Source organism: Peribacillus deserti (assembly GCF_016909175.1).
Lineage (GTDB): Bacteria > Bacillota > Bacilli > Bacillales > DSM-1321 > Paraperibacillus > Paraperibacillus deserti.
Map to the genome: position 1 here is coordinate 57,672 of NZ_JAFBFI010000013.1, position 57,671 is coordinate 115,342.

Consider the following 57,671-nt stretch of genomic DNA (forward strand, 5'->3'; position numbering starts at 1 on the left):
CTCCATCTCATTTATGGATTTTGGTCTTCATTTCCCTTATAAGGACTTTTCTCTAAATTATTAAGAATTTTGTCCTTCATTTCCCCTATGAAGGACTTTTCTCTAACTCATTTACTGGATTGGCCTTCATTTCCCTTATGAACGACTTTCCTCCAACTCATTTACTGAATTTTCCCTCCATTCCTAATAAACCCCTGCCCGCATCAGCTGAAATCATTGATTCGTAATAGCAAATATAAACAACGTACGGTAAAGTGAAGCATTCTTTTTGACAAAACAATAGGTTTTATATAATAATAACTTTTGTATTAGAATTATTATAATATAATTGCGATTATATGTTTTAAATAATTCTCAAAAACCCACACCTAGGAGGCAATTACTTATGTCATTAATTGGATCAGAAGTAAAACAATTTACAGCTAAAGCATATCGTAACGGTGATTTTATCGATGTTACTGAAGAAAACTTTAAGGGTCAATGGAGTGTAGTTTGCTTTTACCCAGCAGACTTTACATTCGTATGCCCTACAGAATTAGAAGACCTGCAAAACGAGTACGCAACTCTAAAAGAACTTGGCGTGGAAGTATATTCCGTTTCAACGGATACTCACTTTACACATAAGGCTTGGCATGATCACTCAGATGCTATTGGTAAAATTGAATATACTATGATTGGTGACCCTTCACAAAAAATCTCCCGCAACTTCGACGTATTAAACGAGGAAGAAGGTCTTGCTGATCGCGGAACTTTTATCATCGATCCAGACGGCATCATCCAAACTGTTGAAATAAATGCAGACGGCATCGGCCGTGATGCTAGCACTCTTGTTAACAAGATTAAGGCAGCACAATATGTTCGCAACAATCCTGGTGAAGTTTGCCCGGCTAAATGGCAGGAAGGTTCTGCAACACTTAAGCCAAGCCTTGACCTTGTAGGCAAGATTTAAGGAGCCGATTAAATGTTACTAGATGCAGATATAAAAGCACAATTAGCCCAATACCTTCAATTGTTGGAGGGTGATGTCCTTCTAAAAGTCAGCGCAGGCTCTGATGACGTATCTCGCGACCTGCTGGCTTTAGTAGATGAATTGGCCGCCATGTCATCCAACATTAAGGTAGAGAAAGCTGAATTACAAAGAACACCGAGCTTTAGCGTGAATCGTCTCGGCGAAGATACTGGAGTAACGTTTGCCGGTATTCCTCTGGGACATGAATTTACGTCTTTAGTGCTTGCTTTGCTGCAGGTTAGCGGAAGAGCGCCTAAGGTAGATCAAAAGGTCATTGATCAAATTAAGAGTATCAAAGGTGAATATCACTTTGAATCTTATATCAGTCTTAGCTGCCACAATTGTCCAGATGTTGTTCAGTCACTAAATTTAATGAGCATTCTCAACCCTGGCATTACTCATACCATGATCGACGGCGCAGCTTTCAAAGAAGAGGTAGAAAGCAAAGACATCATGGCAGTACCAACTGTTTTCCTAAATGGTGAATCTTTCGGCAGCGGCCGTATGACACTTGAGGAAATCCTCGCCAAGATGGGGAACGGCCCTGATGCAGCAGAGCTTGCTGATAAGGATCCATATGATGTGCTTGTTGTTGGAGGCGGACCAGCCGGTGCAAGTGCAGCCATCTATGCGGCACGCAAAGGCATTCGCACAGGTATCGTGGCTGAGCGCTTTGGCGGCCAGGTTATGGACACCATGGGTATTGAAAACTTTATAAGTACGAAATATACAGAAGGTCCTAAGCTTGTTGCAAGCCTTGAAGAACATGTTAAAGAGTATGGCATTGATGTAATGAATTTACAGCGTGCCAAGCGTTTAGAAAAGAACGAACTCATCGAACTTGAACTAGAAAATGGTGCTGTTTTAAAGAGCAAAACCGTTATTCTTTCAACAGGTGCACGCTGGCGCAATGTTGGCGTACCAGGCGAAGCAGAGTTCAAAAATAAAGGTGTAGCATACTGTCCACATTGTGATGGTCCTCTGTTTGAAGGAAAGCATGTTGCAGTAATCGGCGGAGGCAATTCCGGTATTGAGGCTGCAATCGATCTCGCAGGAATCGTGAAGCATGTTACAGTTCTTGAGTTTATGCCAGAGCTGAAGGCTGACGCTGTATTACAGGAACGCCTTTACAGCCTGCCTAATGTAACGGTCCTAAAGAACGTACAGACCAAAGAGATTACCGGCACCGACAAGGTAAACGGTATTTCCTACATCAATCGTGATACAGAAGAAGTTCACCATATTGAATTAGAAGGTGTTTTTGTTCAAATTGGTCTTGTTCCAAACACCGACTGGTTAGGCGAGACTCTTGAACTCACCCGCTTCGGTGAGATTATTGTAGATAAGCATGGTGCTACAAACGTACCTGGAGTATTTGCTGCAGGCGATTGTACGGACAGTGCATATAAGCAAATCATTATTTCTATGGGATCAGGTGCTACCGCATCCTTAGGTGCATTCGATTATCTCATCCGAAATTAATGAAACTTCCAAAAGTCGCTTCGCTGTCTGACCGATAGTGAAGCGACTTTCTTTTTTTCTGGGAGCTTGTCAATTTTAGTATGGATCCTTAAGCTCCTAAGCGGTTTCATGGACTCTTCTGGAGAAGATAACTGAATGTCATTCATGATTCGGTTCACCGTGATATTTGGTAATTGCGATTTAAATTTGATTGATTTTGAAAAAAAGACCTTAAAAGGATACGGCTCTGCCTATCATTTTTTAAGGTCTTTTTGCTTCATTATTTATCCTATTACAAAGCTAGGATTCTTCATTTCATGATAAAACATATAATTTTTACGATTTTTTTATAAACTGACCCCTAAGTTTTACGCTAAATTGACACTTTTAAATATACCAATCCTTTGCTAAGGTTATCAGTAAATGCGAAAACGGATTTAAGGGGAAGGGATACTATCATTGGCAACCGCTTTTTCAAGTTTGGACTGAACCCGCTGATTATGTCCTTATACTCGATAACGGAATCTTTGGTGAAGTTTTTATCCTTTTATCAGAATATTTCGTCCAAATAAGGAACTAATTGTAGTGTTGACTATACCCTTCTCCAGACGTACGCGACTTAGGTTTCAAAGGAAACCATAGCCTTGCGAAACTATTCCTTGAAGCCTATAAAAAAATGATAAGGAAGGTTAAAGACTATGCAAAAAACAACAAGTTATTCAAATGCACGCACTTTTAATTTAATTCTAACATCCATGTTAATTGCCCTCGTATTCGTTGCAACGATCTTTTTAAATATCAAACTGCCGATCACGGCAAACGGCGGTTTAGTTCATCTTGGAACAGCTATGCTCTTTATCGCATCCATCTTATTTGGTCCTAAAAAAGGCGCCATCGCTGGTGCTGTTGGGATGGGTTTATTCGACTTAATCTCTGGGTGGACATTGTGGGCACCGTTCACCATTTTAACTCGCGGCCTGCAAGGATATATAGTTGGAAAAATTGCCTGGTCTAAAGGCCGCAATGGAAGTAGTAATGGTTTCAATCTTTTCGCTACTATCATTTCGGTTCCTGTTATGTTAGCTGGTTATTACATTTGTGAATGGGTTCTATTTAGCAGCTGGATTGCACCAGCGGCCTCTATTCCCGGAAACATCGTTCAAAATGTGGTAGGGATCTGTGTAGCCATTCCAGTTTGTACTGTACTGAAAAAAATTCCATTTTTTAAATAGTTATTAAAGATGCACAAATACACAAATAGTTTCTTATCAACATTTTTTATATGACATGAAAGAGGGAGAATGCTTTGTATATCAAGCATTCTCCTTTTTTTTCTACACAACTAATTCATAATTCAATTTAACCGGCCTTCTGTATAGGCAGCATAGGGTTGGATAAACAAGAAATTGCTCACTGGCAAAGATTGTCCAGCGTAGATGCTTGGTTTACTGACTGGCTTCCCATTTGGCCACTTCTACACGAACGATAGGTGCCACTTCTTTCCCCAACAGTTCGATAGCCTTCATTACATCCGCATGCGGCATGGAACCAACCGGTACATGCAGCATAAACCGTGTGATGCCTACGTTCTTTCGGAGGTGAATGATCTTTTGGGCAACAGTTTCCGGATCCCCCACATAGAGTGCACCCTCAAAGCTTCGTGCCGCATCGAATGATGCCCGGCCATAATACCCCCAGCCCCGCTCCCTTCCGAGCACATTCATGACTTGCTGGGTAGGAGGGAAAAATTTATCCGATGCCGTTTCGTTATCCTCTGCAATGAAACCATGTGAATGAGAGGCAATCGGCAATTTAGAGACGTCATGACCAGCCTGAGCCGCCGCTTGTTTATAAAGCTGGACAAGCGGAGCGAATTGGACAGGACGTCCTCCTATGATCGCAAGCACCAGTGGCAGCCCTAACAGTCCAGCACGGATGACCGACTCACTATTGCCCCCGCTCCCGATCCATACAGGCAAAGGATTTTGCACCGGACGCGGATATACACCAAGATTGTCTATGGCCGGACGATGTTTGCCGGACCAGGATACAACTTCAGACTGTTGTAATTTCAGCAGCAGATCCAGCTTCTCTTCAAAAAGCTCATTATAGTCATTTAAATCATAGCCAAACAGCGGAAAGGATTCAATGAAGGAACCACGGCCTGCCATGATTTCCGCACGCCCATTCGAGATGCCGTCAAGCGTCGCAAAATCCTGGAATACACGTACCGGATCTGCAGAGGAAAGTACAGTGACCGCACTCGTCAGCCGGATCCGATTTGTCTGCGAAGCTGCGGCAGCCAGCACAACAGCTGGAGAGGATGCTGCGAAATCCTGGCGATGATGCTCTCCTACCCCAAATACATCCAACCCTACTCGATCAGCAAGCACAATTTCCTCAACGACTTCACGCAATCGCTGTGCATGGCTGACGACTTCCCCTGTTTTAACGTCCGGTGTTGTTTCTACAAATGTACTGATTCCTATCTCCATTAAGCATTCACTCCTGGATTGCAAGATGAATTTGTAAGAGAAGCGTGGTTTTAAATATCTTCTTCCTACTAATTTACTTTAATATACCTCAATTTCGAGATTTATTCATTACGAATAACCCGATAAATTAAGGCTTCCTCACCGTTCCTTGACACTCCCGCAAGCTGCTCCAGCCGCTCTCGGTCTTCTATCCGATACTGACGCCCTGCCTTATGCAAATAACCCTTTTCGCATAACTTAGCCAGGACATGTAATAGATGGCGGTAGGAGACGCCGAGAAAATCGCAGACAGTGACGTGTTTTTCTCTGTAAATATCGCCGTCAGCCGTCTGCAGGATAAAGTCCGCCAAGCGGTTTTCCAGCGGGAAAGCGAGGCTTTGGGAATACTTTGCAGCCATTTGTGTGGCCTTAACGCTTAAGAATTTCGTAAGCTCCCGCAGGAATATTATATCCTCGAGCATCTGCTTGCCGCATTGATGCAGGGGAATCGCAAAACAGACCGTCTTTGTGGACGCCTGGATTCCCTTTGTATAGTACACTTCATTGAGCAGCTCCATCTCCCCGATATAGTCACGGGCATTGATGAAATTGATCAGTGATACCTTTCCATTCTGATAAGTCATGTAAATCTTCGCTTTTCCTTCTATCACATAATACAAATAATCCGGCCGCATGCCCTCCCGAATGATCCATTCATCGCGCCTGTACTCATGGACCTCGATGTATTCTTCAATTGGAAAGGAGAATAATTCTGAGATGGAGTGCTTCTCCAAATACTGCTGTCTTTCTTTCATTTGAACTTTTTTCATTGCTTTCACCCAAAGCACGGGAGCGGTTCGCTGTTCTTTGGCTCTGATCCTGCCCCTATGCCTCCTTTTTCTAGATTAATCTAAATCTAAAATATGAGATTTCTCATATTATTTTACGATTGCCATTGGTATGATGCAATTATTGGAGGAATCGATCATGAACTCTCAACGCTGGATGAGTAGACAATTTTTCAGTTTCTTTTTCACATGGGGAATTTTCCTGCCCTACTGGACAGGATGGATGATCCATTCAAAGGGAATGACTGTGGCACAGGCAAGCTTGATCATGAGCCTGGGGCTCGTAATAAGGGGACTTTCGACATTATTTGCTTTCCCGCGTTTATCAGGGAAATTCAGCAGCAAAATACTGCTGAACGGCATGGGAATCGGCACGTTCATCATCCTGCTGCTCTGTATCCCCGCCAATTCTTATACAAGCTTACTGGTCGCCGTCTTGTTCCTGCATTTCTTCTACCCGGCCCTGATGCCGGCAATGGATACCGCAGCGGGCGTTCTCGTCCAGAATAAGCAATTAAAGCATTACGGCAAGAGCCGCTCCTGGGGCTCCTTCGGCTTCATCGTCAGCGGCATGACCTTGACCTTTTTCACGGGGAAATTCGGGGAGGAAGCCATACTGTGGGGACTCCTGCTCGGTGTCTCTGTGCTGGTTTGCCTTGGCATGATGCGCGCACCCGATGTCCTGACCGAAAAACCAAAGGCAGATCCTGCAGACAGAAGCTCCCTGCTGAAGCCATTCAAAGCCAAACACTTCGGTCTTGTGCTCGTCATTGTGATCCTGCTGCAGGCCGCACACGCATCCTATTACAACTATGGGTACATCTATCTGCAGGAAATCAACGCACCCAAATATCTGACAGGGGTCATCCTGAACATCGGGGTCATTGCAGAAATCCTGTTCTTTCTGATTGCCGACCGCGCCTTTCGCAGCTTCTCGGCAGGCTCCCTGCTGGCACTGGCAGCACTGGGTTCCACCGTCCGATGGATTCTCGTATTTGCCTTTCCGAGTATTGCGGTGTTCTCTGTGTCGCAGCTATTGCACGCATTATCCTTCGCCATGGGTCACTATGCATTTATGAAATATTTAGTCCAGAACATCCCGCCCAAGGACGTCCCGAATGCACAGGGAATCTACTCTGCCCTCGCCCTTAGCTGGAGCACGGCAGTATTCACCGTATTTGGCGGATACTTATATGAAATAGAGCCAAGATATGCATTCCTCGGAATGCTGGTTTGTTCCATTCCATCCTTCATCGTGGCGCTGGTTTACAGAAAACTCGCGCACAAGAAGCAAATTGCCGCTGAACATTTCGCTGGTTAGCAAAAAGAGCATACCTTTTTCGGGTATGCTCTTTTTGTTGAACTTTTAATCAACTATTCTTGTCCCATGAACTTCGCTGACATTTAACACTGTTGTAATGGAAAGAAGATTGTTTCTAGTAATTCCGCCGCCAGGAAGGATTATGATTCTGCCAGCTGCATAGTCTATAAACTCCTTTAACCTGGACAAATGATGCTCGATTCCGAAATCTAATGGGCCTCCGTGAGTTAAAATTCGATGTACACCTTGTTTCACCAGCCAATCAATGGCATCAAGCTGTTTTCCAGGTTTTATTTGGTCAAACGCCATATGAAAGGTGATTTCTACCCCTTCAGCCAACTCTAATAGGGCGGCCATGGCTGCTTCATCAATCCACCCTGTATGATCTAAACAGCCAAACACTACTCCATCTGTGCCTAACTGTTTGAGATGGAGTAGATCATGCTTCATGATTTCAATTTCTTCGATACTATAAATAAACTTCCCGCCTCTTGGCCTTACCATGGACATGACCTTAATATCTTTGCTATGGCAGTATTCTATGGCCTTTAAAGCAACACCGTGGCTTACCGTTGTACCTCCTGCAGAAAGATTGTCACAAAGCTCAATGCGGCCTGCCCCCTTGGCAATCTTCTCGGGGATCATTGCAAAATTCTCCACACAAACTTCCTTAAGCATATCCATCCACCTTGCTAATAAAGTTTAACGCGAAACCTGCTTTATATCCGAATCATTTGATAGGTCCGTAAGGTCTTTTTCTGCTTTCAGCTGTAGTTTCCAGTCCCTTACTTTTTGCTGAATTGATTTCTTCAATCAATGATAAACTTTTTCTAGGGTAGTTTTTGATATTTCGGGACGATTTGTCAATCTGCAAGTATTTAGTCTAAGCCTGAGTATTTTGCTCAAGGCATTGATAAACGGACATCATATCTCGTTTATCCAACTCACGAATACGATTGAAAATAGGAATATCTGCAGCTTCCTCCGTTAGTAAGCTTTCAGCAACAACGTTCCTTACTTTGCCTGTTAACCAGGTTTGCACGTCGATGCCATCGACTATCTCCTTCCGACCTTCATCATTGATGCCACTGGCATAGCAACTCACACAGGGTACCGATAATTTTTGTACGCCATCATGAAGACCATCCTCTGAAATGACTTTCTTCCCTTTACAGAATGGACATGGATGACTTGCTTTAATCTTATTAATTTGGGTAACAATTTTTTTGTAACCGAACGCTTCATAAACATAAGTTAGTTTTTTGTATTTTCCATTGGTGAAATACTTTTCAATAATGGTTTCTCTCGTTTCTGTAATATTGGCAAAATCACAGATTGTGATCCGATTTTTGCTGCTTATTGCTTCGATTTTGCCTTTAATACTGTCCCAGAATGGCAAGACATTTTGTAAAACAATTTCATAGTTTACAAATCTTGCTTGTTCAATTTCAAGAATTTTCAGTGCTGCTTGTGTTTCCCTGGAAAGGGAGGAAACATCTTCCGTAAGCACCATATCGCCGCCAACTATCGCTTTAAGTTTTTCCAGTTCTGGTAACTTCCCTACTGTTTTTATGACTTGATCTATCGGCTGATGAATGATTTCACGTATATCCACATCACCAAATGTTAGTTTTTTATGATGGTTTAGCACGGTTCCTTGACAAATAGGACAGGTAATCATCTCTTTTGATGCTTTCATATGATCTTTAATGATAGATTTCGAAATAAACATATAACGCCCAATGATTAAATTAAAGCCTTCCCATGTTCTCGAAGCCTTGCCTGCTTTATCATAAAATGACTTTTCCCAATAACCATATAAAAAGGTTTGCTTTTCTGCTTCTGTCATCTCATTATAGCTTTTACTAATATCCTGACCAAGTTCATTCTTTATCTCATCAAATAGGAATTGCAATTTTGGATATTGATAATATTTTAATACCTCCATCACGTCTGAATGTAATAAGCCATCCCAGAATGGCACGGTTTTGTCTTGAATGACAACATCAATATCAAATTTTTCGATGACCCGACGGCCAGAACAACATGGACAATGATTTTCTTGATAGTAGAAATCGAAGCTGCTTGGATCTTTATTGGTCGGATGAGCAGCTACAATATGGTTGATCAGCCCCCCAATTTCATAGAGAAAACTATATTGACTATACAAGTGCCTTTCAAGATCAATGGCGATAACAGGCGCGATGGTGTCAGATTCGTATTCGCCATAAATCACACGGGCCATTGGTGATAAGCTTTTTAAAATGCCGCCCTTATAGACGTTTTCTGCCTTTTTAAAATAGACCATATGATTTTCTTTTAAGTAGTGAATACCCTCTTGGTGTTTGAGTGTTGAAGAAATGTGCAAGGGAGCAACTCTCTCTTTATTATTTTTTTGACGATAATAATCTTCATGACTGACAACATTAAGATTCTCGACAGGTGCAAGCTGTCTTTTACCAAAATCAACGATAAAATCGGAGCTTTCCAGCATATAGGCATTATGTTCAATCATCATGATAGAGACAGATTCATCCTCTAGAATGACCCTGACACTATCAATAAATTGGTTTAAAATATTTTGCGATAACCCTTTTGAAGGCTCGTCAAAAACAAACAGAGTATGTGGATTTCTTGCGTTCGCAAACAACTCAGAAACTAAATGAATACATTGAAATTCACCCGTTGATAAGGATTGTGTTTTTCTTTCTAACGTCAAATAACCAAGTCCAAGTTTGATCAATAAACTCAAGCGTTTGTGAGCGATGTCTTCCTTTGGAAGTTCATCAATAATATCTTCAATCGAGCGCCCGAAAATATCATCAATCTCTTCACTATATTTTGTGAGTTTCTTTTTAATATCAAGAAACGTCGCAACTGTTGACCGGCTGGTAATCGATTTGTTTCGGTCCTGCCCAACCATGACGAGTTTATCCTTTGGATATCGCTTCAAAAAATCTTTGGCGATACACTCATTGACGAGAGTAGATTTACCACATCCAGACTCACCGGTAAAAGTGACAAGTCTATTTTTGGGAAGCTGAATCTCAGAGATTTGAATATTCCGACAGTAAAGATCCTGAAATTGATAGTATTCGGTTGGCATTGCTTGATTTCGTTCCCAGATGATTGGACTTGGACGTGGTGATTCTTCCACAATTTTCCCACCATACTTACCACTTCCAGGCCCAAAGAACAATTGCTCATCCGTTGTATCGAGCACAGTATCAGAATGATCAATGAGCCAAAGTTGATTCTTATACCCTAACTGTTTAATCTGCTCTAAAATTTTCAATAATGTGTCGTGATCAAGACCAACGGAGATTTCATCAATAATAATAACGGTATTCTCACTGGCCGCCATGAATTCTGCCAAGTAAAGCCGAGTTAATTCCCCTCCTGACAAAGTACCCATAATCCGATTTAATGTTAAATAACCAATATTCATATTGATAATATTTTGGAGAATATACTGCTTCGCTTCACTTATATGTAAAACTTCAGCTAATGAAAGAATGGATTCAATGCTTAAGTCGTTGATATCGGAAATACTATGTGGTTGTTCAAATAAGTCAATCGTATATTGCAGGGCTTCCTGATTATAGCGCATGCCCATACACTTTTTACATTCCACGTTTTTGGTAGTACCGCGCCCTTTACAATCTGTACACCAACCTAATGCATTGTTAAAGGAAAAAACTTCTGGAGAAAGATTGAATTTATCAGCAAGATGAACACGAATCTCTTTAAAAACACCCGTATGGGTGCCAATGGTAGACCGCGGATTAGAAGAAATCGATGATTTTCCTAGAAAAAGAACTAAAGGCATGTCTTCCATCTTGATGGCACTGAAATTCGTTTCCATAATATTAGAAAACAAATACTGATATTCAGCCTTTGGCAATAAAGAAACGAGACGCTTCTTGGATTCTTCACCAATCGTTTGACAAAAAGTGGTCTTACCGGACCCAGACAAACCTGCAATTCCTAACGAATGATCTGATGGCAGTACGGCATCTAATTGGTTAATATTGTTCGCAATTAATCGATTTACTTTCATATGTACATCCTCTCTACTCTATTAAACCTAGTCCTTCCACGTTAGCACAGCGAATAATGTATTTGTTGTTTTTTTGAATTAAAAGACTCTTTCTAAACAAACAGACGGCATACCCTAACAATTATCAATGGCAGCACCATTCTATTATTCTTTCACATTCCACTCATCAAAAAACCTATCATTCATCGACAAAAATCGAAGAGTGACAGGCAGCGAAATAATAAAACTGGATAGACCTTTCTTCTGTTTATCATCTTCAAATAAAGATGTTGATTAGAAAGAATTATCTCCTTATCAAGGCTGAAATAAAAAATTCTATTAATAATGTGTACTTTAGCTCTTCTACTAATAACTTAATTTACTTATGGTAAGGTTCTCCATTCATCGTTAGCTGGTAAATCATTAGTGTCAAAAAACCAAAAAGAAATGTTCTTTAGCTTCTTTCTGTCATCTGTAACATATATTTCTTTAATTAATGACCTAATTAACAATTTCTTGTCCTCATCATCAGCAACCTCGAAAGCTTTGGTAAAGTTCTCGAATGCTTCTCTAATAATTGCAGGTGTTATTTCAATTGGTTTATTCAAAGCCATTTCTTTCTCGATGGCTTTGATTTTCAGGTCAATATCATTCAATTTAGTATTCACATTTTCTACTAAACGGTTATAATTTTCTGCTTTAAGCTTATTTGCGAAATATGCTTCATCTAATTCACCCTGTCTTTTACTGAGATTCTCAAATTCTAGATTCATTATCTGTAAATCATTTAGTAATTCGTCGTCTTTAGAAGACCCAGGGGTTTGTAGCTTATCCAAAACATCTGCAATAATTCTTTCATCACCAATAATAACGTTAATAATTTCAAGGATTTTTTCTTCAATCCATTCTTTTTTAATCAAATTACTGTTACAAGCGGCTTTTCCCGCACTATGGTATGCCTGGCACATGTAATATAGATGATAACCCTCGCCATTACGTTTTTTAACCTTGTTCATTACTGTACTTGCTCCACAGCGTGGACACTTCAGAACACCAGATAAAAAGAAGTTTCCATTGAAGTTTCGATTTGAAGAATATGTTTCTTTTTGTAGGGAGTTTACTTGTTTTACCTTGTTCCATAAATCAATATCTATGATTGCTTTGTGTAGACCCTCGCTAGTAATCGGATTAGCTACACCAGCTCTTCTCTTTGTAGACCAATCTCTTTGTTTGCCCCACGCACTTTTACCCGTGTACATCTCATTATTTACAATTGTCTTAACTGATTCCAATTTAAAGAGATTTTTGTTTTTGGTTTTTTTTCCACGATGATTGAGATAATTAGCTATTTTCTTATAGCCCCAGTTTTCAGCTCGAAGTTCAAAGATTTTTTTAACAATCTTAGCTTCATCTGGATTGATAACTAATTTCTTATTAATATTGTCATACCCTAAAATTCTGCCACCATTCCATTCACCCTGCTCAGCACGTTTCTCCATACCTGATTTAACTCTGTCTACCAAGGTCTCTCTCTCATAACGTGCAAATGTACTTAACAGGGAAATAAACATATACCCAGTAGTAGTTGAAGAATCAATATCTCCAGTACTAACTAATATCCTTTTGTTTTTTGTTCTTAAAAAATTGTCAATTAAATTTAAGACGTCAGTGTTATTACGTGAAAGTCTATCGACTTTCCAAACTAATATTGTATCAATCTTATTCTTCTGAAGGTCTTTAAACATCCTTTGAACATTTGGACGATTAAAATCTTTTCCCGAAAAGCCGCCGTCATCATAGACATCATAGACGTCAAAATTGTTCTGTTCTGCATATCGTAATAATGTATCCTTCTGAGCTTCTAAAGAGAAACCATCCTTTTGCTCCTCTGTGGAAACTCGTATATATATACCTACTACCGAATTTTTATTCATTACAAACACTCCTTGTAGACGAGTAAAGTTACACTAGCTAAAAATAACTTTACTCTTTGATTTATTATTTTTTAATCTTGCAGCCTAATTCCAAAGCATCAACATGAGCCTATAATGCCATCATTTTTCAACTTAACACCGATTGTATGTGTATTGTTCTTATGAATAAAACGATTTGGGATTTCCCCAAAGTTTTTAATATGATAGCACCAATTTATATAAATTGTGAAAAACGGAAACTACTTACGTGTATTTGCATAGGCTGAAACTATATTAACCAATGCTTGTACAAGTTGGTCCTTTTTTAGTTCTTCTTTAGTAGGTTGTATTGGTTTGGTAGTAAACATAGCTTGTGTTCCTCTCCTGATTGTCTTTAATTATTTGCCTCGATATATCGTAAATTCAAGATAGCATTTTAAAATTTAAAAATACGCAAAATCGAATTTTAATTTTGAGAAGGATAGAAATTTATATATTCATAATATTTAAAAAATAATCTAAGATATATACCGATTTTTTAACAAAAAAAATTTTTTCGTTATATTATTTTAAAGACTGGGAGAGAACGAATTTTATTGTATTCGCTACCCCTATTAAGGAATGTGGTAGGATGTGTCGGAACTGAGAGGGTTCTGATGCTGAAAGATTGAAATTAAAGATGTTTCATCTGCCGCAGGCAGCTTGTCTCGTTTAACAAAAATTAGGCTGCCAACCACTTTTACGTTAAATGAATATTAAAACAAATTGCCAAAGTTGAAAATGCCAATTTCAACTAAAAAATTTGTAAACAAATCTTTCTCTTTTTAAATGCAAGTATGCATATCGGAACGCCAACTGATAGAGCATGCTGTACCAGTGTGAAGTCTTGTTCGCCAAACGAGATGAAGCTGATACACCTGAAGCGACGTGCATTGAGAGGTGCTTGCGTCGAGACAACGGGGGCTGCGAATAAAATCGCTTCTACCCAATGAAGGAACCTTGTGGTTTTTTTGAAAGTGGGCGACATTGAAACGATGGATATTCAGCGATGTGAATTTCTGTCTGTCATATTTTTCAGCTTTGCTGAAATTAATCTAAGTGGTGAAAATCCACCTGGCGGGGAGACCTGGCAACAGCTCAACGTTCAGCTCGGCGGGGGAGTAATAATCAATCTTGGCGGATATGATTGGCTAAGTAAAAGCTTAGCTCCACGAAAGTGGTATGTGCAAATAGCTTAACCCGTAAAGATAATGGAACATGCTCCATTTTAAAGCAATCCTGCGTTTTAGTAGGAAGCAACCGAGTAAGAAAACAAGAAGTGGGTGCCGAACCGACTGTGAAGAGGTAAATCGACCGAAAGCCGTATGGTGAGTAAGAGGGAGCTTCCACATTCTGCCCTTATTAGATTTGCCTTGGAGTCAACCAGAACTTGTTTTTGAAGAATATGACTAAAATGGGAAGGTCGTAGCGGGTCAATTGATGCCGACGATGGGAGATTTCGCAATTAGGTTTTTAACAATCCTGCAAGGCAGTGGGTGAGTTAGTTCTTGTGGAGGTTTGGCGACCTTCTGACTTCGAGACAACCAAAAGCGATTGGGATATGCAGAAAAGAGAGAAAGGGATATGGGTGGCACCATATCTGTCCTGGCGGACTTTATTTGTGCTGTTTGTTTTTTCCATCGGGAGGTGGTGTTGTATATGGCACAACAGGATTACTTAGTAACATCATGGCAAGCATTACTTCAGATGATTGTTAATCTCTGTGGCAAGGGATACTATCATTATCATTTAACAGAACTTCCAGTTTCTAAACAATCAAAATGGGGAGAGATTGATAAAAAAATTATTAAAAAGTATAAAACAAATAAATCGAAGTGGCAGCGGCATAGGATAAAAGCCAAAGGCGTTGCTAACTTCTATTATCTTCGTTGGCAAAATATAATGGTTATCTTACATACCCAAGGCTCGGTTTCTGATGAGATTGTTTATGATGATAGATTTAGTGATATACGACAATCACCGATTTATTTAAAAATCAGCGAAATGTCGGCTTTTCGGATACAACTTACTAGAGAGCATAAAGTTAGGGTTTACTTAACGAAAGACACTTATAGGGGATTGAAAGATATCCTTTATAACGCTTCAAAAACAGGAAATATTTATAGAATGGCACAGACATTTAATATTATTAATGGTTTTCCTGCGTATTCTGGAATAATTGAACAAAAAAAACGACTAGCTAATTATTTGATTTCTCAAGCTAAAAGAAACAATGTCCATCTGTCATGGCGTAATTTACGGTTTAATACCAAGAAGAATACAGTGCCAAATTTTTATCGATAACAGTTAGTATTATTAGAGTTCAAACATTACATTGAAAAATCGCAGCTTTTTGCTGCGATTTTTTGTTATTAAAATATTTTTCTACGATAATTATTACTATTTAGTTTTGCTTAGTAAGCATAACAGAACTATTTCTATATTTCGTCAATATTTAATCTATATTAACTCTATATTAACTCTATATTTAAAAAAATTGACTTAATTTGTTTGTCAATATAACTGGAATACACAAAAGAATTCATTAAATTTATCATTTTTTGTCTAAAAATAGAGTTGAAAAATAATAGCATTATTACTCCTTTTGACATTTTTCACTATTAATAAATGTTTTAATTGTACGTGAAAGTTCTATTCAAAAATAATTTAGAAGGAGTTATAGGAAAATGAATACATCCAATTTAACTTTTTTTCAAACCCTGAAGCCATTTTTAGATTTAGAAAAGGTCGACTATGAAACAAACATTTCCCCCCACTTCATCAATGCTTATCCGTCTCTATCTCTTTCATACTTTTTATTCCCTTTTATCGCTAGATACAAGGAGTCTGATTATTTTGTAAAATTTTCATTATCAATTTTGGAAGAGTTTCAGCATTTGGACCATATTGAGAATGTGGATAAAGTAACATACCAAAGAGATTTATCAAAACTTGAGGATAGATTAAAGGAGCTCTCTGTCAAAGCGACATTCGCAAAGTTTACGGAACAACTAATGAGGGATTTATGATGAGGAGGGTGTTTAAATCAAAGAAAATAATGCTATCCCTAATGATGGTTTTCCAAATCGAGCCTAATTCATCAACAGAAAATAAGAGTTATACATCAGACGTTGATACATCTAAAAAACAAGACAAAGTACCTTTGAACTTTCCCTTATGGAAAGTAGTATTGTTCCATATTGTTGCACCTATTTACTTTTATTATTTTGAATATAAAGAACAAAAAGACAAAGAAAGGAAAGATAAGAAAAAAAACAATAAAGATAACTCTGACGCAAGAGGAGAATTCTCCTGTGATGTAGGCAATACTGGAAGGAATTCATAACTCTGTTTCTAATAGGAACCTGATTACTTCTATAACCCAATTAGTGAGTACATCTAGACTTTTTATTAGCATCGATTTTATCAACCCTTACCATATCGAAGATAGTCATTGAACGGCTACAAATAAATGAGTGGAATGGATGGTGCGTTAAATGGGACATTATATTTCCGCATATGATACAGAAGGAAAAGAAAGAGCAGCAATAGGATATTCGGTATGGGATTCTAATGTGAAACTTCTATATAAAGCTTTAGGTCAAAGAGAACTGGGTCCTGATGATTGGAGTGGAGATAATAGCGAGGTGGTATTTTCTCATAAAGAGATTTTCGCTGCGGTTAAAAGGATAGAAGAAAGTGAATTTTTTTCAGAAGTCCAATATGACGAATTACATCCTTTGATTCGTATATTTACTGAAGTGCAGCAACCAACTATCGATGTAGAAAAGGAAAAAGGAAAACTGGAACAGTTTTTAAATGGTTGTTTAGTTGTAGCTGCCATGGAAGGACAAGTAAAAATAAACTTCGGTTAAAAGGTAGTTTGTTCAATAGGGATGGATGGGATTGCGAATGAAAGGTTCATTTCAGGCGAAAGAAGTTAAAACAAATTATGAAGGTGCAGCTACCATAACTATAGGGGTTCATTTTTATTATCAGGAGCATGACGAAATCTACTTCGGTAAACTTGATACTACCTTAGTGAAGGGTGAGTTCTGTCAAACTTTGATACACGTTACACCTTCGATTATTAATTCGAATACGAAATTGATTGATTTACAATTGAACATATATAAAGAGGAAGTCATTCAGAAGCTTCGATTTTCATTCGAAGACATAGTCTTGAACCACATGAATAAGCACAGGGAATTGCATCCGTATCGCATTGGTTGGTTAGTGGGTTAGTGTTTATTCTTAGGTCTAGTGAGGTGTTAAAGTGAAAAAAAAACGTGTCTTTGCTGCGGTTATAAAACATTAACAAGCGATGCTTTAGAAATATGTCCTATATGCTTTTGGCAGGACGACCCCGCCTGTTGGGATGATGCAGATGCTGTCTGGGAGGTAAATGGTATTTCATTAAAAGAGGCACAAAAAAACTATATAGAGTTCAGGGCTTGCGAAAAAGTAGTTATCGACCTTGTTAGAGCTCCTAATGATAATGAAATAAAAGACCTGAAGTGGAAGCCTTCAATTTAATGGAATGTACTCGACATAAACGGAGCAACTACGTGCAACTGGGTCAGAGTCCCTTCAGGGGCTCTTTTTGTCTTTGTAGAAAGTACATAACAGTAAAAAGAAAGAACCGTTTTCCTCACCAAGCAGGTGCCCAAGACGGAAACGGTTCTCTTCTCCCAAATCTTGATTAAATATTTGACCAACCAATCTTATCCATTATCCTAACTTTATGCTTATGAAATGGATACTATATGTTATAACCAACCTGGCTCAAAAACTTACTCTCGTTGGGCTGTTTCAACCATATTTTTTTTCTTTAAATATTGCATCTACAATATCCTCTAAAGAACTATCGTAATCAATTAAGTTGTCCGAGTCTAATGAATCTTTTATTCCTAGAGTAAAAGATTCTGGTATTTCACACATCTCATATTCATACTTTTCAAACTGAATTCTACTCATATATCGCTTTCTTTTTAAAGTCTGGGTAATTAAACCTAACTCTGTTAACCCTTTAATATCCTCACGCAGCTGCTTATCATCTCTAATCCCACATCCAGATGCAATTTTACTCATAGGAATCTGCGTCTTCATTTCCTCACCTCGAGCATTACTCATCAAAAATGCATAAATTAATTTTTGATTTGCATTTAGTATATGGCTCCGTAAGATTATATAGTGAAGTAGAAAAAAGTTTCCTTCCGTGTTCATATTTTCTCGAGTAAACAATTCAAATAGTAAAGGGTTCTTTTTATCAACATCTACCAGTTCTGCTTTGGTTAATCTATTAGTTATAGATTTAATAGTTGGTGTAGTAATCCCAAAGTATTCCCTTACTTTTTTCGTTTTGGCATATGATAAATGACTTGGACTATCTTGACATATTGAACTTAGATAAATATACATCATTCTATCCGTTTTTCTTAGACCTTCTTTTTGAAACAGCCCCTTGCTTACCATGAAAAAATCCTTTTCTTTAAAAGTAATCATTTAATTAGTCTCCTTTTCATATGATGACAGTTAATTTTATCGAAATTTTTGATTTTCCTTTTTTATTTTTTAAAAAAATCGGGAGGGAGGATTTTTAAAATACGGAGGACTCGAGGAAAAATTGGGAGGGATAATACATAAAATTGGGAGTCACACACAAAAAAAGCGGTGGGAACAAATAATATATATACTTTTATCAAAATGCTATTTCAAAAATACATAAAAAAATACTTTCAATAGCATTTTTTGAAATAAAAACCTCACTTGGAAAGAGCTCCGAGTGAGGTTAGTATATTATTATTTTATATTAAGTTTTTCTTTCCAGCTATCTATCAATACATTCATACTATATTTTTTATAATCGTTTGAAACCTTGCTAGGAATAAGAAGTTCTTTTAAACGATGCCCTTTTGGCTTCCTTCCATAGGAATATTTATAACGATTCCTGGTTATACAATAGGCATAAAAGAGCTTATCGACCAAGTCCATCTTATATTTTGGAACGAGTACAGCAACATTACTATTTGGCACAAACTCAAAAGTTGAAACATATGAATAAGTATGACTTCCTTGGCCATCGGTTGATACATACAAAGTCCCTTTTGGAAAGATATACTTATCACTAATTTCAGCTTTATCGACAAAGGCATCTATAGATGTACTTTGATTTTTTGAAGGTCGAATATAAGGAATGAAGTTAGAATTTTCCTTGCTTTCATATCTTTTGACACTAGATGAAGCAATTCCATTATAAACATGGAATAATTGTTCCACCTGCACGTACTCTTCATCAAGCACAGATAACGGCGGCTTTTCGTCAATATCATCCTCTTCAGCTGTAACCAAATCAGCTAACATATCAGTCAGCATATTAGTCACATTGTTATGGTATACCCATTCAGGAATATCCTCTTTAGCAGGAATTTCTAAAGTTGATAATGTTGTATTTGCTTGCCGACCATAGCTGTACTTAAATTTATTCTTTCGAAGAGATAAGCAGTAAAATAATTTCTCTTCAGTAGTCAAATCTATTTTTGGAACTAAATAATATAGGTCTCTTCCACTATAAAACTCTGAGGGCTGTAAGTATGTCGACATAACAGTACCTCCAGCAGCTACTGTTATAGTTCCGCCTGGTATAGGACGAATGTGCGGCAATCTTTTCACTTTCGCAGAGACTCCATTATTCTTTTCAGTTCTTGATACAAAGTTAATTCCATTAGGGTCAATTTCTAGCTTGTTTAACTCTAAATTCACCCCATATTTAACGTCAAAGTAATCATTTAGCTTAACCATGGTTATCACCTTAAGATATATCCTTTAAAGAAAATAGTAGGAAACTTTTTAATGTCTCCTCGAACTCTAATTCCGTTAAGGTAGAATAATCCGTATTAAGATATGCCTCAGCTGTCCACTCATCTTCAGCGGTCACTCTTTTTAATAGACTTTGACCTTCTACGGGTTCCCTATCTCTAAATGAGCTTACCCAGGAGGATTTAATTTCTTGCCATTGTTTTTCGCTATCTACTCTACCATATTTCTTGTTTTTTACAAATCCATCGTTTCTCCAATAGCCGAAAAATGTCTTCTTATTTGATTGTTCGTGAGGCTTATGAGCCGTAAAAACCATGATACAAGTTACAGTACTGGCTTTAGAATCATAAAACAATTCTTCTGGCATTGAAAAGACAGCTTCTAATGTGTGCTTTTTTAATAACTCTTTTTTAAGAGGGTCATTTATTGCACAGCTAATTGGCACAATGGCTATACAAGTAGATAATGGTTGAAGAACCTCAAGGTTATTAAGTACAAATTTTAATTCCCTTGCATCTTCCTTTTTCTTTGCGTATGGAGGATTTAGGAAACCAACATTTGGTTTTAACAATTTAATATCCTCTGCCAATTCGAAGCAGCTTCCGTAGTGAATATTAATAGTCTTCACACCACGGATTAATAAATTAGATACCGCCAATGTAAACATATTAGAGTTTGCTTCAGCACCTATCAAATTTCGGTATACTTGTTCCTCTTTGGCCGAATTTCCCTGACACAGTTCAATCATACGTTTCATTGCACTAATAGGAAAACCCGCCGTTCCTGTGCAGTTATCATAGATTATAGAATTCTCATTGACGTTAGCAATATCTACGAACAACTCTGTAATATGCTGCGGCGTAAGAACTATTCCTAACGATTTATCTCCATTTGCGTATCGTAAAAATTCAGCGTAAAACTTCCCTAGAACATCATAATATTTATATGTCCTAGTAAATCCTTTAACATTCTTTTCAATATCTTCAATTAAATCTCTTAATACAGTGTTATAATTTCCTTTTATTGCATCTTCAGAGATTATTTCTTCGGTTTGTGATGGGATATTTATTAACTTATCACTCGCAAGAACAGAGTGGGTGTTAATAAAACCATACGATTGTATCATGGTGTTCTTTGCAAATCCTGATATCTTATTTTCATCAAGCTTCTCAGAAATAGTTGTTACCAAGAATTTGGAAAGGGTACTCGGTACAGTTTTCTTCTTATATGAAGCAACAAATGCTGCATCCTCTAAAGCCATTAAAATTCCGCTCACGAGTAGCGGCCTTTGGCTTTCCGAAAGGTCTATATCTCTTAAGTGCTCATTTAACTTCCTGGAATAATCTAATAACTGTTCGTAAGATTGTTTTTCTTTGTCTTCATCGTACAGATAAAGTCTTAAGTAATCATTAAAAGTCAGCAGTTCCGCTGTCGACAAGGCTTTAGCTTTGGGCTGACCTTTCAACTGTAAAAAATGGCTGACATTTAGTTGTTCTTCTGTAATTCCACTTACAGCGATACTCAAGACGTCGTACTCCTTCGATAAAAACGACGAATATAATAATACTCCATCTACTGCATATTCACCATATTGGTCACCTGTTTTACTCTGGTGTTTTAATATATCCTTCTTACACTCCACAACGATAAGTAAATCCGAATTAGGGGACGGAAAAGTGACGATAAATTCTGGTTTACCATCTCCGTTTCCTTTTTTAGATGCGTTCTTTAATAATTTCTTTATTTTTTCAATTTCGTTGTATTGTGGCTGAGGGTAGATTGTTACAGATTGTCCTGAACTTAGTCCTTTGTGTTTCCTAAAAAAGTCATAAACTATACTTTCGGTAAGACGTTCACTCATTGAGAAAAACATCCCTTCGTATTGTATTTCAAAAAAACTACAGTGGAGTTTTGTGATATTTCAATCATACCATTCAAATTTTTGTTTTTCAACTACAGTGGAGTAAAAAATAATCTTCTTGAAACAAATATTTTAGCGTTTTTTTAGCTATCATTCGGATTTTAGATTATAATTTGAAAGCAATATGCTAATATCAAACTTCGGAGGATGCAATGGAAACTAAAAGAGAGTGTATCGGGAGATTTACTAATTCGAAATCCTTGAATATAGATTTGTTTATTAAATATGATAAGACATATCATTATATGGTTGAGGAACGCTGGAGAGAGACAACTCAGAAAAATTACTATACCTTCGGGGATTTCAATTCAATAGAAGAATTACTTCTAGATATCAAACATAGAGTAAGTAAAGAGTTCTCTAAATATCCTGTCGAAAATATTAATGAAAAGATAGAAAGCTCTTTAGTGGGAAAAAACTCATCTTTAAATAATCTCTTGGAGGCAGCCTTATCAAATATTGCTTACTTTGATGCAGCAATCTAAGAAAATAATCATCTATGACATAATTTAAAATTATGTCTTTTTTTTGTAACCAGTAGTAAAGAAACGATTACACCTTTTTCAACTATTCTCGAATAACCAAAAAATGTTGAAAAGGGACAGTAAAGGCTGTCGCAATGTTTAAACCACCCACTTTAATATGTTAACAGATGCTACGTTAAAAGCACCTAATGTCCCAAAATACTATATTTCCATAGTTAATGTCAGGAAAAAACCCTTGAATTAGGCGACTATAATTTCTGATAGTTAACGATAAACCGCAGCTATAAGAAATAGCCGTGACACTAATGTAAGTACCGTAGTTTTATCAATCATAGTTGTCACCAAAAGTTTGTAGTTTCTAGGGAAATCCTGATGGACTAACTTTACTTATTTGCCGTTCCAGTTGCCGTACTTTCCGTTTCATTAGGATGGTATCAATGTGTGTCTTTCGCAAAAATATTCTATATAAGAGATAGTTTCTTTATTTGCTAAACAATCAAACCTCTATGTAAGTTAGTTTCTTTTAGAGACCATTTGAGGAGGAATACTACAACATTACCGTTCCACCGCTAGTTGAAAACTTTAGCTTTTAAATAGAACCTACGTTCGGTATAATTATACCAAATACTAAAAAAAGAAAGTACAATGTCTTATTAGAAAATAATCACGCTGAGGAAGCTTATAAGCAGGGAACATCGTAACTACATAAACAAGAAAAAGAGGTATAGAGCATGAAAAAAATAGAAAAACAATCCGTTACGATATGGAATTTGTTTTCTCTCCAAAACGCAATTATTACTTTCCTCATTACAGGGATTACCTTTTTCTTTTTTGAGGATGTTCAGTGGGTTAGAAAAATACTAGTGATAATTGTTATTTGGGCACTATACACTTTTATTACTGACCTTATAGCTCACCATTTAACGTATAACAACGCAGCATATGAGCTAACAGATAATATTTTATACATTCAAAATGGTGGGTTTTCTCGCCATGAAAATACCATTCCGTTGAACCGCATCCAACATGCGGATATTGAGCAAAGCTTCTATTCGCGTTTTTTCGATTTATATGCCTTAAATATTTATACGGCTGGAGCTAATCATACGATTGAATACATAAAAAGAGAAGTAGCCGATGACCTAAGAAACAAAATCACTCAAATCAATACAAAGGAAATGGGTCTTCATGAATAATAAAAGAGACCATATTATAGAATTTCTTTACCATAATTATAACAATATCAAAAATCAACTATTCCCAATCTTAACTTTTATCATTTCATTCTTTAATGCTCACAGCAAATATAAGCCTCTTATCTTTTCAGGGTTCGTTTTAGTTGGGGGTGTTATCGTCGTATATTCTTTCTTAACCTGGTATAACAAAATGTATTCTTTTAAGGAAAAAATGATAGTATTTTCTGAGGGTGTATTCAAGAAACGAAGAAATGATATCCCTTTTAAAAATATCCGTTCCATTAATACATCTGATTCTCTAATTAAACGGTGGATGGGTATATCAAATTTAAATATCGAAATGATTGGCGGGGAAAAGGTGTCTTTTGTTCTGAGCAACCGAGAGATACAGGAGCTAAAGTCAAACATTTTTTCTGGTATTGAATTAAAAACCCGTGGGTTGCATTCCGCGAAATTTAATGCTTTAGAATATCTTTTACTTACAACTTCAAACATCGGTCTTTTTTTAACATCCTTATCTATTGGTCTATGGGGGGGCGGATTTGCACTGGACCACTTTGCCGTTGAGTTAGGTCTCGCTACAGAAGCTGAAAAGTTAGCCCTAGAACAAGACACCACAGGAATGTGGGAAAAGTTGCAACAAACATCTTGGTCTGATGTTAACGCCGATGTATGGCTAGGGGCTTTAACGTTTTTGGCTGTCATAGTAGTAATATCATTACTATTAACGTCGATTTTGGTCTACCTAACATATAAAAACTTCTCAATTAAAATTAGCAACAAGGAAATTGAAATTTCCTACGGAGTGATTAATAAAAAGCATTTCCATATATCTCATATCCATATTCGGTCTATACGAATTATAGAACCGCTATTGTATCGTAAATTTGGGTATGCTCAAATTAAAGCGGACAATATAGGCCTCAATGATAAAGCAAGTAGAACACTCTTTATTATGCCTATCGTTAAAAAAGAAAAAATTCCGTTGATATTGAAAGACTATACGCCTGATTTTACCGAACAAATTGTCACCATGCGACCTGACAGAAGCACGATTCCTATATTTATTTTCCGAAGTGTCTGGGGAGTCTTTGTGACTTTTGCAGCCTTAACCATTATTACTAATTATGCTGCGTGGGGGTTTGTCCTTGTTCCACTTTGGGTTATTTATGGATACTTGAAATGGAAGCATAGTGGATTACATTTCAACGATAGATATATCACCACTTCATTCGCTACTCGACTAAATAAAACTACACTCATTACGCTAAAAAAATATGTTGAATCAACAGGTGTGGGTCAATCTTTTTTAAGTAAAAAAACACACAAGGCAGATTATAGCTTTGCAGTATACTCTGAAAGGTTGGAAGAAGTGTACGAAAGTGACCTGCTTGATGAAACAAAAAAAGATGAATTTCTCAGTTATCTAGTTATGGATACTTCATAAAGATAAGATAGGGAAAAGTTCATGATTCGGAATTCGCATCCTAAAATTACAACTTACATTTAAAACAAAATTAAAACACAAGCTGGTAGCTTCTATTTTCTAACTATATTTTATTATCTAATCTAAGCGAAAAGTGTCCCATTCCACTCTCTTCAGAATCCACTACAAATGGTTCAAAAGAGGCTGCGTTCGCAGCCTCTTTTATTCGAAATCAGTTTACAATATCTTTTTATATTAATTTTACCTATTGGGGTCCAAAACGTAAGCATAACCTAAATAGCTTATTAAGATATCATTCAGCTTTTGAATTCTATCCCAATCATCAACTGTAAACTCTCGAGTATCAATAGGAAAGCCTCTAGATTTAATCCAATCATCTCGACGTTCTGTATCTTTTTCTTTTGAGTGAACAATTTTATGTCTTAAATAATGAATAGCTAAGTAATCATCAAATACTTCCTTTTCAACAGGTATTCCAGCCGAAATGAAAGCATTATAGAGATTATCAACTTTTTCTTGATTATTTCTAGAAGTAAAATAAGAGCTTAATATATCTGTTCCATCTTCTTTTTTCCAACTGTTTAAAGATGCTTCGACAGCACCAACCATATTAACTATGAACATTCTACAAAACGCTGGCGTTACTAAATATTCGAAGCGTCCGTTCTGCAGTAACAAATTTCTAGCATCTACTAAATAGAGCATATCGTCTGAATATGTATCAATAAATTGTCTTCCCATAACCATCCCCCCTGTTTTATTTAATTTTACCAAATTTTACATTAACAAAGAAATTTATTATTAAATGAAATTTATTCTTGAAAATAGCGGCTGCTTTATTGGTAAGAAACCTTTTATAATAAATAAAAAAAGAGCAATTTTGCTCTTTTAGCTAGTTATTTCATCTATAATTTTCTTGGAAAGTTCAAGACTTCTTTTTTGCTTTACCATCACTTGTGATATGGTTCACCCCGATTAATCCGAAAAGCCCGATAAATCTGCTCGACTAAGATCAGCTTCATCAGCTGATGCGGGAACGTCATCCGCGAAAAGGACAACGCCTCGTCCGCACGCTGCATGACACTTTTGCTGAGACCTAATGATCCACCAATCACAAAGGCCACCTTGCTTTTGCCGTAGGTGGCCAGCTTATCAAGTGTATCTGCAAGTTCTTCGGAGGACTTCTGCTTTCCTTCGATGGCGAGGGCAATGACGTGCGCATCCGGGCTGATTTTGCCTAAGATGCGCTCTCCTTCTTTATCTTTGATTTGTTCCATTTCGATTTCGCTTAATGTTTCTGGTGCTTTCTCGTCGGGAACTTCTATTACATCGATTTTGGCATAAGGTGACATTCTCTTTATGTACTCCTCAATTCCCTGTTTTAAATATTTTTCTTTAAGCTTGCCAACCGTCACTATAGAGATATTCACAGTTTACACCCACTTTACAAACAAATTACAAACAAGATATCCACAAGGGTTATCCACATATCCACATTTTCTATCCACATGTTGTATGAGAATATTAGTTCGCCACTATATATATAGCTGGATTTTCACAATATTCACAGGTTGTTGATATCTCTTCTTCCGAGGATATTTCCTTTAAAAATGGGGCTACCTCGTGCTCATCCACCACTGTATCCAGGGCTATATCTACATGTTCTTTGCAGCAATAAATCATCATACCTCTCCTTTTCTAATGGTTTTCTTTTATACTTCCCCTAAATCTCTTCTATTTGCATTTATCCACAAATAATTTGTTATTTGGCTTTCATACCCAATTATCCACAAAAAGAATAGTACCACGAAAAGAAAAAGCAGGAAAGCTTATGCCTTCCTGCTGCCCATTTTATTAGAATGTATCGTTGCTGCTAAGATTCATGGAAACCTCTTGCTGCTTACCGTCACGGTATAATTTGATCTTCATGGATTGGCCAATTTTCTTTTTACCGAAAAGATGCTGTCTTAATTCTGCTACATCTTTAATTTTTTCTCCATCCATTTCGACGATTACATCAAATTCCTTAATGCCGGCTTTATCAGCAGGAGAACCCTGTTCCACTTGCACAATGGCCACGCCTGAGGTTACATCTCTAGGGAGCTTTAACGTATTCTGCTGATGATATTGTGAGATCTCTTCCACAGAACGAAGCTCTACTCCCATATATGGCCTGCGGACTTCTCCGTAACGTTCTAAGTCCTCAATAACTGGAATCGCCGTATTAATAGGAATGGATAATCCAATTCCTTCAACTGCCTGCTGAGCGATTTTCATAGAGTTAATTCCTATTACCTGCCCGGCAAGATTTACAAGTGCACCTCCACTGTTCCCCGGGTTTATAGCTGCGTCTGTCTGGAGGACCTCTGAGTTCCAATCCACCGTTCCGTCCTGGTTGACATCAATTTCAATGGTACGCTCTAGACCAGAAATCACTCCCTGGGTAACTGAACCAGAAAACTGAAGTCCAAGCGGGTTCCCAATCGCTAAAACAGGTTCTCCCGCCTTTAAGGCTTCAGAGTCCCCAAATTCAGCCACAGTCTTAACCTTTTCAGCATCAACCGATAATACAGCCAGGTCGGTCCAAATGTCACTTCCTTGCAATTTAGCAGGTATTTTAGTGCCATTTGAAAGAGAGATCTCTAATTTGCTTGCATTTTCGACTACATGATGGTTAGTTACGATATAAGCCTTATCGCCGGACTTTTTATACAAGACTCCGGAGCCGGTTCCAGCCTGACCGCCCTCTTCTTCCAAAAACCCTGACTGCTGAATATTGGTGATACCCACGACGGCATCCCCGGCTTTGTCTACCGCTTCCGTAACAGCTGTATTGACGTTTAACGAAACACTCTGCTTTAATTTAGACTGATCCCCATTATTCGTATTCGTATCAGCAACATCGCTTTTCTCCGAATTAAAGGAGGGTAGAGCGAATGAAATAATAAGTGCCCCAATGATGGCTCCAATTAATCCCGAAAAGAAATAACCTCTTCGGCTTCCTCCTCTAGATGTACTTCTTTGATAATCCTGGTCGTAGTACCCCATCGTTCAACCTCTCTTCCATAGAAATGCATAATACCCACTACCTGCGGGTTCTTTGTAATCCTAATTATACTCATTTTATTACAAAATTCTAACTTTAAGGCTGAGCAAATAAACTTGCTGAAATAAAAAAAGAATGAAGCTTCTCCTTCATTCTTTCCCTGCTGTTATTAGACACAAACAAGTTCTGTCGGAATTTTACAGTCTGTATCATAAATTTCGAATTGCTCTCCAACTCTGATTCCTCTTGTTTCAAGTGTCTGTGACACGGACATTCTTGCCAGTTCCTTCATATTGTTATCAAGGCTTAAATGGGCCAGGTAAAAGCGCTTTGTATTGTCTCCTGCTACCTCACTCATTGCGATCGCAGCATCTTCATTGGAGACGTGCCCTACATCACTTAATATTCTTCGCTTCGTATTCCATGGATACCGGCCCATTCTCAGCATTTGAACATCATGGTTGCTTTCAAATACATACATATCTGCATTTGAAATAATCCCCTTCATCCGATCGCTCACATAGCCGGTATCTGTAATCAGAACCAGCTTTTTTCCCTCGTGATGGAAGGTATAAAACATCGGTTCTGCAGCATCATGGGAAACTCCAAAAGATTCAATATCAAGGCTTCCAAAGGTTTTTACCGTTTCCATGTCAAAAGTAAACTTTTGTTCTAGCGGTATCTCTCCAATATTGCGTTCCATGGCCTGCCATGTTTTTGCATTGGCATAAACGGGGAGATTATACTTTCTTGCCAAGATTCCGAGCCCTTTAATATGGTCACTGTGCTCGTGTGTAACAAGCAGTCCTGTGAGCTTAGAAGCATCTCTTCCAATCTGCTTAAATAACAGATCCATTTGTTTGCCGCTTAAACCGGCATCCACTAAAAATGACTGTCCATCCGCTTCTACATAAATCGCATTTCCCGTACTCCCGCTGGCGAGAACACTAAAATGCATAGTCATATTATATTCACTCCATTTTCTTTTCATCTGGTGTAACTTGAAAGATTTGACCTTCTAATGCATTCACAAAGAAATCTTTTTTATTATCCAAAACAATGTGCCATGTGGGTGTAAGCACCTGGGTTGTTTTTACTGGCACCACCGTGTAGTAACCAAGATAGGCTTCTTTAATCTCCGTTTTTTCTTCGAGCTTTCCTTTATCAAAAAGTGTCTCAACAGCTCTAATGGCAGGAATGACCTCTTCCTTTTCCTTGAATTCCTCAATATTGTTAAGGAAGGTTTGGTTATAAGCATAAATCTGCTTTTGTTTGTTTAAAAACAGCTTAATTTCACCATTTTGGTTCATGAATAACGTTTTGCCTTTATACGTTTGAGACAAATTAATCGTACTACCTTCTTTGTTATATTGCCAGTACCTGTATTCAGTCCCGAACATAATATGTTCCCGGACAAACTTTTCAACTTCCTCTTTGCTGCCGGGATCATTTATTTTATAGGGTACTTTAAGGCTGGAATAAACAGATGAGCCATTATTAATTATCTTTTGATTTTTTAAAGCTGAGAAATCAGAGTCTTTAAACACCTTGCTTTTAGCAATAATATATTTCTCACTTAATTCTTCTCTTGGCACATTGTCTGCCTTAATTCCATTCTCTTTTAAACTGTCTTCAAATTTGGTTTCCGTTAATAAGTCAAATTTATAGGAGTTTTTCTTTTCTATAAACTGATAGATTAGAAATAAATCCAATACCAAAAACACAATGATGAAGATGGTTTTCGTTTTATTCCAATCCACTGATCTCGCCTCCCGGCTTTCCGAAAGGTACTCGTTTCCAAACTCCGGCATAACGATAATACCAGGCTGGTTCTAAACTAACGAGAACCTCGGTATCACGCTTTAATTCATACCCTATTCTGATATCCTGCACTAATTCCAGCTTAATGTTTTTGATGGCCTTCAATTCCTGAAGAACTTCTTCTCCATCTGCCATTTTGGCCTTTTCAAGTTCACTTGGCGGCATAGGAAAATCCAAGGTAAAAAAAGGCCTGCTATATTGGTAAACATCGTCTTTACCCCAAAATTGTACAATTTCTGTCATACCTGACTTATTAAAAACCGGCAGCCCGTCCACAAATAATCGAAAGGTAATTTTCTGATCTAGTGAATTAATTCCAGCAAACCGGTATCTATCTTCCCAGCCTGCATGGTTATTAACAAATTCAACACTTTTTCGCAGAAGTTCTGAGGAGGTTCCTTGAAAATTAGCATCCTTAGTATGATTTACATAATTAAGAGTCATAGTATCCCAATCAATGTTTAATACACTCAATCCATCCATAAAAACCTCGCCTGTAGTCACTGGATCGTGTTCTACGTAATTAGGATTACTAAAAAGTGCATCCTTAAATTTATCTGTGTCCAGAACAGATGTTTTATAGGTGTATCTTGGAATCTGTATTTCATTCCCCGGAAGAAAGACAGCCTGATTCTTAGAAATTACATGTTTGTCATAAGTACTGTCCTCATATAGGGCCGAAGCAAATCGGTAATAATTCTGATTAAAGTTCACCAGAGAGGCAGAATTAACCCGGGATTGGTATATTTTCCGGTCTTCATAAGAAATAAAGTATACTGGCGTATCCTTTTCATTTATGTTTTTCACATTAAACACGATTCGGTCAAAACTGCCCTTTGGCAGATTCTGTTCATTTATTGCCAGCACGGAATTGTACAGGTGAAGAGGAACTATTTCAGGAAAAATAATTTCCGTTTTCCCTTCACCATGGACAAAATGTAAAAACTCCTTTTCCGAGACGCGGTCTGATACATCATTGATATGATTAAAAGACCATTTAGAAATTTCTTTCATTACCTTATCAAGCTCTGTTTCACTTGAAGTTACAAAATGCTGCTTATTTTTGTGGAAGATGATTTCCATAGGTTTTACAATACTGCTTATGCTTTGTTGATTTTTAATAGAAACCTGAATAAATTCGCTTTGGTCAGCCTTTTCTAATTTTGGCTGATAAGCCCAGATACTATAGGTCAAGCCGATACTTATCAAGACAAGAAGACTTAAGATTATACTCTTATAGGTTTCAAGTCTCATGACCATTCATCCTCTTGTTCAGGGTCATAAGGAAGGCTGAAAAATATCGCTGTACCCTTTCCTTCCTCACTCTCTGCCCAAATTTTTCCGTTATGCGCAGTTACCATTTCCTTGGCTATCGCAAGCCCTAAGCCCGTACCGCCGAGCTTTCTAGAACGCGCCCGGTCCACTCTATAAAATCTTTCAAACACTTTTACCACATTCTCCTTGGGTATTCCCATACCCTGGTCTTTAATGCTTACTTCAATTTCATGATCTAATTCCCGTACACGGAATCTAATCTTTCCGCCCTCAGGAGAATATTTAAGAGCATTCGAAATAATATTATCAATAATCTGGGTAATCTTATCTTCATCAATCTCTACGAAAATCGATTTTTTTGGCAATTCTCTAACAAAGAAAACATTTTGGTCCTTTGACATTTCAAATCTGTCAATAATATGGTGGAAAAACTCAGTGAAATCAACCCAGCTTTTCGTAATTTTATAATCTTTACTGTCTAATTTAGATAGCTGCAAGAGGTCATTCACAAGACGAATCATACGCTCTGTTTCTTTTTGAGTGACTTTTAAGAAATTGGGCGCAATGTTCTCGTCCCGCCATGCACCCTCCGACAAAGCTTCTAAATAGCTCCGCATGGTGGTCAGGGGAGTACGAAGCTCGTGGGATACATTCGCCACAAACTCCCTACGTTCCTCTTCTATTTTTTCCTGCTCGGTAATATCATGCAGCACGGTAATTAGTCCATTAACAAAGCCAGTTTCCCGTTGAATAACAGAGAAATTAGCCCTTAAAATAAGATCCTTTGCTGACGTACTATTATCGAGAATGACAGATTCCGTTTCCTCTAGCAGATCCTCAAACGAATATTGATCCTCTAACCCAAGTAAAGGGACAATTTCCTGGCTGATCACTGTTTCACGTGAAACATTCAACATCATTGCTGCCTGTTCATTGATTAAAATAATCCGGCCTTTTCTATCGGTTGCGATGACTCCATCTGTCATATAAGAAAGCACCGAAGACAGTTTTCGCCGCTCTCCTTCAGTAGAAGACTGGGCATCCTGAAGCTTCTTAGTCAGGTTGTTAAAGGTAATAGCCAGCTGTCCGATTTCATCATACCCATACACTTTAACCTTGCGTGAAAAGTTTCCTTTTGCCATGGCAAGGGCCTGTCTTCTCATATCTGACATGGGACGGGTAATCGTTTGAGCAAGCAAAATACCTAATATGGCTGTGATTCCTAATGCAATCGCGGTTCCCGTAGCAAAGATTTTATTTATTTCTTTAATCTGTTCAAAGACGGTTTCTATATCCGCTTCTAAATAAATCGCTCCGATTGTCTCACCTTTAGATTTAATAGGAGAAGACAATATCCAAATTCTCTTTCCGGTTTTAGGAACAACCTTGACATCTTTTTGTTCCGTACCCTGCAGCGAGATTTTAATGATTTTATCTGTTGTTCTTTTGCCGACAATGCCGTCATCATCTGATTTGGACGTCCCGATAATTTTGCCGCCGCTGTCAATAACCCTGATTTCCTGGATATCCCCTGCTTTTTTATCCTTTAAAATTTCATTGATATCTTCTTCTACTGTCGTAGAATTCTTGTCTCGTTCCTTTACCATCTCTTCTTCTATACTGAAGGATAATATGTTTACCTGCTGTCGCAGCGAATTTTCAAAATTAGTTTTGAGTTTGTCTTCCAATCCATCCACAAAGTAAACTCCAATAATCTGCATCGCTACTAGAATGAGCAATACATAAATTAATACAAATTTAAGATGAATGGACCGGAAAAAGCCTACCTTTTTCATTCAAACTACTCCTGTTCAGGGTTGCGAAGGTAGTACCCTACACCGCGTCTGGTCACAATCCAGGCAGGATGGCTCGGATTATCCTCTATTTTTTCTCTTAATCGTCTGACTGTGACGTCGACCGTTCTTACATCTCCATAATAATCATAACCCCATACCGTCTGCAGTAAATGCTCCCGTGTCATGACCTGGCCGATATGTTTAGCAAGATAGTGAAGAAGTTCAAACTCTCTGTGTGTCAGTTCGATCGTTTCTCCTCTTTTAGAAGCAATATAAGCATCTGGATGAATCATAAGGGAACCGATTGTGATTTCCTTCGAATCGTCGTCTTCTGACCCCTGGTTCGCAACGGTTTGCTGCCTGCGGAGATTTGCTTTGACCCGGGCAATAATTTCTCTTGTGCTGAAAGGCTTTGTCACATAGTCATCCGCGCCCAATTCAAATCCTAATACTTTATCAATTTCTGAATCTTTAGCCGTTAGCATAATGATTGGAATATCGTGTTTTTTTCTTACTTCACGGCATACTTCCATACCATCCCGGCCCGGGAGCATAATATCCAGTAAAATTAAGTCAGGCGTGATTTCTTCTACCATTTTTACAGCTTCATTGCCATCATAAGCACAATGTACATCGAAGCCCTCTTTTTTCAAATTAAATTGCAGGATATCTGCAATTGGTTTTTCATCATCAACTACCAGGATTCTTTTATCCATGTTAATGCTCCTTTATACTAATCTCGTAAAAGATTGAAGGTTGATTTTTAAAGTTTAGTTTTTAATTGTTACATTTATATAATATATGTTCAGACATATGTTCTCTATTATAATTTATCACGATATAGAGACTAAAGCATCTTTTATACCTAGATTGGAAAGGGTTTACTATAAATATGGCAATCATGTGGAAATATTGGCAGTGTCGGCAGAAATTGCGGAGCTTTTGCATAAAAAGAGGCTGCACTCTCCCGACTTAGTTTGGAACTCTGGCAGGTCTAAATGACCCGATTTGATGGTCCGGATAACACCGGGAAGTGAATGAAGTATGATATAACTTTTATTGAATTAATTAGAGGTCCCGAACTTTGGAGAGGAACAATAGGTAGTTCAGTGAGGTTTTTTGAGATTTAGAGTGATTTTTTCGTTTTATATAGATTTCGGCTTTTTATCAGGATTAAAAACCCGTATTTAACCGCCGCTTCCCTGAAGATCTGTTTACGTTTATTTATATCTTGATATTAACATATATCATCCATTTAAAAAAAGCCTTCGGATTTACCGAAGGCTCAGAGTGTAGACAAAATCAATTTCAAACAAACTTTGTCGCGAAAAATGAGGTTTGTCAATTTATTTCTTGCATATATGGTGGCTTTTCTTAAAGTTAAGCACTATATATTGAGGGTTAAATATTATTAAAAAATAGCTGTCGACTTTGTCGACAGCCTGAGCCTTCGGATTTACCGAAGGCTATCGATGGATATAGTTTAGAGGATTTTTTAGCTTCCCATTTTGACGTATCTCAAAGTGCAGATGAACACCAGTGGAATGCCCAGTAGATCCCATAATGCCTATTTTAGAGCCAGAAGGAACAATATCCCCTTCTTTTACTGAAATCGAGTCCAAATGGCCATATAAAGTTTGAAAGCCATTTTGATGATCAATGATTACCTTATTTCCATAGCCATTGCTCATTCCAGCAAAAATTACAACTCCATTATCACTCGCTTTAATGGCAGGGTCTGATGGACCTGCAATATCAATGCCTTTATGGAGTTTTCCCCAACGGTACCCGAGCTTGCTTGTAATAAGGCCATCCACGGCAGGCCATTCAAAACTTCCCGTTCCATGAGATGGAATGATTTTAGTCCCTTTTTCCACTATTGTAGCAACCGGTTCAGATACGATCTCTTGAGATTTCACATTTTTTTTAATTTCCACACCGTTTTCAATTGAGACAACAGTATGTATTTCCTTTTCTCCGCTCTTTCCTTCTTGCTTAATATGAATTTTCCCTTTTGGTAAATTGCTGTTAGGAATAACCTTTTTAGCACTTGGAATGGTCCTGTTCTCAATAATTTCTTTATTGATGACTACATCCACAAATGGTTTTTCTTCCTCAACAATTACAGATTGTCCCTCTTCCAGCTTAGTCTTTTGCTCCAATGCTGGATTTAAGGCCACTAGCTTTTTGGTGTCTATCCCATTTTCTGATGCAACGGCAGCTAGCTTCTCCTCTTGTTTAACCTTATATATTTTTTCTTCCTTGCTGCCCTTATTTAATTTTTCAAGTGCTTTTTTTGAATCCATTATTTGAGAAGGTTTAACTTCGCTCTTCTCAATGCCAACTTCTTGTGAAAAGCTTATTTCTTTAATTTTTGTTTTACTTTCTGTTTTGCCCTTTTCGATCGCTTCTCTTTCCTCGTCAGTTAGATATTGATATTTTAATGCTTCGATCGTTTCCGCAGCTTCTTTTTTTTCAGGAAGAAAAACAACCTTCTTTCCATCTACTTCTATTGCATAGGATTTCGCTTCTATAGGAAGCTCCTTTAATTGTTTTATAACCTTCTTATCTTCTGTATCTGGAATTAAAACTGTTTCTGGCCGTAAGGATACTTCTTTATGAAATGCGAATGAAAAAGAAGGGTATTCCTTTTTGGCCTGTTTCACTTTATCAGTTATGGCTTTGTCCACAGCTTTGGCGTCTGAAACATTTCCAAGATGATTTCCTTTGTAATAAACCTGGTATTCAGTAGGAAGGATCTGGCCGAACGCAGCGGCTGCATGAAGAGATACAAAGAATAAAATTATAGTAAAAAACACCGCCCTCTTAAGCAGGGTTTCACTGATATACTTTTTAAGTATGAACATGAACTAATTCCTCCTGTACAGTTTCCCTTAAGGGCTTGCCTCTACAATTAGACTTTTATGTATTTAGAATTCTAAAGCACTATAAAATCTAACATACTTTTATTATTAGTAGGTAAAAAGTAATAGTTTTGTAACATAACTGTATAACCAGCGTCATTTTATTGGCAGAAATGATTCAACAGGCGCTAAAATTACCATTAAATTAGAAAATCCTTACTTGGTGATTCATCCAGAAAGAGGAATGAAGAGGTGAAAAGAGGAATAAAAAAAAGCCCTAGCTGGGCTTTCCTAAAGATGGCTCAGGACGGAATCGAACCGCCGACACAAGGATTTTCAGTCCTTTGCTCTACCGACTGAGCTACTGAGCCATATATAATATTGTTGCCTAAACTTAGGATTCAAGCAGATGCTCGATTTGTGTGCTGAAGCAGAAGCTTCGATGCTTATTCGGACGTGCTCTACCGACTGAGCTACACTGAGTTAAAAAATGGCGGTCCCGACGGGAATCGAACCCGCGATCTCCTGCGTGACAGGCAGGCATGTTAACCGCTACACCACGGGACCTTTTTTCTATTTAGTTTTCCAATTAGGAAATGACCCCTACGGGATTCGAACCCGTGTTACCGCCGTGAAAGGGCGGTGTCTTAACCGCTTGACCAAGGGGCCGGAAATGGTGAGCCATGAAGGATTCGAACCTTCGACCCTCTGATTAAAAGTCAGATGCTCTACCGGCTGAGCTAATGGCTCTCTATAATAATTTTATTCCGCTGATTAGTTCTAGTTAAAAAACTAAAAACCATTCAAGGATGATATTTCTTGACGACACTCAAGTCTCAGAACGTTTCTCAAGCAGCAGCTAGACTTGAGCGCTGAAGTAAAGCTTCGAAGCATATTCGTTCGTGCTCTACCGGCTGAGCTAATGGCTCTAAATGAAATATTACTTATCTCAGCGACGTTTTTAATATTAGCATAGAAACGTATTATATAGCAACTATTTTTCTAAAAAAATATTATTAATTATTTTTTTGTTATAATTAAAGAACTTATTAGCTGAATAGTTCAAATATTATTTTAGTAGTGTAGTGAAAAATTAGTAAGGAGCGCAGTGATGACAACAATTAATTATGGAATGTACACGATGTGCATGATTCAAGACGGAGATAAAATTCTTTTACAAAACAGGCCTGGTGAACGTGGTTTCCCAGGGTTCATTGCTCCAGGCGGGAAATTAGAATTCCCCGAGAGCTTAACAGAAGGAGCAGTACGTGAAGTAAGAGAAGAAACAGGACTGATTATTAAACCTGACGATTTAATTTATAAAGGCCTGGATGAATATGTGAATCCGCAAAACAACTTTCGATATATGGTCTTTAACTATCTGGCCTGTGCATTCAAGGGAGAGCTCCTGGCCGATCCACCAGAAGGCGAACTGATCTGGGTGGATATCAATGAAGCAGTAAGCCTACCCATGCAGCCCTGGTTTAAGAGAAGACTGCTGTTATTTTTTAAAGAAGGCACCTTTGAAATATCTGTTGTTTGGGATGAAGAGCATCAAAGAACGGTCAAGGATAAGGTCAGAATGCTTAAGTAATAATGAGAGAGCAGTGGACGAGTTCACTGCTCCTCTTAGTTTCGAGAAATAATGTTTATAAGAGCACTCAGGTGACGTATTCATGTCTGTCCAATAAGGGAATGCTTGCTTTTAGGCAGGTAAACGATATTTGTTGTGGTTAATTTACCGATTTTGATACCGTTAGATATTTTTTTGTGTAAAGCTATACAAAACAGAGTGTTATACGAAGAAGTTTCTACAAGATTAAAAGGTCTTTAGGTAGAAGTGATTGGTTTATGCTTAACTTTATGAAATTTATGCTTGGGTTTCAAAGTTTTATGCTTTTCTTTTTAAAGTTTATGCTTATCTCTCTAAATCGAATGCTTAAAATCTCCCTTATCTGATAATCGCATAGGCTTTATGCTTTCTTTATGAAGAATATGCTTATCCTGCTAGCGAGACTGCACGGCTAACTCATAGCGCTCGAAACGGCTCTCACCGGTATATATTTAATGTGTGACTAGAAGCTGAAGTATCAACATAAAGAGCTGCCTTGTGAACGTCCAGCATGCCGGAAAACATTATACCTAGCCAGGTTTTTAGCCAAGCTAAAAGATAGACAACCTAAAAAGGAGCAGTGAATGGTTCACTGCTCCTTTCTTTTTAAACTAATCTCCAAGGGCTTCTAACAATATTAGTCTGTGTACGGTCTGGTCCAACCGAGAACATAGATAATGGAACGCCTACTAATTGAGCAACACGCTCAATGTAATGGCGAGCATTGGCAGGAAGTTCATCTAGTGATTTGCAGCCTGTGATATCCTCTGTCCAGCCAGGAAGCTCCTCATAGACAGGTTCGCTTTCAGCTAATACTTTTAAGCTTGCCGGGTATTCTTCCATTACCTTGCCATTATGGCTGTAAGCTACACAAATTTTAAGCTTCTCAATGCCTGTTAAAACATCAATGGAGTTAAGAGAAAGGTCTGTTAATCCGCTGACACGTCTCGCGTGGCGTACAACCACTGCGTCAAACCAGCCTACACGGCGTGGTCGTCCTGTTGTAGTTCCGTATTCACGGCCTACTTCACGGATTTGGTGGCCGATTTCATTATCAAGCTCTGTTGGGAATGGGCCGTCTCCCACCCGGGATGTATAGGCTTTGCATACTCCGACAACATGATTGATTTTTGTAGGGCCTACGCCAGAACCGATGGTAACTCCGCCGGCAACTGGATTAGAAGAAGTTACAAACGGATATGTGCCTTGATCGATATCAAGCATAACTCCTTGTGCTCCTTCAAAAAGAACACGTCTGCCTTCATCCAGCGCATCATTTAGAACAACTGAAGTGTCACAAACGTATTGTTTGATCTGTTGTCCATACTCGTAATATTCATCTAGTATTTCTTCAATGGTAAAACCATTTGTTTCATAGAAGCGTTCTAGAAGGCGGTTTTTTTCCTCAAGATTTCTAGCCAGTTTTTCCTCAAACACATCACGTTCTAATAAATCACAAATTCTGATTCCGTTTCGTGCAGCCTTATCCATATAAGCCGGGCCAATGCCTTTTTTAGTGGTGCCGATCTTGTTTGCGCCCTTACGCTCTTCTTCTACCTCATCAAGCTTTAGATGGTAAGGCAGGATTACATGAGCACGATTGCTGATACGCAGATTGTCTGTCGTGATTCCACGTTCATGCAAGTATGCGAGTTCCTTTACAAGCGCCTTCGGATCTACTACCATTCCATTACCAATCACACAAATTTTATCGCTGTAAAAAATGCCGGATGGAATCAAGTGTAATTTATACGTTTCGCCATTAAATTTTATAGTATGGCCCGCATTGTTACCACCTTGATAACGTGCTATAGCCTCTGCATTTTCTGATAAAAAATCTGTAATTTTTCCTTTTCCTTCGTCACCCCATTGGGTTCCTACTACAACAACTGAAGACATTTACCATGCACCTCCAAATTTACGTCCAGCTGATTTATTACCAGCTGCCTATCAATCACAATAATTTTATCAATAAATCCTATGAGCGTCAAACAAAAGACGAACAATTAATGTTAATAATTATGTTTCGTTCGTTAATTGTTACAGGCTGCCCTTTCACATCTATCACATCTTTTATATTTTCAACTAAAACTTTTGTTATATGTACTTTATATTTTCATTTTTTCCTAGAACAGTCCGCGTACGACAAAGAAACCACCAGACTATGCTGATGGTTTCTTTTATGCCCCCGGCGGAACGGATGCATCATCAAATCTCCGCTCAAGGTTTACGAATTTATTATATTCTTTAACAAAGGCCAGAGAAACCGTACCTACTGGACCATTACGCTGCTTAGCGATAATAATTTCAATAATATTTTTGTTTTCACTTTCTTTATCGTAATAATCATCACGATATAAGAACGCTACGATATCGGCATCCTGCTCAATACTTCCGGATTCACGGATATCTGACATCATCGGGCGTTTATCCTGTCTTTGCTCTACTCCACGTGATAACTGTGAAAGGGCTATAACTGGAACTTCAAGCTCACGGGCCAGGGCTTTTAATGAACGGGAGATTTCAGAAACCTCCTGCTGCCTGTTTTCCCCAGACCTGCCATTTCCCTGTATTAGCTGCAAATAATCAATCAGGATCATTCCGAGACCATGCTCCTGCTTCAACCGGCGGCATTTAGAACGGATATCACCTATTCTGACACCAGGAGTATCATCGATGAAAATACCACTGTTTGAAAGACTCCCCATAGCCATGGTCAGCTTACGCCAATCTTCATCTGTCAGGGAACCTGTACGAAGGTTTTGGGCATTAATGTTGCCTTCCGCACAAATCATACGCATTACAAGCTGTTCAGCACCCATTTCAAGTGAAAAGATGGCAACATTTTCACTTGTTTTTGTAGCAACATTCTGGGCAATATTTAAGGCGAAGGCCGTTTTACCTACAGACGGACGTGCAGCCACAATAATCAAGTCATTTCGCTGAAATCCAGCAGTCATCCGGTCGAGTTCCGCAAACCCTGTTGGTATTCCAGTAACATCGCCTTCTCTATTATGAAGAAGTTCAATATTATCATAAGCACGGACTAATACATCTTTAATGTTTTGGAAGGCACCTGAATTCTTTCTTTGTGCCACTTCCATGATGCTTTTTTCAGCTTCTCCTAACAGGCTTGCTACTTCATCCTCACGGGAATACCCTTCCGAAGCTATATTTGTTGCAGTCCTGATCAGCCGCCTGAGAAGTGCTTTCTCTTCCACTATTCTTGCGTAATATTCGATATTGGCAGCTGTCGGCACAGAACCCGCCAGTTCACTAAGGTAGGATACTCCTCCCACATCTTCAAGCTGCTTTGATGCCTGGAGCTCTTCGGTGACTGTTACTAAATCAACTGGCTTGCCTTCATCATTTAATTTGACCATCACGTTAAATATTTTCTGATGGGCATTTCGATAATAGTCTTCTGGTATTAAGACTTCCGAAGCAAGTGTGAGTGATGATGGCTCAAGAAAAATAGCCCCCAGCACTGCTTGCTCAGCTTCGATATTCTGCGGAGGAATTCGATCTGTATATAATTCGTTCATTCAGCTTATCCCCCTTTCATTCGTTTTATCTAAATCTATTAAACTTATCGTACAAATACAGAGATTCATTAATAAAAAAACTTCTATATAAACAGAATTCGTCTATTGCATCCATAATCTAGTTATTTAAGAACATAAAAAAGTGATGAAACTAAAACATAAGTCTCATCACATTTTATCATTTTTATTTAACTATTTCACGGACCAATTATTTCTGTTCTTTTACCGCCACAGTTAATGTGCCTGTTACTTCGCTGTGCAGTTTCACAGGAACCTTTGTAGTCCCTAGTGTTCGGATTGCATCCTCTAATTCTATCTTGCGCTTATCAATTTTAATGCCATGCTTCTTTTGAAGCTCTTCAGCGATCTGCTTGCTGGTAATGGAACCGAACAATCTTCCGCCTTCTCCGGACTTAGCTGTAAGATCAACTGTCAGTTTTTCAAGTTTTTCTTTAAGATTTTGGGCTTCCTGAAGATTTTCTTCAGCCAATTTTTCTTCTTTTTTCTTTTGCGCAGATAAAGCCGACATAGTCGTATTAGATGCTTCCACTGCAAGGCCTTGCTTAATCAAAAAGTTATGAGCATATCCATCTGCTACGTTTTTGATTTCGCCTTTTTTACCTTTTCCTTTTACATCTTTGAGGAATATTACTTTCATTCTTTTTGTCCCCCTTCTAAATACTCATCTATTGCCTGAATTAATCTGGCTTCAGCCTCATCAATGGTTGTACCCGCTATCTGGGTTGCAGCATTTGTGAGGTGGCCTCCGCCATCCAGTGCTTCCATAATAATTTGAACATTGACATCTCCCAATGAGCGGGCGCTTATTCCAATGGTTTCTTCATCTCTTCTAGAAATAACAAAAGAAGCGATCACCCCATCCATGGTAAGCAATGTGTCAGCAGCCTGGGCAATTAATACCTGGTTATTCATCTGTTCCTGGCTGCCCTTTGCAATGGCAATGCCTTCTCTATAAAAGGAAACGGACTCAATAAGTTTTGCTCTTTTAATATATGTGTCTACATTTTCCTTTAAGAACTTTTGTACAAGAACCGTATCGGCTCCATGTGCTCTTAAATAAGATGCAGCATCAAATGTTCTTGCACCTGTTCGGAGTGTAAAGCTTTTTGTATCAACAATAATCCCGGCAAGCAGTGCAGTAGCTTCCAGCATCTCAATTTTACCACGTTTCGGCTGATACTCCAGTAATTCAGTAACCAGCTCTGATGTAGAGGAAGCATAGGGCTCCATATACACCAGCAGTGATTTCGCTATAAATTCTTCTCCCCGGCGGTGATGGTCAATAACTACTACCTTATCAAACCTGTTAAGAAGTTTTTCATCAATAAGCATGGATGGTTTATGAGTATCGACCACTACGAGCAGGGTTTCATCCGTAATCATTTCATACGCTTCTTCGGGGCTGATGAAACGCTCGAATAAATCCGGCGTCTGTTTCGTTTCTTCTATAAGACGCTGTACACCTGTATCGAGCTCATTAAAGTTAATCACAATAAATGCGTCCCGCTGGTTCATTTCAGCAATTTTTAATATGCCGATAGAAGAACCGATCGCATCTAGATCCGGATACTTATGGCCCATTACAATTACCTTGTCACTGTCTATTACAATATCCCGCAGCGCATGAGAAATAACCCTTGCACGTACTCTTGTACGTTTTTCTATAGGATTGGTTTTTCCGCCATAAAATTTTACTTTTCCGTTTGTTAATTTTATAGCAACCTGATCTCCTCCGCGTCCTAATGCCAGATCCAGGCTGGATTGAGCAAGGGTTCCTAACTCCGGAAGTGAGGACACTCCAGACCCTACTCCGATGCTAAGGGTCAACGGCACGTTTTGCTTAGCGGTCATTTCTCTTATTTCATCGAGGATGGAGAATTTATTTTTTTCAAGATGGTGCAGAATGTGCTCATTATACACCGCAATAAATCGATCAACAGAAACCCGCTTTATGAAGATTCCATTATCCTGCGACCATTTATTCAGTAAGGAAGTTACCAGGCTGTTGATATTGCTCCGCCTGTGATCATCCATTCCCTGAGTAAGATCATCATAATTATCCAAAAAGATAATGGAAATAACGGTTCTTTCATCCTCATATAATTTCTCGATCTCTACCTGTTCTGTTACATCAAAGAAATACAAGAGACGTTCATCACGCTTATGGATGACTCGAAACTTCCGGTCAACCAGCGTGATGGTTTCTGATTCTACTTCCTGTTTAATCAAAGGAACTAACGAATCAGCAACGTCGTACAGAGATCTCCCCGCAAGTGTATCTTCATTAAAGCAGGAAGACATAAAAGGGTTGGTCCACTCAATAAAAAAATCATCATTAATCAGCATAATACCGATTGGCATTTCTAATAGCGCCTCTTCACCCACTTTTTTCAGGCGGTAAGAAAGCGTAGAAATATATTCTTCCGTCTCTTGACGTGTTTTATATTCAATTTGCAGAATGATATAAAACACAACTGCCATGATAATGGCAGCGGCTGCAGCAATCATCCATTGGTAAAAAGCCATAACAGCCAACAGAGCAAAAACGGCCGCAATCAGTCCGTAAATAGAGTATCTTATCGACTGTCTATGCTGCTTTTTTAAGTAAGACGGCATTTTTTCAGCTCCTAAAAGCTTAATTCATTGGGTAAGCTAGTTCTTATTGTGTGTTTCTCTAAATTTGAATCCTAAATCTATTATACCTAATATTCTTATCACATAATGGAAAATTGGTACCAATAAGGATAAAACCACTATAAACCACGAAAAGGCCTTTGGCCATCCTTTTAATCTACTATAGAAAAATAGGAAAGAATATCCCTGCAGAAGCAGCAAAGTCTGAAGTACATACAGTACATTTACAATCACCATATATGTAGTATCCGTCTTTTCGGCTTTTATAAAAAAAGAGAGAACCATTGCTATTAAATAATACCACAAAATACTCCTTGGCATCCGCAGTTTACTAATCGGCTGCCACTCAATGCCGTTTCTGCGCAGCCTTTTAATGATAGGCGAAACGGCTAGCAATATTAGAATCACCATGATCATCGAAGTTATCACAAATAAACTTGGTGCAAGAATGATCAGCATATCCAGGCTTTCTGAAAACCGCTTGATTGCCGATTTTTCTGGACTTTGCCCCATATCATCAAGCATCTTTGTGGACTGCTCAATACTGTCCCTTAATAGATCAATGGATGTCTCTAAAATGTTTACATGGAGAAAATAAATAGAGAAAACATATAAAGCGACAAATCCAAATAGAAAAATCATTACTGAGCTTACATAAAGAGTACTGAAAGAATATTTTTTTCGAAGATTGTACCCGATGGCTATCCCTGTGCTGCCAAATAGAAAAGCGACTGGAGCAAAAAGAGGGGTGCCTATAATCGCGGTAAGCAGTGTACCCACTGCCAGATAAGATAAGGACCAGGTCAAATTATACTTTGCAGCCACCAAAATAAAAGGCAGAGGCAAAACAAACATCAATATAGTGCCTATAAAAGGCATTTGAATACATAGAAATACTAATATACAAAAAACAGCCAATAGGGCTGCACTTTCTGCAATCTTTCTGCCTTGGTTCATTCATTCACTTCCTTCTAATAACCCGCTGTTCACACATACTATCTATTTTAGCTATTATACCCTTTTCAATCAATCTTACTGCATCAACCCTCTATGTTTTTCCGTCAGACCGGAAGGAAAACAGGCTCCTTATAAAGAAACAATAACAGAAGGAGTGAAGCATGGTGCCAGAGACAAAAGCTTTGCTATTTGATTTAGACGGTACACTCTTAGAACGAGACCGTTCCGTCCGATTATTTGTTAAACAGCAATATCAAAAATATTCCCATCACTTTAAGGATATATCTGAAAATCATTATCTGCATACCTTTATTTCTTTAGACCAGAGAGGCTATGTGTGGAAGGATAAGGTGTATCAGACCATGCTTGAAAATTATGGTATAACAGACATCAGCTGGGAAGCGCTATTAGACGATTATATTCATAATTTTCACACGAATTGTCTTCCTTCAAATAACCTCGATGCTGTTTTTAACATTCTAAAAGAAATGGGATTTGCATTAGGTATAATAACAAATGGGTTTACAGAATTCCAACTAAAAAACATTAAAGCTCTAGGTATAGAACGGTATATGGATGTTATTCTAATTTCAGAGAAGGAAGGTCTAAAAAAACCTAATACCGCTCTATTTCAAAGAACCTTAAAGGTTTTAGATACTGCTCCAGACCAAAGTATATATGTCGGAGACACATTCATAGAGCCCTCGCTGCAGGTATGAAAGCAATTTGGAAAAAGATCTGGGCTGGGACCCTCATTTTTTATATAAGTATGTTATAGATGATTTATGGGAGCTCCCCCTGTTAGCTAGCAAATTGTTAAGTAAAAAGGTGTGAGGTTTTAAAAGCATGCTCTATTCCTTTAGTAGTTCTTTTCTCTCTTGAAGGGAAATGAAACATACCACTATATCTTTACTTCATGGCTGGGGTTCCAGCTGACGACCTCGTTATTAATCCTGCAGGCCAATGAAAAGCCTTTGTTTCGGGCGCCAATATTACCCTGCAAATTTCTAAAACAATACCCATATCAACTCACTTCCCATGACCAAGCTTCTGCCCAATTGGATGGAAGAAAGTCTATATGTGTTTAATGAGCACCTAAAAAGCAGCAAAACAAATATTGCTGCTTTTAGTATTTGTATTATTCACCAACTCGGTATAATAGTAATGGCCTCACACGAGAGTGTATGTTTGCGGTTGATAAGTACGGTGGTATTTAATATAATTCACTCTTTTAACCTCCTTTCACTTATTAGAGCATACAGCCTCATCCAAAAGTTTCAAAAAAAGAAAAAATTTATTTCCAGTAAATTAGAACAGGAGTTCGTTAACTAAGTATCGTATATATACTATATGTAAAATTTTTCTATAACGGGGTGATCAATGATGCTTGAAACTTATAAGGAGAAAATTACCGTTTTAAGAGAACAAGGCGAAGTTGAAATTCCATTAGAGGATTGCGACATGTTTTATATCGAAGATACCTTAAAAAGTCTAAACCTGGATTTCCAGAAGCTGATACGGCCTCCCAAAAGATTTGCGGCGGTTAAAATGCTTACAATTAAACTTAAAAGAGGGTGCAGTGATGCTTAGAATCTTGGTTGCATAAAACATTCCTTATCGCAGCAGTATTTATTATTATCAATATATTTACAGAAAGAAATAATAAGTCGGGCAGACGGCAAGTGAAAGGCATATTTGAGCAGCAAAAAAGACACCCAAATTTAATTGGGTGTCTTTTGTCTACTTATTCACCAACTACGTATGGTAGTAATGCCATCATACGAGCGCGTTTGATTGCAACTGTTAATTTACGTTGGTATTTAGCGTGTGTACCAGTTACACGACGTGGTAAAATCTTACCGCGTTCAGAAACGAACTTTTTAAGAAGATCTACATCTTTGTAATCGATATGTGTAATTCCGTGTGCTGTGAAGTAACAAACCTTACGGCGTTTTGCACGGCCACCTTTACGTCCTCCCATTGCCATTTAAATTCACTCCTTTACTATTTATTAGTTAACCAACCGCTCACATTAGAATGGAAGATCATCATCAGAAATATCGATAGTTTGTCCGTTATTTGCAAATGGATCTTCATCTACTCGTGTATAGTTGTTATTGTTATTGCTGCGTTGATTCTGATTTTGTCCGTACGGAGCATCCTGTTTTTGATTCCCGCCGTAATAGCCGCCTTCATTTCTGTCCCCAGCATTGCTGTTGCTGCTGTTTCTCGGCTCAAGGAACTGAACACTCTCAGCCAAAACTTCAGTGACATACACTCTTTTTCCATCCTGGCCTTCATAATTACGAGTCTGAAGCCTTCCGTCCACGCCCGCCAAGCTTCCCTTTTTCAGGAAGTTCGCTACGTTTTCTGCTGGCTTACGCCAGATCACGCAATTAATAAAATCAGCTTCACGCTCACCCTGCTGGTTAGTAAAAGTACGATTAACAGCCAATGTAAATGTTGCGACCGGAACTCCATTTGGAGTATAGCGCAACTCTGGATCTTTTGTTAAACGCCCTACTAGAACGATGCGATTCATCATCAGAACCAACTCCCGATCTTTCACTTTGTTCCACGCGGAACAAAATTATTATTTATATAAATTAATTATTCTTCTTCTTTAACAACGATATGACGGATAATGTCTTCGCTGATTTTTGCTAAACGGTCGAATTCTTCAACTGCTTCTGTACCAGCATTAACTTTAAGAAGCTGGTAGTATCCGTCGCGGAAATCATTGATTTCGTATGCAAGACGGCGTTTTCCCCAGTCCTTAGTCTCAGCCAATTCTGCACCGTTATCAGTAAGAATTGTGTTAAAACGCTCAACTAAAGCCTTTTTGCTATCTTCCTCAATGTTTGGACGGATGATATACATAATTTCGTATTTTCTCATCACTGTCACCTCCTTTTGGTCTAAACGGCCCAATATAGGGCAAGGAGCAATTATTCATTTAATTACTCACAATAAGAAATTATAGCATAGAGATTACCGATTTGCAATAGAGTTATCGGTTTATATAAAGATTTAGAAAGTGTGGAGGGATCATTTTTTAAGTTTTATCAATCTTGCAGGCCGAATATATTTTGCTTAGAGATTCTATGCTGATTTTAACTAAAGTGGAGCGTACAATAATAGCAATAATGATTGCACTAAATAAAGGCCGACAAAATAAATAGAATGGAAATTTAAAACTGATTCTGGAGTAAAAAGTGGCAGATTCACGGCTCTTTAGTTTTAATAAAGCGGTTTTATCCTAACTTCACAATCTATATTAAGGGCACTAAGCCCACTCTCAGACATTTACGAGGGGTGTTTGCAATTTTATGGGGCAAAACCGAAGTTTACGAGGGGTAAATACAAATTTATGTGGGTTTCTAAGAGTTTACGGGGATTTAAACTTTTTATGAGGATTTTAACAAGCAAACGTGTTTCCCGCCCCCCTGAATAATAAATCTATAACAATTGAGGATTTTCTAAATACTCTTTGGTGATAATTTTTATTTTTGTAGTTACATAATATCACAAAAGGACCCCTAAGGCCCTTTTGTGAATCAACATTATTATATTTGAATAGTCAATGCTCCGCTTACATAGTCATTGTTCTTCTTACATAGTATCTGTTGAAAAGCACCGTTCTCCTCTTTTATTGTTATCCAGCTCCAAGCTGAGACCTTCGAGTCATAAGCCAATCAGTCCATGAGAAGAAAAGAGCTTCTCACGGCCTGCTCGTCTTATGCTTTTCAGGACTCTCCTGCGCTAACGCTCCGGACCGCTTTGCGCTTTTATACATTAAATCTAAAGTGGATGACGTCTCCGTCTTGTACGACATAGTCTTTTCCTTCAAGCCTTACTTTTCCTGCTTCTTTTGCTGCAGCCATTGATCCTCCTGCAAGCAGGTCTTCGTAGGAAACGGTCTCTGCACGGATGAAGCCTCTTTCGAAGTCCGTGTGAATGACTCCTGCACATTGAGGAGCTTTCATGCCTTTGCGGAAGGTCCAAGCACGTACTTCCTGAACTCCAGCAGTGAAGTAGGTTGCAAGTCCAATTAAGCTGTATGCTGCTCGAATTAATTGATCCAGCCCGGATTCTTCAATTCCAAGTTCTGAAAGAAACTCCTGCTTTTCTTCTCCTTCAAGCTCAGAGATTTCTTCTTCTATTCTTGCACAAACGACGATAACTTCAGCATTGTCCTCAGCAGCAAATTCTTTAACACGCTGAACATATTCGTTCCCGGACGGATCTGATACATCATCTTCGCTTACATTTGCCACATAAAGAACAGGCTTGGCTGTTAATAGATGCATACGTTTTGCATATTTCTCCTGCTCGTCCGTGAACTCCACTGTACGTGCTGGTTTTTCTGCCTCTAGTGCCTCTTTCAGCAGGACTAATACCTCATGTTCGCCCATGGCTTCTTTATCTTTTTGTTTAGCCATTTTCCCAACTCGGTCTATACGCTTATCAACCGACTCTAGATCTGCTAAAATAAGCTCCAGATTAATGGTTTCAATATCGTCTATTGGGTCAACCTTACCTGATACATGTGTAATGTTTTCATCTTCAAAGCAGCGGACTACATGGCATATTGCATCCACTTCACGAATGTGAGATAAGAATTTATTGCCTAGTCCTTCTCCTTTGCTTGCTCCTTTAACAATACCGGCTATATCCGTGAATTCAAAAGTAGTTGGTACTGTTTTCTTAGGCTGAACAAGATCAGTCAGCTTTTGCAGCCGATGATCCGGCACTTCGACAATTCCTACGTTCGGTTCAATTGTACAAAATGGATAGTTGGCAGATTCAATTCCTGCCTGTGTAATTGCATTAAACAAAGTAGATTTACCAACGTTCGGCAATCCAACGATTCCAGCTGTTAAAGCCATCTTTATATTCACTCCCTTTAGGATTATACATCTATATTTAATTTCAAAAATAATCGTTTTAATTACTTAAACCTTTTCCAATTATAGAGATTCACGAAAAAAAAGACAAGTGCTATAAAAATGACGCGGACACTTGCAAGTGGGGATTAGATTGGGAATCGAGTTCCTGAAGGTGGGAACCTATCCGCAGGCTGTATAGTCCTTATTCAGAAATAAAAAAGCCTTCCAGGAGCAGGAAAGCCATGATTAATCAATATGTTTAATAACTCGGGCAGGATTTCCGCCAACAACAGTATTGTCAGGTACATCCTTTGCCACAACTGCATCAGAGGCAATTACGGCATTATTGATATCAGGATTGATGATAGCCCCTCCGCCGTGTGAATTACCCCTTTTGAGTTAAATTATTCCGCTTCAGCTTCATGCTTCACCAGAATCTTCTTTATTTTACGGGAAAATTCTTTTCTTGGAATAAGTACGCTGTGTCCGCACCCTTCACATTTTATACGGATATCCATTCCCATACGGATCACTTTCCAGGCATTTGCACCGCATGGATGGGACTTCTTCATTTCAACTACATCATTAAGTCCAAACTGTTTTTCTTCCATGCTCGATCCTCCTCACCTTACTCATTCATTTTTTTATTTACCTTTTCCTCTGCTTGATTGTACATAACCATGCGTGGATAAGGAATTTTAATACCCTGTTCATCCAGGAGCACTTTTATTTCTTTTCTTATGGCCCGGGCAATAAACCAGTGATTCATTGGAGTTGTTTCTGCTACTACCCGCAAAACAATTTCGTTTTGTTTCACATTTTGAATGCCTAGAAGCTTAGGCTCCTCCACTAAGTCCTCATATCGATCCTTCATTGTTACAAGAAGCTCCTGAATATATTTCTCTGCTCTTTCAATGTCTTCATCATAACTGATCCCTATATCAACAACCGCAACACTGTTGTGAATGGAAAAATTGGTCACTTCAGTGATATTCCCATTAGGAACAATCAGCAGTTCACCTGTAAAGTTTTTGATTTTCGTCGTCCTGAGGCCTATTTCTTCCACAGTTCCCTCGAACTGTCCAATTCTAATATAATCTCCGACTGAAAACTGATCTTCTAAAATGATAAAGAACCCAGTTATGATGTCTTTTACTAAGCTTTGTGCGCCAAAACCTACCGCTAGGCCCACAATTCCCGCTCCGGCTAAAAGAGCCTTTACATCGATTGAGAATACCTGAAGAATGGCCATTACAGCTACAAAAAACACCATATATCTAATGACATTATCTAATAACTTTAACAAAGTAGCTTCTCTTCGCTCTGATATTCTTAGGGGTCCATGAGCGCGTACAAAGAAAAACTTATGAACGGCTGTTCTTCCATAACGGATAATTAGTCCGGAAACTACCAAAATCCCAACTATTTTAAGCGCACCAAGGCCAAGTGCAATCCACATTTCTTCTTTAGTCATAAGTGCAATAAATCGGTTGTATATCTTTTCAGTGTAATTCATTGATGTTATCACCGCTTTCTTTTGAATCTAAAGGCAGTTACGTAATTCTAACGAGAGGTTTTTCCCTTTATTTTAATTAATGGGTCTTTCTTTTAACAGCTATATAGGAAATGTTTCTTCCTAAATAATAGGTCTTTGTGTTATATAAAGCCAGCCAATTATAGTTTATCAAAAACTAGGAGTTTTTGTATAAATAGACTTTGGGTATATAGGAAGAACGATTTATGAAGACCGTACTTGAAAATGATACTAATTTTGTAGTTTCTCCAAATCGCCACGTATAGATTCCCTTAATTTTCCGTATACTGATAATACTTTTACTGAGGAGTGGGATTATGAGCTTCAAACCAAATTTTTTTGAAAATCCTAATCGGATGGTTCGCATACTTTATGAAGAGTTTGATGTATCAAAACAAATCTCACAAGAGCTGCTTTCTTATATTTCCTTTGAACAAAATCAGCCGATCGTTGTTGTATGCATTGGTACAGATCGTTCTACCGGAGATTCACTCGGACCACTCGTAGGTACTTTGCTTGAAGAAAAGTCCACTCCTAACTTTCATATTTACGGTACCTTAGAAGATCCTATACATGCAGTAAACCTGGAGGAAAAGCTAAGGGAAATTAAATTAAAACATGTAAATCCTTTTATTATTGGAATTGATGCCTGCCTTGGAAGACTAAAAAGTGTCGGCTTCATCCAGATAGGTTCAGGTCCGATCAAACCCGGAGCGGGAGTTAATAAAGAACTGCCCGAAGTAGGAAATATGCATATTACAGGTATAGTGAATGTAAGTGGTTTTATGGAGTTTTTTGTCCTCCAAAATACTCGGCTGAGCCTTGTGTTAAAAATGGCAAAAGCTATTGCAGATGGAATATTTAAGGCAAGCCTTATGTCCCAAAGAAAAACCCCCAGCATGCCGCATTTGAATTGGACTTTTGAGCAGGAGCAGACCCCTTAATTGGTGGAATTGATCCTGTTTTTTTTATAATGAAAACACCTCGTCTTGTACGGCAAGGTGTTTAATCATAAGTATTAAATTGTTATAGGGATAAAATACAGGATGGTAACTAGAACAGCTGTAATCAAGATTCCTGGAAGCAGATTGGCTACCCTGATCTTCGTTAACCCGATTAAGTTAAGTCCAATAGCGAAGATCATAATACCGCCTGCAGATGTCATTTCCATGATAAAACTATCCATCAATTCTTTAGGAACCACTTCATTGATTTGATTGGCAAAAATGGCAATCAGCCCTTGATACAGAAGGACTGGAATAGCAGAAAAAACGACTCCAATTCCCAGTGTTGTAGCAAGCACCAGGGCAGTAAAACCATCTATAACCGCCTTTGTATAAAGGACATCGTGATCCCCGCGAATCCCGCTGTCCAATGCACCAATAATCGCCATTGCACCGATTAAAAAAATCAGTGTTGCCGTAACAAAGCCTTGAGAGATGGATTGTTCTCCGGCTGTTTTCCCTCCGATTTTACCTTCCAGCCAATCTCCCACACCATTTAGCTTCGCGTCTAGATCCCACCATTCTCCAAGTACTCCTCCAAACACCAGGCTCAATATAACAATTAGAAACTCTTTGCTTTTAAAGCCCATTTGAAGTCCCAATACAATGACAGCTAAACCAATGCCAAACATGACCGTTTCTTTTATTTTTTCAGGAATCCTATGAAATATTTTTCCGAGCAAGGTTCCAACAATTATACAGGCTGCATTCACCAGGGTTCCCATTAATACCATTACAATCACCTTTTACAAGTTTTTAGTTGAATCATATAAAATAAAGGGCAGACCCAGGCTTAACTCTGAATCACACCCTTAACGGTACATTATCGTGAGGAATTTACTGTAATTAAACCTCAAGATGAAAGATTTGAGTGATCTAGTAATTCTAATATTCGCTCCAAATCATCACTTGAAAAAAATTCAATTTCAATTTTCCCTTTTTTCTTTGACTGTTTAATCGTAACCGTAGTGCCAAATCTCTCACGAAGTGAATTTTCCCGCTCCTGAAGGAACAAATCTTTTTTCTGCGGTTTTGGCTTTTGTGTTTCACGTGGAACATTTTGATTTAAATTGTTTATTAATGCTTCCAGCTGGCGGACATTGAGTCCCTCTTTTGTTACTCTTTCCACTACATGCGGCAATTGAGTTTTCTTTTTTAAGCTTAACAGTGCACGGCCATGTCCCATCGAGATCTTTCCTTCAGAAATTAAATCCTGGATTTCGGAAGGAAGGGAAAGTAAACGAATATGATTTGCGATATATGGTCTGCTTTTTCCCAGCCGTTTAGCCAGCTCTTCCTGGGTAAGACTGAGTTTCTCCATCAACGCCTGGTAAGCAGCTCCCTCTTCCAGCGGATTCAGGTCCTCACGCTGCAAATTTTCTAAGAGAGCAAGCTCCATCATTTGCTGTTCATTTAATTCCCGGACTACTACAGGGACGATTTGCAGCCCTGCTTCTTTAGCGGCCCTGAATCGTCTTTCACCAGCAACAATTTCATACCCTTTTATACTTTTTCTTACAATCAGCGGCTGAAGAATTCCATGCTGTTGAATAGATTGTTTAAGCTCTTGAATGGCTTCCGTTTGAAATACTTTTCTTGGCTGATAAGGATTCGGCCTTAAATCCTTAATTTTTACTTCCTGGACGGTATCTTCCTTGCCTGCCTCAAGGTTTTGAAATAAAGCATTAATCCCTTTTCCCAGCCCTTTAGCCATGTGACACCACTTCCTTTGCCAAGTCTAAATATACTTCAGCTCCCCTGGATTTCGGATCATAAATAATAATAGGTTCCCCGTGGCTTGGTGCTTCACTTAACCTGATGTTTCTAGGAATGATGGTTTTGTATACCTTGTCCTGAAAGTACTTTTTAACTTCTTCTATTACCTGTATACCCAGATTTGTACGCGCATCGAGCATCGTTAGCAGTACGCCTTCTATTTTTAAATCCTGGTTAAGATGCTTTTGGACCAATCTTACTGTATTAAGCAGCTGACTTAAGCCTTCGAGTGCATAATATTCACATTGAACCGGTATCAGAACAGCATCTGAAGCTGTTAAACTATTAATGGTTAAAAGTCCAAGTGAAGGCGGGCAATCAATAATGATATAATCAAATCTGCTCTTTACCTGTTCTAGCGCTCTTTTTAACCGGACTTCTCTCGAAATAGTAGGAACAAGCTCGATTTCAGCCCCTGCAAGCTGAATGGTTGCAGGAATCGTATATAAGTTTTCCACCTTGGTCCCTTTTATAACATCATTAACATCAACATCATCTACTAATACATCATAGATACATTGATCCACATCTGCTTTTTCAATTCCGATCCCGCTTGTTGCATTCCCCTGAGGATCTATATCAACTAATAATACTTTTTTACCTATGTATGCCAAACAAGCTCCAAGATTTACTGAAGTAGTCGTTTTTCCTACTCCGCCTTTTTGATTGGCGATGGCGATAATTTTTCCCATGGTGTCACCTGCCTTTACCTCTTACTCTCTTACTATTTATATGTTTAAAAATACTAATTTTTTTCTCACTTATCTATTTTATCATGAATATGCAATTATTAAATTGATTTCTCTTAAACACTTTTATTCATTTTTTAAAGATTATGAGCTCGTAAAAGCGTTCTCAAGAGTTGAAATAGCAAGGGTGTTGATGCGGATCCAGCTTAGTGCTGTTTTCGGACCCATTAAAAAAAGGACTGACTTTTAAGCCAGCCCACATGATGGATCAGTAGATTTACTTTACAAGATTATATGAATTAAGATGATTATAATAGCCTGTTACTTCTTCTTAGGAATCTTAATGGTAAATTGATAGTATTCTTCAAACTCTTCTTCTGAAGAATCTAAATTTATCCCATTGTCCGTTACCATTGACAGAGATTGTCTGATGGTATTGACAGCAATCCTCATATCTTTGCTAAAAGCTTTTCTCTTTGGTTTAGGCTTGGATTCTGGCGGAGTAAGAATTTTAATAATTCTTTCTTCGGTCTGTTTAACATTTAGATTTTTCTCAATGATTTCCGCTAGCAGTTCAACCTGCTTTGCCGGATCTTTTAAAGGAATTAGAGAACGGGCATGGCGCTCTGTTATTTGTTTACTTAAGACCGCATCTTGGACTGCCTGGGGAAGCTTTAACAATCTCAGCTTATTTGCAACCGTCGATTGTCCTATCCCTAGCCTTTGAGCCAGCGCTTCCTGTGTTAATTCATGCAGTTCCAGCAATCTCGCATATGCTAAAGCCTCCTCAATAGGAGACAGTTCTTCTCTTTGCAAATTCTCAATTAAGGCAACAGAGGCCGTTTCTTTATCATTAAAATCCTTGACTATTACTGGAACATTCTCCCATTCAAGTTTAAGCATTGCTCTATATCGGCGTTCACCAGCTATTATTTCATACTTGTCTTCCTGATATTTGCGAACGACAATCGGCTGTATAATTCCATGCGTACGGATTGTCTGTGCCAGCTCAGAAATTTTGCTATCGTCAAAAATAGTTCTAGGCTGGTAACGGTTCGGAATTATATCAGAAATAGGAATGTTTTGTATTTCCTCTCGAGCTGTCTTTTCGGCTTCTTCATGCAGCTCTTGTTGTTCCGCTTGTTCGGCTTGTTCCGCTTTTTCCCCTAATCCAAAAAAACGTGAAAAAGGATGCTTCATTTCCATACACCACCTTTAAGAAACTCCCACACTACATATTCTTCTTTTAAACGACAGGTTCCTGCTTTTATTATCGGCAAATTATTAAAACAGATTAGAGCTCCCAGTTAAACCTTAACTGTCATAACTCGGTAGTCATGTCAGTTAAGGTCTGTTAAATGAATACAAAGCAATGCAGCATTCAGAGTGAATTATTCTATAGGCAGCTTATTTGGCGTTCCAGGCTTTCTTGGATATTTTTTTGGAGTCGGCTTCAATTTGCTGACAATAATAATATTTCTCTCGCTCTCCTCAATAGGGAGTGAAAATGGATGCATACTATCCACTTTTCCGCCTAAAACTTTCACAGCCTTTTCGCCAGTTTCTGTCTCATCCTGTCCATTTGCACCTTTCATGGCCACAAAGAATCCTCCTACTTTAACAAGAGGCATGCATAATTCGCTTAATACTGACATTCTGGCAACAGCGCGCGCTGTTACAACATCATATTTTTCACGATGGACAGGATTCTGGCCGAAGGTTTCAGCTCTGTCATGATAAAAGGAGACATTCTGAAGCTTTAAAGAAACTGCTAAGTGATTTAGAAAAGAAATCCTTTTATTTAATGAATCAACAATGGATACATGAAGCTCTGGAAAACAGATTTTAAGAGGAATGCTGGGGAATCCTGCACCCGCTCCAACATCACAGATCTTGAATGGTTTATTAAAATCAAAGTAAAAGGCAGCTGAAACAGAATCATAGAAATGCTTCAGATATACTTCTTCCTTATCTGTGATAGCTGTCAAATTCATCTTATTGTTCCATTCAACCAGTAAATGAAAATAAGTCTCAAATTGATCAAGCTGCTGCCCGGAAAGGCTGATACCTTTCTCGGACAGCATGATTTGAAATTGTTCTGTATTCATGTTAGCAACCTCTTTATTCCCGCTTTTCTCAGTGGAAGATGCGGTTTATTGGCTAATGCGTGCAATTTTCCCTTGTTCTAAATATACCAGAAGAATAGATGTATCGGCAGGATTTACTCCAGAAATACGGGAAGCCTGGGCAACTGAAAGCGGGCGTACTTCTTTCAGCTTTTGCCTTGCTTCGGTCGCAAGTCCAGAGATTGCATCATAATCAATGTTTTCCGGAATTTTTTTATTTTCCATCTTTTTAAGTTTTTCAACTTGCTGCAAGGATTTTTCTATATAGCCTTCATACTTTATCTGTATTTCTACTTGCTCAGATACATCGGAAGCTATTTCGAAATCTGCCGGGACCAGCTGCTGAATATGTTCGTAACCCATCTCTGGTCGCTTTAACAGATCGGAAGCCCTGATGCCATCCTTCAGCTCGCTTCCACCTTTGCTGACAATAAGTTCTTGGACTTCAGCTGTCGGCTTTATGAAGATAGATTTCAATCTTTCTAATTCACTTTCGATTGCAGCCTTTTTCTCAAGAAACTTAGAATATCTTTCTTCTTTGATCATGCCTATTTCGTAACCTTTTTCTGTTAATCGAAGGTCTGCATTATCGTGTCTTAGCAGCAGTCGGTATTCGGCTCTTGATGTAAGCAGGCGGTATGGCTCATTCGTACCCTTCGTAACCAGGTCATCGATCAACACGCCAATATAAGCATCCGATCTGCTTAAAATTAATTCTTCTTTATTCAGTGCTTTAAGACCGGCATTAATTCCTGCCATCAGACCTTGTCCGGCAGCCTCTTCATAACCAGAAGTACCATTGATTTGTCCCGCTGTATACAAATTCGGAACCTTTTTCGTCTCTAATGTCGGCCATAATTGTGTAGGCACAACTGAATCATATTCAATCGCATAACCTGCACGCATCATCTGAACATTTTCCAAACCGGGAATGGAAGCAAGTACCTGTTTTTGTACATCCTCAGGAAGACTTGTAGATAAACCCTGCACATACACCTCGTGTGTATTTCTGCCTTCCGGCTCAAGGAAAATCTGATGGCGCGGCTTATCATGGAAACGAACAACCTTATCTTCAATCGAAGGGCAATACCTAGGACCTGTTCCTTTTAT

Annotated in this window: 51 protein-coding genes, 4 tRNA genes and 2 pseudogenes (1 of these 57 only partly in view); 17 read left to right on the forward strand and 40 right to left on the reverse strand. The window is 38.3% G+C overall.

Annotated features, from left to right (window positions below; all coding sequences use genetic code 11):
• Window positions 1–385 precede the first annotated feature (385 nt).
• The 3 genes from ahpC to JOC77_RS14230 all read left to right on the forward strand — a co-directional run bounded on the left by ahpC (window position 386) and on the right by JOC77_RS14230 (window position 3,702).
• A complete protein-coding gene (gene ahpC / locus JOC77_RS14220; RefSeq protein WP_204544291.1) occupies window positions 386–949 on the forward strand; it encodes an alkyl hydroperoxide reductase subunit C in 564 nt (187 codons plus the stop codon).
• Window positions 950–961: 12 nt separating this feature from the next.
• On the forward strand, window positions 962–2,491 hold the full coding sequence (gene ahpF, locus JOC77_RS14225; protein ID WP_204544293.1) for an alkyl hydroperoxide reductase subunit F: 1,530 nt from the start codon (window positions 962–964) through the stop codon (window positions 2,489–2,491).
• A gap of 677 nt (window positions 2,492–3,168) precedes the next feature.
• On the forward strand, window positions 3,169–3,702 hold the full coding sequence (locus JOC77_RS14230) for an ECF transporter S component (RefSeq protein WP_204544295.1): 534 nt from the start codon (window positions 3,169–3,171) through the stop codon (window positions 3,700–3,702).
• A gap of 213 nt (window positions 3,703–3,915) precedes the next feature.
• Here JOC77_RS14230 and JOC77_RS14235 read toward each other — a convergent pair whose 3' ends face one another.
• Window positions 3,916–4,965 (reverse strand): LLM class flavin-dependent oxidoreductase, encoded by a 1,050-nt coding sequence (locus tag JOC77_RS14235; protein ID WP_204544297.1) that lies wholly within the window; start codon window positions 4,963–4,965, stop codon window positions 3,916–3,918.
• Between the two features lie 101 nt (window positions 4,966–5,066).
• Complete coding sequence (gene yeiL / locus JOC77_RS14240) at window positions 5,067–5,774, reverse strand: transcriptional regulator YeiL (RefSeq protein WP_204544299.1); 708 nt, start codon at window positions 5,772–5,774, stop codon at window positions 5,067–5,069.
• A gap of 157 nt (window positions 5,775–5,931) precedes the next feature.
• On the opposite strand from yeiL, the gene JOC77_RS14245 reads away from it, so the two are divergent.
• On the forward strand, window positions 5,932–7,113 hold the full coding sequence (locus JOC77_RS14245; RefSeq protein ID WP_204544301.1) for an MFS transporter: 1,182 nt from the start codon (window positions 5,932–5,934) through the stop codon (window positions 7,111–7,113).
• 45 nt (window positions 7,114–7,158) lie between these two features.
• Here JOC77_RS14245 and JOC77_RS14250 read toward each other — a convergent pair whose 3' ends face one another.
• The 3 genes from JOC77_RS14250 to JOC77_RS14260 form a co-directional block, all read right to left on the reverse strand.
• Entirely contained in the window at window positions 7,159–7,791 is a 633-nt protein-coding gene (locus tag JOC77_RS14250; RefSeq protein ID WP_204544302.1) for a copper homeostasis protein CutC, read from the reverse strand.
• A gap of 205 nt (window positions 7,792–7,996) precedes the next feature.
• Window positions 7,997–11,173 carry an ATP-binding cassette domain-containing protein gene (locus JOC77_RS14255; protein ID WP_204544305.1) on the reverse strand — a complete coding sequence of 1,059 codons (3,177 nt, stop codon included), beginning with the start codon at window positions 11,171–11,173 and terminating at the stop codon, window positions 7,997–7,999.
• A 362-nt stretch (window positions 11,174–11,535) separates the two neighbouring features.
• Window positions 11,536–13,086 (reverse strand): recombinase family protein, encoded by a 1,551-nt coding sequence (locus JOC77_RS14260; protein WP_204544308.1) that lies wholly within the window; start codon window positions 13,084–13,086, stop codon window positions 11,536–11,538.
• Between the two features lie 1,013 nt (window positions 13,087–14,099).
• Between JOC77_RS14260 and JOC77_RS14265 the strand changes: the two genes are divergently transcribed.
• From JOC77_RS14265 to JOC77_RS14290, 6 genes and pseudogenes are all read left to right on the forward strand, one after another.
• Window positions 14,100–14,303, forward strand: coding sequence for a hypothetical protein (locus JOC77_RS14265; RefSeq protein ID WP_204544310.1), 204 nt, complete (start codon window positions 14,100–14,102; stop codon window positions 14,301–14,303).
• Between the two features lie 460 nt (window positions 14,304–14,763).
• Window positions 14,764–15,408, forward strand: a complete 645-nt coding sequence (locus JOC77_RS14270) for a hypothetical protein (RefSeq protein WP_204544312.1) — start codon at window positions 14,764–14,766, stop codon at window positions 15,406–15,408.
• Window positions 15,409–15,791: 383 nt separating this feature from the next.
• Window positions 15,792–16,133, forward strand: a complete 342-nt coding sequence (locus tag JOC77_RS14275) for a hypothetical protein (RefSeq protein WP_204544314.1) — start codon at window positions 15,792–15,794, stop codon at window positions 16,131–16,133.
• A gap of 8 nt (window positions 16,134–16,141) precedes the next feature.
• Complete coding sequence (locus JOC77_RS14280) at window positions 16,142–16,450, forward strand: hypothetical protein (protein ID WP_204544316.1); 309 nt, start codon at window positions 16,142–16,144, stop codon at window positions 16,448–16,450.
• Window positions 16,451–16,601: 151 nt separating this feature from the next.
• Entirely contained in the window at window positions 16,602–16,979 is a 378-nt protein-coding gene (locus JOC77_RS14285) for a hypothetical protein (protein ID WP_204544318.1), read from the forward strand.
• A gap of 424 nt (window positions 16,980–17,403) precedes the next feature.
• Window positions 17,404–17,640, forward strand: a pseudogene (locus tag JOC77_RS14290) (CPCC family cysteine-rich protein); the annotation flags it as partial.
• Between the two features lie 276 nt (window positions 17,641–17,916).
• On the opposite strand, the gene JOC77_RS14295 reads toward JOC77_RS14290, so the two are convergent.
• From JOC77_RS14295 to JOC77_RS14305, 3 genes are all read right to left on the reverse strand, one after another.
• Window positions 17,917–18,609: a hypothetical protein gene (locus tag JOC77_RS14295; protein WP_204544320.1), complete on the reverse strand. Its 693-nt coding sequence runs from the start codon at window positions 18,607–18,609 to the stop codon at window positions 17,917–17,919.
• A gap of 297 nt (window positions 18,610–18,906) precedes the next feature.
• Window positions 18,907–19,905 (reverse strand): restriction endonuclease subunit S, encoded by a 999-nt coding sequence (locus tag JOC77_RS14300; protein WP_204544323.1) that lies wholly within the window; start codon window positions 19,903–19,905, stop codon window positions 18,907–18,909.
• Between the two features lie 10 nt (window positions 19,906–19,915).
• Window positions 19,916–21,784 (reverse strand): HsdM family class I SAM-dependent methyltransferase, encoded by a 1,869-nt coding sequence (locus tag JOC77_RS14305; protein WP_204544326.1) that lies wholly within the window; start codon window positions 21,782–21,784, stop codon window positions 19,916–19,918.
• Between the two features lie 212 nt (window positions 21,785–21,996).
• Between JOC77_RS14305 and JOC77_RS14310 the strand changes: the two genes are divergently transcribed.
• From JOC77_RS14310 to JOC77_RS14320, 3 genes are all read left to right on the forward strand, one after another.
• The gene (locus JOC77_RS14310) at window positions 21,997–22,329 is read left to right on the forward strand and encodes a hypothetical protein (RefSeq protein ID WP_204544327.1); all 333 of its coding nucleotides are present in this window, start codon (window positions 21,997–21,999) and stop codon (window positions 22,327–22,329) included.
• A 731-nt stretch (window positions 22,330–23,060) separates the two neighbouring features.
• Window positions 23,061–23,525 carry a PH domain-containing protein gene (locus JOC77_RS14315; RefSeq protein WP_204544335.1) on the forward strand — a complete coding sequence of 155 codons (465 nt, stop codon included), beginning with the start codon at window positions 23,061–23,063 and terminating at the stop codon, window positions 23,523–23,525.
• Entirely contained in the window at window positions 23,518–24,972 is a 1,455-nt protein-coding gene (locus tag JOC77_RS14320; protein WP_204544337.1) for a PH domain-containing protein, read from the forward strand. The genes JOC77_RS14315 and JOC77_RS14320 overlap by 8 nt, the downstream gene beginning before the upstream one ends.
• 240 nt (window positions 24,973–25,212) lie before the next feature.
• Here the strand turns inward: JOC77_RS14320 and JOC77_RS14325 are convergent, their stop codons facing one another.
• The 14 genes from JOC77_RS14325 to JOC77_RS14390 all read right to left on the reverse strand — a co-directional run bounded on the left by JOC77_RS14325 (window position 25,213) and on the right by JOC77_RS14390 (window position 36,524).
• Window positions 25,213–25,713 carry a hypothetical protein gene (locus JOC77_RS14325; RefSeq protein ID WP_204544338.1) on the reverse strand — a complete coding sequence of 167 codons (501 nt, stop codon included), beginning with the start codon at window positions 25,711–25,713 and terminating at the stop codon, window positions 25,213–25,215.
• Between the two features lie 209 nt (window positions 25,714–25,922).
• Window positions 25,923–26,402 (reverse strand): 23S rRNA (pseudouridine(1915)-N(3))-methyltransferase RlmH, encoded by a 480-nt coding sequence (gene rlmH, locus JOC77_RS14330; protein ID WP_204544340.1) that lies wholly within the window; start codon window positions 26,400–26,402, stop codon window positions 25,923–25,925.
• 94 nt (window positions 26,403–26,496) lie between these two features.
• Entirely contained in the window at window positions 26,497–26,655 is a 159-nt protein-coding gene (locus JOC77_RS14335; RefSeq protein ID WP_204544342.1) for a CxxH/CxxC protein, read from the reverse strand.
• Window positions 26,656–26,826: 171 nt separating this feature from the next.
• Complete coding sequence (locus JOC77_RS14340; RefSeq protein WP_204544344.1) at window positions 26,827–28,020, reverse strand: S1C family serine protease; 1,194 nt, start codon at window positions 28,018–28,020, stop codon at window positions 26,827–26,829.
• Window positions 28,021–28,187: 167 nt separating this feature from the next.
• On the reverse strand, window positions 28,188–28,982 hold the full coding sequence (locus tag JOC77_RS14345) for an MBL fold metallo-hydrolase (protein WP_204544345.1): 795 nt from the start codon (window positions 28,980–28,982) through the stop codon (window positions 28,188–28,190).
• 7 nt (window positions 28,983–28,989) lie between these two features.
• A complete protein-coding gene (locus JOC77_RS14350; RefSeq protein WP_204544348.1) occupies window positions 28,990–29,778 on the reverse strand; it encodes a two-component system regulatory protein YycI in 789 nt (262 codons plus the stop codon).
• A complete protein-coding gene (locus tag JOC77_RS14355) occupies window positions 29,765–31,093 on the reverse strand; it encodes a YycH family regulatory protein (RefSeq protein WP_204544350.1) in 1,329 nt (442 codons plus the stop codon). Before JOC77_RS14355 ends, JOC77_RS14350 begins: the two co-directional genes overlap by 14 nt.
• Window positions 31,090–32,910: a cell wall metabolism sensor histidine kinase WalK gene (walK, locus tag JOC77_RS14360; protein ID WP_204544352.1), complete on the reverse strand. Its 1,821-nt coding sequence runs from the start codon at window positions 32,908–32,910 to the stop codon at window positions 31,090–31,092. Before walK ends, JOC77_RS14355 begins: the two co-directional genes overlap by 4 nt.
• 5 nt (window positions 32,911–32,915) lie before the next feature.
• Window positions 32,916–33,626 (reverse strand): response regulator YycF, encoded by a 711-nt coding sequence (gene yycF / locus JOC77_RS14365; protein ID WP_204544354.1) that lies wholly within the window; start codon window positions 33,624–33,626, stop codon window positions 32,916–32,918.
• 750 nt (window positions 33,627–34,376) lie between these two features.
• Window positions 34,377–35,777 carry a peptidoglycan DD-metalloendopeptidase family protein gene (locus JOC77_RS14370; RefSeq protein ID WP_204544356.1) on the reverse strand — a complete coding sequence of 467 codons (1,401 nt, stop codon included), beginning with the start codon at window positions 35,775–35,777 and terminating at the stop codon, window positions 34,377–34,379.
• Between the two features lie 295 nt (window positions 35,778–36,072).
• A tRNA-Phe gene (locus JOC77_RS14375) sits at window positions 36,073–36,145 on the reverse strand.
• 120 nt (window positions 36,146–36,265) lie between these two features.
• A tRNA-Asp gene (locus JOC77_RS14380) sits at window positions 36,266–36,341 on the reverse strand.
• 30 nt (window positions 36,342–36,371) lie between these two features.
• Window positions 36,372–36,443: transfer RNA gene (locus JOC77_RS14385), tRNA-Glu, on the reverse strand.
• A gap of 5 nt (window positions 36,444–36,448) precedes the next feature.
• Window positions 36,449–36,524 (reverse strand) — tRNA-Lys (locus tag JOC77_RS14390).
• Window positions 36,525–36,885: 361 nt separating this feature from the next.
• On the opposite strand from JOC77_RS14390, the gene JOC77_RS14395 reads away from it, so the two are divergent.
• On the forward strand, window positions 36,886–37,368 hold the full coding sequence (locus tag JOC77_RS14395) for an 8-oxo-dGTP diphosphatase (RefSeq protein WP_204544358.1): 483 nt from the start codon (window positions 36,886–36,888) through the stop codon (window positions 37,366–37,368).
• Window positions 37,369–37,992: 624 nt separating this feature from the next.
• Here the strand turns inward: JOC77_RS14395 and JOC77_RS14400 are convergent.
• The 5 genes from JOC77_RS14400 to JOC77_RS14420 all read right to left on the reverse strand — a co-directional run bounded on the left by JOC77_RS14400 (window position 37,993) and on the right by JOC77_RS14420 (window position 44,543).
• Window positions 37,993–39,285 (reverse strand): adenylosuccinate synthase, encoded by a 1,293-nt coding sequence (locus JOC77_RS14400; protein WP_204544360.1) that lies wholly within the window; start codon window positions 39,283–39,285, stop codon window positions 37,993–37,995.
• 281 nt (window positions 39,286–39,566) lie between these two features.
• Window positions 39,567–40,931, reverse strand: a complete 1,365-nt coding sequence (gene dnaB / locus JOC77_RS14405) for a replicative DNA helicase (RefSeq protein WP_204544361.1) — start codon at window positions 40,929–40,931, stop codon at window positions 39,567–39,569.
• 208 nt (window positions 40,932–41,139) lie between these two features.
• Entirely contained in the window at window positions 41,140–41,589 is a 450-nt protein-coding gene (gene rplI, locus JOC77_RS14410; RefSeq protein ID WP_204544363.1) for a 50S ribosomal protein L9, read from the reverse strand.
• Window positions 41,586–43,568 (reverse strand): DHH family phosphoesterase, encoded by a 1,983-nt coding sequence (locus JOC77_RS14415; RefSeq protein ID WP_204544365.1) that lies wholly within the window; start codon window positions 43,566–43,568, stop codon window positions 41,586–41,588. Before JOC77_RS14415 ends, rplI begins: the two co-directional genes overlap by 4 nt.
• A gap of 36 nt (window positions 43,569–43,604) precedes the next feature.
• Window positions 43,605–44,543 (reverse strand): YybS family protein, encoded by a 939-nt coding sequence (locus tag JOC77_RS14420; RefSeq protein ID WP_204544367.1) that lies wholly within the window; start codon window positions 44,541–44,543, stop codon window positions 43,605–43,607.
• Window positions 44,544–44,704: 161 nt separating this feature from the next.
• On the opposite strand from JOC77_RS14420, the gene JOC77_RS14425 reads away from it, so the two are divergent.
• Both JOC77_RS14425 and JOC77_RS14430 read left to right on the forward strand, forming a co-directional pair.
• The gene (locus JOC77_RS14425; protein WP_239558764.1) at window positions 44,705–45,262 is read left to right on the forward strand and encodes an HAD family hydrolase; all 558 of its coding nucleotides are present in this window, start codon (window positions 44,705–44,707) and stop codon (window positions 45,260–45,262) included.
• Window positions 45,263–45,923: 661 nt separating this feature from the next.
• Window positions 45,924–46,133, forward strand: a complete 210-nt coding sequence (locus JOC77_RS14430; RefSeq protein ID WP_204544369.1) for a hypothetical protein — start codon at window positions 45,924–45,926, stop codon at window positions 46,131–46,133.
• 154 nt (window positions 46,134–46,287) lie between these two features.
• Here the strand turns inward: JOC77_RS14430 and rpsR are convergent, their stop codons facing one another.
• From rpsR to JOC77_RS14460, 7 genes and pseudogenes are all read right to left on the reverse strand, one after another.
• Entirely contained in the window at window positions 46,288–46,524 is a 237-nt protein-coding gene (gene rpsR, locus JOC77_RS14435; protein ID WP_204544408.1) for a 30S ribosomal protein S18, read from the reverse strand.
• Between the two features lie 51 nt (window positions 46,525–46,575).
• Window positions 46,576–47,088 (reverse strand): single-stranded DNA-binding protein, encoded by a 513-nt coding sequence (ssb, locus tag JOC77_RS14440; RefSeq protein ID WP_204544371.1) that lies wholly within the window; start codon window positions 47,086–47,088, stop codon window positions 46,576–46,578.
• Between the two features lie 65 nt (window positions 47,089–47,153).
• On the reverse strand, window positions 47,154–47,441 hold the full coding sequence (gene rpsF / locus JOC77_RS14445) for a 30S ribosomal protein S6 (RefSeq protein ID WP_204544372.1): 288 nt from the start codon (window positions 47,439–47,441) through the stop codon (window positions 47,154–47,156).
• An 890-nt stretch (window positions 47,442–48,331) separates the two neighbouring features.
• Entirely contained in the window at window positions 48,332–49,432 is a 1,101-nt protein-coding gene (gene ychF / locus JOC77_RS14450; RefSeq protein WP_204544373.1) for a redox-regulated ATPase YchF, read from the reverse strand.
• Between the two features lie 246 nt (window positions 49,433–49,678).
• A pseudogene (locus JOC77_RS21860) lies at window positions 49,679–49,810 on the reverse strand (acetyltransferase); the annotation flags it as partial.
• 26 nt (window positions 49,811–49,836) lie between these two features.
• A complete protein-coding gene (locus tag JOC77_RS14455; RefSeq protein ID WP_204544374.1) occupies window positions 49,837–50,043 on the reverse strand; it encodes a DUF951 domain-containing protein in 207 nt (68 codons plus the stop codon).
• A 17-nt stretch (window positions 50,044–50,060) separates the two neighbouring features.
• Window positions 50,061–50,948: a mechanosensitive ion channel family protein gene (locus JOC77_RS14460; RefSeq protein WP_204544375.1), complete on the reverse strand. Its 888-nt coding sequence runs from the start codon at window positions 50,946–50,948 to the stop codon at window positions 50,061–50,063.
• A gap of 335 nt (window positions 50,949–51,283) precedes the next feature.
• Between JOC77_RS14460 and yyaC the strand changes: the two genes are divergently transcribed.
• Entirely contained in the window at window positions 51,284–51,910 is a 627-nt protein-coding gene (yyaC, locus tag JOC77_RS14465; protein WP_204544376.1) for a spore protease YyaC, read from the forward strand.
• A 74-nt stretch (window positions 51,911–51,984) separates the two neighbouring features.
• Here yyaC and JOC77_RS14470 read toward each other — a convergent pair whose 3' ends face one another.
• The 6 genes from JOC77_RS14470 to mnmG all read right to left on the reverse strand — a co-directional run.
• Window positions 51,985–52,704, reverse strand: a complete 720-nt coding sequence (locus JOC77_RS14470) for a DUF554 domain-containing protein (RefSeq protein WP_204544377.1) — start codon at window positions 52,702–52,704, stop codon at window positions 51,985–51,987.
• A gap of 119 nt (window positions 52,705–52,823) precedes the next feature.
• Entirely contained in the window at window positions 52,824–53,684 is an 861-nt protein-coding gene (locus tag JOC77_RS14475) for a ParB/RepB/Spo0J family partition protein (protein WP_204544379.1), read from the reverse strand.
• Window positions 53,677–54,438: a ParA family protein gene (locus JOC77_RS14480; RefSeq protein WP_204544381.1), complete on the reverse strand. Its 762-nt coding sequence runs from the start codon at window positions 54,436–54,438 to the stop codon at window positions 53,677–53,679. Before JOC77_RS14480 ends, JOC77_RS14475 begins: the two co-directional genes overlap by 8 nt.
• 318 nt (window positions 54,439–54,756) lie before the next feature.
• Window positions 54,757–55,635, reverse strand: coding sequence for a nucleoid occlusion protein (noc, locus tag JOC77_RS14485; RefSeq protein WP_204544383.1), 879 nt, complete (start codon window positions 55,633–55,635; stop codon window positions 54,757–54,759).
• Window positions 55,636–55,826: 191 nt separating this feature from the next.
• Window positions 55,827–56,543, reverse strand: a complete 717-nt coding sequence (gene rsmG / locus JOC77_RS14490; protein ID WP_204544385.1) for a 16S rRNA (guanine(527)-N(7))-methyltransferase RsmG — start codon at window positions 56,541–56,543, stop codon at window positions 55,827–55,829.
• Window positions 56,544–56,588: 45 nt separating this feature from the next.
• Window positions 56,589–57,671, reverse strand: partial view of a tRNA uridine-5-carboxymethylaminomethyl(34) synthesis enzyme MnmG gene (gene mnmG, locus JOC77_RS14495; protein WP_204544387.1) — the 3' portion only. The gene runs 804 nt beyond the window's last position; only the last 1,083 of its 1,887 coding nucleotides appear in the window; its start codon lies off the right edge, out of view; it ends in the stop codon at window positions 56,589–56,591.

Excerpts from the sequence above, each read along its gene's own strand:
- ahpC (WP_204544291.1), top strand. The coding sequence starts at position 386 with ATGTCATTAATTGGATCAGAAGTAAAACAATTTACAGCTAAAGCATAT.
- ahpF (WP_204544293.1), top strand. The coding sequence starts at position 962 with ATGTTACTAGATGCAGATATAAAAGCACAATTAGCCCAATACCTTCAA.
- JOC77_RS14230 (WP_204544295.1), top strand. The coding sequence starts at position 3,169 with ATGCAAAAAACAACAAGTTATTCAAATGCACGCACTTTTAATTTAATT.
- JOC77_RS14235 (WP_204544297.1), bottom strand. The coding sequence starts at position 4,965 with ATGGAGATAGGAATCAGTACATTTGTAGAAACAACACCGGACGTTAAA.
- yeiL (WP_204544299.1), bottom strand. The coding sequence starts at position 5,774 with ATGAAAAAAGTTCAAATGAAAGAAAGACAGCAGTATTTGGAGAAGCAC.
- JOC77_RS14245 (WP_204544301.1), top strand. The coding sequence starts at position 5,932 with ATGAACTCTCAACGCTGGATGAGTAGACAATTTTTCAGTTTCTTTTTC.
- JOC77_RS14250 (WP_204544302.1), bottom strand. The coding sequence starts at position 7,791 with ATGCTTAAGGAAGTTTGTGTGGAGAATTTTGCAATGATCCCCGAGAAG.
- JOC77_RS14255 (WP_204544305.1), bottom strand. The coding sequence starts at position 11,173 with ATGAAAGTAAATCGATTAATTGCGAACAATATTAACCAATTAGATGCC.
- JOC77_RS14260 (WP_204544308.1), bottom strand. The coding sequence starts at position 13,086 with ATGAATAAAAATTCGGTAGTAGGTATATATATACGAGTTTCCACAGAG.
- JOC77_RS14265 (WP_204544310.1), top strand. The coding sequence starts at position 14,100 with ATGGATATTCAGCGATGTGAATTTCTGTCTGTCATATTTTTCAGCTTT.
- JOC77_RS14270 (WP_204544312.1), top strand. The coding sequence starts at position 14,764 with ATGGCACAACAGGATTACTTAGTAACATCATGGCAAGCATTACTTCAG.
- JOC77_RS14275 (WP_204544314.1), top strand. The coding sequence starts at position 15,792 with ATGAATACATCCAATTTAACTTTTTTTCAAACCCTGAAGCCATTTTTA.
- JOC77_RS14285 (WP_204544318.1), top strand. The coding sequence starts at position 16,602 with ATGGGACATTATATTTCCGCATATGATACAGAAGGAAAAGAAAGAGCA.
- JOC77_RS14295 (WP_204544320.1), bottom strand. The coding sequence starts at position 18,609 with ATGATTACTTTTAAAGAAAAGGATTTTTTCATGGTAAGCAAGGGGCTG.
- JOC77_RS14300 (WP_204544323.1), bottom strand. The coding sequence starts at position 19,905 with ATGGTTAAGCTAAATGATTACTTTGACGTTAAATATGGGGTGAATTTA.
- JOC77_RS14305 (WP_204544326.1), bottom strand. The coding sequence starts at position 21,784 with ATGAGTGAACGTCTTACCGAAAGTATAGTTTATGACTTTTTTAGGAAA.
- JOC77_RS14310 (WP_204544327.1), top strand. The coding sequence starts at position 21,997 with ATGGAAACTAAAAGAGAGTGTATCGGGAGATTTACTAATTCGAAATCC.
- JOC77_RS14315 (WP_204544335.1), top strand. The coding sequence starts at position 23,061 with ATGAAAAAAATAGAAAAACAATCCGTTACGATATGGAATTTGTTTTCT.
- JOC77_RS14320 (WP_204544337.1), top strand. The coding sequence starts at position 23,518 with ATGAATAATAAAAGAGACCATATTATAGAATTTCTTTACCATAATTAT.
- JOC77_RS14325 (WP_204544338.1), bottom strand. The coding sequence starts at position 25,713 with ATGGGAAGACAATTTATTGATACATATTCAGACGATATGCTCTATTTA.
- JOC77_RS14335 (WP_204544342.1), bottom strand. The coding sequence starts at position 26,655 with ATGATTTATTGCTGCAAAGAACATGTAGATATAGCCCTGGATACAGTG.
- JOC77_RS14340 (WP_204544344.1), bottom strand. The coding sequence starts at position 28,020 with ATGGGGTACTACGACCAGGATTATCAAAGAAGTACATCTAGAGGAGGA.
- JOC77_RS14345 (WP_204544345.1), bottom strand. The coding sequence starts at position 28,982 with ATGACTATGCATTTTAGTGTTCTCGCCAGCGGGAGTACGGGAAATGCG.
- JOC77_RS14355 (WP_204544350.1), bottom strand. The coding sequence starts at position 31,093 with ATGAGACTTGAAACCTATAAGAGTATAATCTTAAGTCTTCTTGTCTTG.
- walK (WP_204544352.1), bottom strand. The coding sequence starts at position 32,910 with ATGAAAAAGGTAGGCTTTTTCCGGTCCATTCATCTTAAATTTGTATTA.
- yycF (WP_204544354.1), bottom strand. The coding sequence starts at position 33,626 with ATGGATAAAAGAATCCTGGTAGTTGATGATGAAAAACCAATTGCAGAT.
- JOC77_RS14370 (WP_204544356.1), bottom strand. The coding sequence starts at position 35,777 with ATGTTCATACTTAAAAAGTATATCAGTGAAACCCTGCTTAAGAGGGCG.
- JOC77_RS14395 (WP_204544358.1), top strand. The coding sequence starts at position 36,886 with ATGACAACAATTAATTATGGAATGTACACGATGTGCATGATTCAAGAC.
- JOC77_RS14400 (WP_204544360.1), bottom strand. The coding sequence starts at position 39,285 with ATGTCTTCAGTTGTTGTAGTAGGAACCCAATGGGGTGACGAAGGAAAA.
- dnaB (WP_204544361.1), bottom strand. The coding sequence starts at position 40,931 with ATGAACGAATTATATACAGATCGAATTCCTCCGCAGAATATCGAAGCT.
- rplI (WP_204544363.1), bottom strand. The coding sequence starts at position 41,589 with ATGAAAGTAATATTCCTCAAAGATGTAAAAGGAAAAGGTAAAAAAGGC.
- JOC77_RS14415 (WP_204544365.1), bottom strand. The coding sequence starts at position 43,568 with ATGCCGTCTTACTTAAAAAAGCAGCATAGACAGTCGATAAGATACTCT.
- JOC77_RS14420 (WP_204544367.1), bottom strand. The coding sequence starts at position 44,543 with ATGAACCAAGGCAGAAAGATTGCAGAAAGTGCAGCCCTATTGGCTGTT.
- JOC77_RS14425 (WP_239558764.1), top strand. The coding sequence starts at position 44,705 with ATGGTGCCAGAGACAAAAGCTTTGCTATTTGATTTAGACGGTACACTC.
- JOC77_RS14430 (WP_204544369.1), top strand. The coding sequence starts at position 45,924 with ATGATGCTTGAAACTTATAAGGAGAAAATTACCGTTTTAAGAGAACAA.
- rpsR (WP_204544408.1), bottom strand. The coding sequence starts at position 46,524 with ATGGGAGGACGTAAAGGTGGCCGTGCAAAACGCCGTAAGGTTTGTTAC.
- ssb (WP_204544371.1), bottom strand. The coding sequence starts at position 47,088 with ATGATGAATCGCATCGTTCTAGTAGGGCGTTTAACAAAAGATCCAGAG.
- rpsF (WP_204544372.1), bottom strand. The coding sequence starts at position 47,441 with ATGAGAAAATACGAAATTATGTATATCATCCGTCCAAACATTGAGGAA.
- ychF (WP_204544373.1), bottom strand. The coding sequence starts at position 49,432 with ATGGCTTTAACAGCTGGAATCGTTGGATTGCCGAACGTTGGTAAATCT.
- JOC77_RS14455 (WP_204544374.1), bottom strand. The coding sequence starts at position 50,043 with ATGGAAGAAAAACAGTTTGGACTTAATGATGTAGTTGAAATGAAGAAG.
- JOC77_RS14460 (WP_204544375.1), bottom strand. The coding sequence starts at position 50,948 with ATGAATTACACTGAAAAGATATACAACCGATTTATTGCACTTATGACT.
- yyaC (WP_204544376.1), top strand. The coding sequence starts at position 51,284 with ATGAGCTTCAAACCAAATTTTTTTGAAAATCCTAATCGGATGGTTCGC.
- JOC77_RS14470 (WP_204544377.1), bottom strand. The coding sequence starts at position 52,704 with ATGGTATTAATGGGAACCCTGGTGAATGCAGCCTGTATAATTGTTGGA.
- JOC77_RS14475 (WP_204544379.1), bottom strand. The coding sequence starts at position 53,684 with ATGGCTAAAGGGCTGGGAAAAGGGATTAATGCTTTATTTCAAAACCTT.
- JOC77_RS14480 (WP_204544381.1), bottom strand. The coding sequence starts at position 54,438 with ATGGGAAAAATTATCGCCATCGCCAATCAAAAAGGCGGAGTAGGAAAA.
- noc (WP_204544383.1), bottom strand. The coding sequence starts at position 55,635 with ATGAAGCATCCTTTTTCACGTTTTTTTGGATTAGGGGAAAAAGCGGAA.
- rsmG (WP_204544385.1), bottom strand. The coding sequence starts at position 56,543 with ATGAATACAGAACAATTTCAAATCATGCTGTCCGAGAAAGGTATCAGC.